The following is a 57671-nucleotide window of genomic DNA, read 5'->3' as shown; positions in this document are numbered from 1 at the left end:
CAGAGGTGGTATCAGCTGCAAAGGCTTTCTGATAAGCTTCTCTGACAGAATCAGCAGTGGCCACCCCACAGGCATTGGTATGTTTCAAAATGGCAAAGGCAGTCTCTCCCTGAAATTCAGCGATCAAGGCCACAGCCGCATCTACATCCACCAAATTGTTGTAAGAAAGTTCCTTTCCATTCAATTGATCAAAAAGAGCTTCCAAATCTCCGTAAAAATGTGCGTTTTGATGTGGGTTTTCCCCATAGCGAAGGGCTTTTGCTTTGGTTTCTGAGACTTTTAAGACAGGAATATTTTCGGACTGATTGAAATAGTTGAAAATATGGGTATCATAATGAGAGGAAACCTGAAACGCCTGTGCAGCAAAATACTTCCTGTCTTCCAGACTTGTTGCGCCATCCTGTTTTTTTAGCCTATCCTCCAATTCAGCATACTGGGACTTGGACGCAATGATGGTGACATCCTTGAAGTTTTTGGCGGCAGCCCGGATCAAAGATATCCCACCTATATCAATTTTCTCGATGATTTCTTGTTCCGATGCTCCGGAGGCAACAGTTTCTTCAAATGGGTACAAATCCACGATCACCAGGTCGATGGCCGGAATGTCAAACTCTCTGGCTTGGGAAACATCCCCTTTATGATCTCTGCGGTGCAGGATACCCCCAAAGATTTTGGGATGGAGGGTTTTCACTCTTCCCCCAAAAATGGAAGGATACCCGGTCAATTCTTCCACTGGAATGACTTCAGCACCTTGGTCTTCTATGAATTTCTGGGTTCCGCCTGTTGAGTAGATTTTTACTCCTTGGGCTTTCAACTGGGCAATGAGGGGTTCAAGGTTGTCCTTGTAATACACGGAAACTAGGGCGGATTGAATTTTTTTGTTGGCCATATTTGATGATTATCTTTGGGTTAGTTTTTCCTAAATAGAAAAAAGAAAGCAAAAACCCAATGGGGAAGATTGTAAATTTTACCAAGTCGCAAAGGTACAAAAACCAAAGGATTATAGCAGGCTTTCGATTACATTTGGGAAGTATTTGTGCTCTAAAGCATGCACTTTTTGGGCAATTTGATCCGGGTTGTCCTGATCATCGACCTTCACCGCAGCCTGAAAAATTATCTTTCCTTCATCATACTGCTCATTGACCAAATGAATGGTTATGCCTGTTTCCTTATCTCCTGCAACTTTTACCGCCGCATGTACCTTTGCACCGTACATGCCCTTTCCTCCATGTTTGGGCAACAAGGCAGGATGGATGTTGACAATGCGGTCAGGGAAAGCCTGAATCAGGTGGTCTGGAACCTTGAGTAAAAATCCCGCTAATACAAGAAAGTCAACACTAGCTTCCTTTAATTTATGCATGACCGCACCCTCTTCAAGCTGGGCTTTTGAAAAAGTCAAAGAAGGTATCTTAAAATTCTTTGCCCTTTGGAGAACATAGGCGTCAGGTTTATTGGAACCTACCAAAACGACCTTTCCTTTGGGTGAATTCTGGAAATATTTGATGATCTCTTCCGCATTGGTACCACTACCGGAAGCAAGGATGGCGATTTTTTTCACAACTGACGGCTTTTAATGAGGCATCAAAGATAAAAATATGAATAAAGGGAATCCTGTTAATTCAGGAATTTTATTTTAGGGGCTTCAGAAAAATGCCCAAGAGGTTTGAGATTGGGAGTGTTTCTTTGACATGCGAAAGGGCCTATTTGGTCATTTGTTTCCATTTTCAAAATATTGTTTTAATTTAAGGAGTCAATCCTCTTTGATTGACCCCTTAAATTCTGTTTTTAAAAGAAATGTATAATCAATTCTCAAAATTTGACTCCATCCTATACTTTAACCCAACCCCTGATGAAAAATTATTTGTTTCTGATTGCTATTGTATTTCTGGCCTTTCTTTTAGGCTGTGAGAAAAAACCCATCAAAGTGGCCTGCGTGGGGGACAGCATCACCGAAGGTCCGGGTAGGGAACATCCGGATAGCTATCCCTTACAACTGCAGCAAATCTTGGGCGAGGGGTATCAGGTTACAAATTTCGGGGTAAGTGGTAGGACTTTACTGAGGAAGGGTGATTTCCCTTACTGGGAGGAAACTCAATTTAAAGAAGTAAAGGCTTTTAACCCGGATGTATTGGTCATCAAGCTGGGTACCAATGACTCAAAGCCACAAAACTGGCAGTATGCAGAAGAATTCAAACAGGATTACCTGGATTTGATAGCGGAATACAAACAGCATATGCCTAAGAATGGCAAAGTATATATCTGCATACCAGTCCCGGTATTTGAAGATAATTGGGGCATTACCGAAAGCATCGTGGTAAAGGAAATGCGACCCATCTTAATGGAAGTCGCAAAAGAAAGCGAGGCTGAAATCATCGATTTATATGCGCCCCTGGAAAACAAGCCTGACCTACTTCCCGATGGGGTACATCCCAACAAGGAGGGCTTGGGGATTATGGCTAGGGAGGTGGCTGAGGGAATTAGAAGATATTAATTACCTTAAGTAATTTAAAGACTATTGGCCATTTTGAATAAGTTTAAAGAGTAAAGATACAGTTGAAACGAGTGGCCCAATTGTAACTGTAAAAGGTTGTTTTAGAAAAACTTCAGCAGGGAGTATACTTATGGAGGTGACTTGTGATGCCCCTGGACCTGATTCGTGGACTTTAACAAATTTTGGCTAATTTAAAATTCAGGTAGGATTCCTACCCGAATATATCTTAATTCTTTAAATGAGAGTCCTTCAATTTGTTCTAATTTGGCTTTTCCTTTTTTCATGTCAATTGAAACCCGTGGCAATTGAAAATTACACGGGGCCAATCCCAATAAAGGTCTATGAAAAATCCAATGAGCTAAGACCGCTTTTGAAAAATATAGAGGTGGTTTATCTCAATGATAAAGGAGATAACAGGATCCGAATGGTGGAAAAAGCGATACAAGTCGATAGCCTGTATATATTTTTAGACAGGATGCTTGGTAATGGTTTTCATATCTACACCCTAGAAGGTCAGCCTATTCATACGATCAAGCGGATCGGTGAAGGACCAGGAGAATATAAAAACATTGCCAACATTTATTATCAGGAATCGACCAAAGAGCTGGTCACCATCCCCATGGATGGGCAGCAAAAAATCTTTTTTGATCTAAGTGGAAATTTTTTAAGGGATGAAAGGTATAATCACGGTTATTATTATTCAGACTTGCATTTTCTGGAAAACAAGGAGTTTGTCATCAATTTATCTGACATGAATGGATTTCACAACGTGGCCCTTCTACAACAGGAAAAAACCATACAAACCTACCTGGAATATGCAGGCACCATAGATGATGGTACCTTCAACAGAATCAATCTTATTTCACCCGAAAATGAAAAAATTCTGAATTTTGTAGTCGGTTTTAGGGATACAATTTATCAATACAACATTCAGGAGGAACTGTTTTCGGCAGCTTACTTCCTCGATTTTCAGAGAGATGGCCTTGATCTTGAAAAAATGGTTGAAAAATACGGGGACCTATTGCCATATTTTCAGCAAGATGAAAAGTTTGAAAGTAATCCATTCAATCTGTTTCAAAATGAAAAATTCATCAGTTTTGGCACTATAAAAAGAACAGGTTTTGAATTGTATTTCTATGATAAAGAAAAAAAGATGGTCACATCAGGTTCGGATTTGTTTAGAGAAACTTTTGAATATGGAAAAGTAGACCGGTTGATTGGGGTAACCAATGATGGACAGTTCATGGCTATTGTGGAGCCTTTGAGACCTAAGCCTTGGCGGTTCAAGAATCTTCCTGAGGCTCAAGCCAAACTGGAATCATTTGGAATCTTCGACCCTGAAGACAAGGTTCTGATCCTTTTTGATTTACAATAAAGAAAGCCACCTAAGGGCAGCTTTCTTTATTGAATTTTGGTTTATAAATTTTTCACTTACTTGCCTTCCAGCGCATTGGCACCTGCTACGATCTCGAGGATTTCGTTGGTGATGGCTGCCTGACGGCTTCTGTTGTAGAGTAGCCTTAGTTCTTTGAGCAATTCGCCGGCATTTTCTGTGGCTTTGTCCATCGCAGTCATCCTGGCGCCATGTTCAGATGCATTGCTTTCCAATACTGCTTTGTAGAATTGAATTTTCAAAGCATTAGGAACCAATTCCTCAATGATATATTCCCTGGAGGGTTCCATAAGGTATTCCACCTCATTGACTTTTTCAGCACCCTCTGCCTCAAGCCGCTGCATGGGCAGAAACTGCTCGGCAACCACAAACTGGGTAGCCACATTTTTGAATTCATTGAATACCAAAAACACCTGATCGTAGGAACCGCTGGTAAACCCATTCATGGCATGAAGTGCCGCCTCGCGGACATTGTCAAAAGTAAGGTCTGCGAAGATTTGATAATACTGATTTACAGCCGGGAGATCCGTTTTTTTAAAGGCTTCGTAGGCTTTTTTACCCAAAGGGAGAATGGTGATGTGCTTACCGGCAAGCTGATTGTGGATGAGTGCCACTGTGGCTTTGATGATATTGGAATTGAAGGCACCACAAAGTCCTTTGTCAGAGGTGACAGGAACAATTAAAACATTCTTGACTTCTCTTTTTTGGGCGTATACCACGTCATCGTCTCCTTCACTGGCAGCAGACACATTGTTTAGGATGGCAGTCAACTTTTGGGAATAGGGGCGCATTTGGACAATTTTGTCCTGTGCCCGCCTCAATTTCGCAGCAGAAACCATTTTCATGGCTTTGGTGATTTGCTGGGTTGATACTACCGAGGTTATTCTTTCTTTGACTTCCTTTAAATTAGCCATAATGATGGATATAGGATATTCGGGCAATGGCTACAGCCACTGCCCGCAATAATTATTTTATGCAAATTTTGGGGTCAATTCTTTCGCAGCGGCTTCCAAAAGTGGTCCGGCTGTATCCAAATCTCCTTTTTTGATCGCAGTTAATGCCTCAGTATAAGAAGCCTGCAGCAAATTGTAATAAGCGGATTCAAATTCCCTTGCTCTGTCGACAGGAACTTTGTCCATCAAACCTTTTGTAGAGGCATAAATGATGGCCACCTGCAATTCTACCCGAACAGGAGAATATTGGTTTTGCTTTAGGATTTCTTGGTTTCTTCTGCCTCTTTCTATGGTTCTTTTGGTTGTGGCATCCAAGTCTGAGCCAAATTTGGAGAAGGCTTCCAATTCACGGAACTGGGCCTGATCTAATTTTAGTGTACCTGCAATTTTTTTCATGGATTTGATCTGGGCATTACCACCTACCCTAGATACGGAAATACCCACGTTGATAGCCGGTCGTATACCGGAGTTAAACAGATTAGTTTCCAAGAAAATCTGACCATCGGTGATAGAAATCACGTTGGTAGGAATATACGCGGACACGTCACCTGCCTGGGTTTCAATGATCGGCAATGCGGTCAATGAGCCTCCCCCCTTCACCAAATGTTTGATGCTGTCTGGCAGGTCATTCATTTGTTGAGCAATGGTATCGGATTTATTGATTTTGGCAGCTCTTTCCAATAGTCTGGAGTGAAGGTAAAACACATCTCCAGGATAAGCTTCACGTCCCGGAGGTCTTCTCAAAAGCAAAGAAACCTCTCGGTAGGCTACGGCCTGCTTGGAAAGGTCATCATAGATCACCAAAGCTGGACGACCGGTATCTCTGAAGAATTCACCAATCGAAGCCCCTGTAAATGGTGCAAAGAACTGCATAGGAGCAGGATCTGATGCTCCGGCCAGTACTACTACAGAATACGGGGATGCACCACCTTTTTCCAAAGCAGCAACCACACCGGCAACCGTTGAGGCTTTTTGTCCAATGGCAACATAAATACAGAAAACAGGTTCCCCTTTTTCATAATATTCTTTTTGGTTCAGGATGGTATCAATGGCCACGGCAGTCTTACCAGTCTGACGGTCACCGATGATCAATTCCCTCTGCCCTCTTCCAATTGGAATCATGGCATCGATGGACTTGATCCCTGTCTGAAGTGGTTCACTTACCGGTTGACGGTAAATAACCCCGGGAGCCTTTCTTTCAAGTGGCATTTCGTAAAGATCTCCCTGTATGGGACCTTTACCGTCGATAGGCTGACCTAAGGTGTTGACTACCCTGCCCAACATCCCATCGCCCACCTGAATAGAAGCGATTTTTTTGGTTCTTTTGACATTGTCCCCTTCTTTGACCAATTTGGAGTCTCCAAACAATACGGCTCCAACATTGTCTTCTTCCAGGTTCAACACCATGGCTTTTAGGCCATTGTCAAACTCAAGCAATTCACCTGCCTGAGCTTTTGAAAGTCCATATATACGGGCAACCCCATCACCCACTTGGAGTACGGTGCCCACTTCTTCAAGTTCAGCCTCTGTTTTGACATTGGAAAGTTGTTCTCTCAATATTGCCGAAACTTCATCAGGTCTTACTTCTGCCATTATCTATTGGTATTAAATGTGATGCTATGATTTAGTACAGTTTTTCGTAATATTTTTGGGCAAACTTCAACCGGAGGTCTCTTAATTTGCCACTCAGGGATTCATCGAGTCTTTTGTCGTTCACCTTTAGTATAAATCCCCCAATGAGATCTTTGTCTATTTTCTCGACCAATTCCACGGTATCCAAGCCAGAAATTTCCTTGACGATATCCACGATCTCCTTTTTCAACTTATCGCTCAATGGAAAAGTCGTAGTCAGTTCAGCCACCTGAATACCTTTGTATTGGTTGTATTGCCTTTGGAACTCATTGGCAGTCTGCACCAAAACATCCGCTCTGTTTTTACTGGTTACCAGATCAAAAAACCTCATGGTGATAGGATCTGCACTTTTTCCGAAAAGGGATTTCAACACATTGTTTTTTTTGTCTGTGTTGACTATAGGGTTCCTTAAGATCAATACAAAATCTCTGTTTTGATCGGCGATCGTATGCAATTTCTGCATATCTTCCTTTATGGCTTCAAGTTTCCCCTTTTCTATGGCCAAGTCCAATAAAGATTTGGCATATCGGGTAGCTACCTTAATATCCGACATATCAATTTAACTTAAGGTCGTTGACCAACTCTTCGACATGTGCTTTTTGGGTGGCATCGTCAGCAAAGTTTTTCTTGAGTAATTTTTCTGCCACATTCAGTGAAAGCGTACCTACCTGTACCTTTAAATCCTCTAATGCGGCATGTTTTTCAGTCTCAATTACAGCTTTGGCATTTTCGATCATTTTTGCACCTTCCTGAATGGCTGATTGTTTGGCATCCTCGATCATTTGTGCTGAAACCTCATGTGCCTTTTGTAAGATAACATCTCTTTCGATCCGAGCCTCCTGAAGCAGTTTTTCATTTTCTGCCTTCAGATTTGCCATTTCATTTCGCGCTACCTCAGCAGACTTAAGCGCACCTTCTATGGTAAGCTCTCTTTCATCCAAGGCAGACAAAATAGGTTTCCAGGCAAATTTTGCCAGTAAAATCAAAAGAATGGAAAATCCTATGATTTGCCATATCACCAGTCCCGAACTCGGTAAGATAAGATCCATAACGTATTATTTTTTAAGGTCTATTTCTGTTTTGTTCAATTGAAAGAAATTAGGGAATCAGCCTAGCGCTGATCCCCGGATTTTTCTTAGAAAGTGTAATCACCCAAAGCAATCAGTAGACACACTACCACTGCAAACAGGGATACCACCTCGATAAGGGCAGCAATGATCAACATGGCAGTCTGGATTTTCCCAGCTGCTTCAGGTTGACGGGCGATGCCCTCCATGGCTTGACCACCGATTCTACCAATACCCAGACCTGCGCCTATCGCGACAATTCCGGCACCGATACCAGCACCCATAAGTGCAAAACCGGCAGATAACAAGATTGAAGTTAACATACGTGTTTATTATTTATAAATTGAACAAAGAAAATGCACTGAATTAATGATGCTCATGTTCTGCGACTGCCTGCCCAATGTACATAGCAGAAAACAGCGTAAACACATAAGCCTGAATAGTGGCCACAAGAAGTTCAATCAGGAGAATGAAAGTCACCATGACCGTACTGGCTAGCCCCACTGCATACGATTCGAATACGAAAATCAACCCAATGAAGCTCAGGATCACAATGTGACCTGCGGTAATGGCCACAAACAATCGGACCATTAAGGCGAAAGGTTTGGTGATGAAAGCCCCAAGAATTTCCACGGGCACCAAGATGGGAAGTATTGCCTTTGGTACTCCGGGTGTTGCAAAGATGTGCTTCCAGTATTCCCTATTTCCACTGAGGTTGGTTACCACCAAGGTGAAGATCGCAAGGGTAGCAGTTACAGCGATATTTCCAGTCAAGTTTGCAGCACCCGGCATCAATCCCATCAAGTTACCTATCCATATAAAGGCAAATATGGTCAACAAATAGGGGGTAAATTTCCTGTATTTGGGACCGATATTGGGCAAGGCTATTTCATCCCTGACAAAGATCACAATGGGCTCTACAAATGAGGCAATCCCTTTAGGTGGTGAGTTTGGATTGTTCTTATAATATTTTGCCGTGGACAACATGAGGTAAAGTACCACCAATATGACCAAAAAAAGCATGGCCACATTTTTGGTAATGGATAGCTCCACAAAGCTCCTCGATTTATCCTCAGCTTTCAGGTGGTCATGCTCATCAATATAGTACCCATTGTGTCCATATTCTTTGCCAAAAGCATGGGTGTCTGGATTTTGAAAGTTTTTGGAAGAGTAAACCTCTAATCCCCTGTCTTTGGAATATATGATCACCGGTAAAGGAAGCGTCACATGGGTATGCCCGAAAGTGGCAAAATGCCATTCGTGGGAATCCTTGACGTGATGCATGATAAAACCAGTTTTATCCTCTTCTTCTCCACTACCTGCGGCAGCGAAAGCGGGGGCTGAGCACATCAGCAAAACCACTGAAAATAAAACACTTAAGTGCAATAAATGACGCGTCATCAAACGGAATTTTAGGAACTTACTTTGAATGCGGGCGCAAATTAGTTATTAAGGCGTAGATATCAAACAATAAATACAACAAATAAACAACGAAGAAATTAACCACAAACAAAATTAAATTTTCCACCCCAAGGTAGAGAAGGACGCCAATAAAAACTATACTGGCCAAAAATCTTATTATTGTGCCCAAGAGCAGGATACTCGCAAAATTTTCTTTGCTTATTTTGATTAAATATTGAATCAATAGCCCAGAAAAAAGGGTGAGCAAACCATAAAACAAAATTATTTCCCAAAACTTGGTGTGAACCCATTCCGGCTTTAAAACTGATTGCATCAACCAGCCAATTAGAGCAATCAAGGATGTGAACAAAAAGAGTTTGAAATGGGTGGAATTTCTAATTTTCATGCCTTTCATTTAGAAGGCGCAAAATTATGACTTTTTGTTCCTGTTTTCTTGCTTTTCGTCATTTTTTATGGATCGGTATAACTGGTAAAACGCCAAAAAAATGGAAAGAAAACAAAATAGCAAAAGCCAGACAGGAAATCCCATTTGGCTTTTGGTCTGTATTTTAAATCCTATCCAGGTACCAATACCGATGACTGCACACATCTGAAATGCCAAACCAAAATATTTGATGTAGCTTGGCATGTTAAGTTAGACCAGCTCTTTTTCTCTGGCTTTTGGTTTTACCCCGTTGCTCTCGTGGGTTGGCTTATTACCGGTCATATTGCATTGTCCTATAAATACAGCTCCGTTTTCTACCACCAATTTTTTGGTGAAGATATCTCCTTCAATTTGGGCTGTTTTTTTAAGAAAAAGAATGTCTGAACAATTGATGACACCCTTGACATGTCCGGCTATTTCGGCCTCAGTAGCTGAAATGCTGCCGATTACTTTGGCAGATTCCCCGATAACAATTTTGTTTTTGGAATCAAGAGTACCCTCAAGTACTCCTTCAATTCTGATATTACCCTGTGTGATAATATCGCCTACGATTTTTGTCTCCTTCGCGATCAGGTTGCTTGAATTAACCATCTGGGCAACTGACTTTTTCTCTTCTGTTTTCGTGTTATTGAACATAACTAGTTAAAGGTTATAAATTCTTGGGGATTAAGCGGGTTTCCTTTGTACCACAATTCCAAATGCAGGTGCTGCCCAGTAGATTGTTCGCCGGTATTGCCGATAATAGAAATAATTTCTCCTCCGCTGACCACATCACCTATTGATTTCAATAATACAGAATTATGTTTATAAATGGAAATTAATTCATTAGAATGCTGGATACTGATCACATAACCGGTTTCCAAAGTCCAGCTGGCCAAGACCACGGTACCGTCAGCTATGGCCTTAACTGGCTCGTTGTCAGTAGCTACAACATCAATGCCAAGATGATTTGAGGTAGGCGAAAATGGGCTGGTGACGACACCTTTAACCGGTGGAAAAAAATAAGTGTCAATAAATGAAGTTCTACTCACCCTTCCCAAATTCAATTCCTCTATATTTACCGTTTCAAATTCGGCGATAATACTTTTGGTTGCTTCTCCGGATTTATAGAGGTCAATTTCTCTGTTCCCAGCCAAAGGCTCTACACTTTCGGGGCTTGACACCTCTTCCTCACCCGGATTTTCCCCAGCAATGATCCGTTTGATGTTGTTGAGGTAATGGTCTTTTGCTTTTACTTCCGTAAGCAGTGAATCCACCGTTTCCGATAAAGCATAAATTTTGGCCGTATTTTCAGTTTCTTGGAAAGCAGGGTCAAACCACTTGTTCAAGAGCGTTCGAGCCAAGAATAGTGATATGACAAAAGACACCATGAAAAATAGAATGAGCAAAAGACCGATTCTTTTTTTGGAAATGCTGAAAGAGGTAATGACAGAAAAATCCTCCTCCTTTCTGACTACAAAAAGGAATTTGGTCTCAATCCAGCTTTTTATCTTTCCTAAATTCAAGTGAGAGTTGGGTTATTAATGTTGGCCTTGCAAAAATAGAATATAAAATTGAAGCGTTTAAATATTTAAGTCAAAAGAACTAATTTAGGACTTTATTAATGTTGAATGGTGCTGAATAAAAAGCAAATCTTGTTTTTCTTAGTAATGGGTATATGGGTATTTTCCAGTTGTTCCTCTGAAAAAAATACCTTTACCAACAGGATGTTCCATAATGTAACGGCCAAGTACAATGCCTATTTTCTGGCCAGCCAAAAAATTGCAGAAGTGGAAAGAAGTATCGCTTTGGCCCACAAAGAGGACTATACTCAAATCCTTCCGGTATTTTACCCCATCGACAGTGCAGTGATTGAACAACAGGAAGCTGTGTTGGAAGAGGCAAGGGAAATGGCTTCCAAGGCAATTGATTGGCATCGAATCAGCAAATGGAAAGATGACAGCTATTTCCTTATTGGGTTGGTGGACTATTACAATGCGGAATTTGATGAAGCCATCAATACCTTTAAATACTTGAATGTCAACAGCAAGAAGGATGATATTCGCCACGCCGCACTTATTCAGCTTTTCCGAGCTTTCACAGACCTCAAAAAATATGAAGATGCCACTTATGTCGTGGATTTTCTTTCCAAGGAAACCAAAATCTCTGATGAGAACAGGCAAAAATTGTATAAGACCCTGGCCTATTATTACGAACAAAGGCAAGACAAAAATGGGTTGATTACCTCCTTGAACAGGGCCATAGAATTGACCAATGATGTCAAAGAAAAATCCAGAATCAATTTTATTTTGGGGCAACTGTATCAAAGGGAAGGTTTAGATGCCATTTCCTTCAATTTTTATCAGGAAGCATTAAAAGGTAATCCACCCTACGAGCGGACTTTTTTCGCGCAACTTTACTCTCAGCAGGTTGCCGAACTCAATAAAAGCAAAGACTTCAGAAAAGTCAGGAAATATTACGAAGACCTCTACAACAACAGTAAGAACAGGGCTTTGAGAGATGTGGTCCTGTTTGAAAGGGCCATGTTTGAAATTAATCAGGGAGAACTGGAAGAAGGAATAAGATTCCTCACTTTGGCAGCCAGAGAGGAAGGGGGCAACCCAAAGCAAAAGGCTTATATCTATCAGAAATTGGCTGAAATTGCCTACACGGATAAGAAGAATTATAGGGCTTCGAAATTTTATCTGGATAGTGCCCTGACCCATGTAAAGCAAGGTGACAATTTATATTTGGCTTTGAATGAAAGAAAAACTGTTCTGGACAACTATGTGCTTCATTATGATCGAATCTCCAAGAACGACAGCTTGATTGCTCTTTCAAAACTGAGCCCAGAGGAGCAGGAACTTGTCGCAGATGCATTTATATTAGCAGAAGAAGAAAGGTTGATGCGAGAAGCGGAAGAAAAAGCAACACCTCAACCCACCAACATCTTTAGTAACCTTTTGGCTTTCGGTGGAAGCTCGGGCGGGGGGTCTTCATTTTATTTTGACAATAGCCTGGCCATTCAGCAGGGAGCCATCGAGTTTTCAAGGATTTGGGGAAGCCGACGCTTACAAGACAACTGGCGGAGAGGTTCTTCCATGAACCTTGCCGTCACCGAAGAAGTCCCTCAAAACAGACCCGATTCAGCAACTGAAGTGGTGGATGACATTGAAGAAACCCCCTTGGCCTTGCCAGACAAGAATGACCTGTTGGCCAATATTCCCAGAACTCCAGCTGATATGGATATTCTTAACCAAGAATTGGAGGAATCTTATTTCGAATTGGGAAAGTTGCTGTTCTTTGACCTAAATGAACCCCAACTCACCATAGATTACTTAGAAAAATTCATCTCAAATTTTCCAACAAGTCTAAAAAAACCCGAGACGTATTATACCCTTTACTTGGCTCATAAAGATTTGGGCAGTGATTTTCAAAAATACAGCCTCTTATTGAATTCGGAATATCCTGGGTCTCCTTTTACTGCATCGATCAACAATCCAGACCTTGCTCCAAGTACTCAATCGAACAGAGTAGCCGCTTCTGCCTACAGGGAGGCCTATGAAAATTATGTCAATAAATCCTATGAAACATCCCGACAAATCATTAGGGGTGTACTGGAGAATTATCCCCTAACCCAACATACTGACAGGCTGTTGCTGTTGGACATCATGGTGGCTGGAAAAATTGAACCTCAGGAAATCTATCAGGAAAAACTGGAGGCTTATATCCAAACTACCAAAGACAAGGACCTAAACAACATGGCCAAAAAAATGTTGGCTGTAATTCTTGGAGAACCGGAGAGGGAAACCTTTGACTTAGTGGCAGAGTTGCCAATGCCAAATGAAGCTGACATTGAGGCAGCGGTTAATGCCACTTCAGAAGACCAGCCATCGGAAGAAGGGATTTACAAATTAAACCTTAACCTCACGCATATCTTTGTTTTGGTAATAGAACCTCAGGAGGCTTCTGCTGCCAAAAACCTAACCGGAGATCTTGAGAATTTTCACAGCCAAAGTTTTCCCAATGCCAGGTTAAGGACAGGAAATCTGTCATTTACCAGAGAACAAACCATCATTATTGTGAGCCCATTCTCCAATGCAGAAAGAGCACTTAGCTATCAAAAAACCTTCTTAGCAAATTTTAACCCTCAAGGCGTCGGTGCTGAATTTAAAAAGAATACTTTTGTAATTTCCATAGAAAATTTCCAACAACTCAATAAAAGAAAGAATCTGGCCGAATATTTGGTTTTTTATTCCAGATCCTATAAATAAGCTTATGCCAAAGAAAACTTCGCCGAAAAAAAACACCTCTTCGGGATCCAACCTCATCAAGTATGCTTGGTACACCTTCATTTCCCTCATTCTGGCCCTGATTATATTCATCTGGTCTGTGAGTGTCAACTTTTTGGGCTTGTATGGAAATCTGCCGGATTTCAAAGCCCTGGAGAACCCTAGAAGTGAACTTGCTTCTGAACTGTATTCCGCAGATGGTGTACAGCTGGGAAAATACTACCGGGAAAACAGGACTCCGGTCACTTACAATGAACTTTCAAAAAATCTCGTCAATGCTTTGATTGCTACGGAAGACATCCGTTTTGAAAAACATTCTGGCATAGATCCCCAAGGATTACTTCGGGTATTGTTCAAGTCAATCCTACTGGGCCAAAGCAGTTCTGGAGGAGGAAGTACTTTAAGTCAGCAAACTGCCAAAAACCTATTCAAAACAAGAACATCAGCTTCTCAGGGATTGCTAAGCAATGTTCCCGGATTGAGGATGCTGATCATCAAAACCAAAGAATGGATTGTAGCTACCCAATTGGAGCGCTCCTATACCAAAGATGAAATAATTACCCTTTACCTGAATACTTCGGAATATGGAAGCAATGCTTACGGGATAAAAACAGCCGCCAAGACTTTTTTTAACAAAGAACCCATGGATCTTAACGTCCAGGAATCTGCTACTTTGGTAGGCTTGTTCAAAGCACCGAGTTATTACAGCCCGGTATTCAATCCGGAAAATTCCCTGAGGAGAAGAAACACTGTTTTGGGTCAAATGAGAAAGTACGGGTACTTGAATGATGTTGAATATGATTCCATCATGGCCGAACCCTTGGCTTTGGATTATTTGGTTGAGAGCCACAACAAAGGTCTTGCTCAATATTTCCGAGAAATCATCAAAGCGGATTTACTTCAATGGACCAAAGAAAGTCTCAAACCAGATGGGACACCTTATGATTTGTTTGCTGATGGGCTGAAGATCTACACCACCATAGATAGCCGCCTTCAAAAATATGCAGAAGAAGCCGTGGATGAATCCATGCGCGAATTACAAAAAAGGTTTGACCAGGAAACTGGAAACAGGGTGCCTTGGATAGACAGTCAGGGAAGACCTATTCAGAATTTCCTAGAAACTGCTGTGAAAAGAACAGAAGCATACCGTGTATACAGAACGAGATATGGGGCCGATTCTGACTCTTTACAGATCAAATTGAATGAAAAGAAACCCATGAGGGTATTTTCATGGGATAAAGGGGAAATAGATACATTGATGAGCACAATGGATTCCCTTTACCATTATAAAAAACATCTTCAGACAGGATTTGTGTCTGTTGATCCGAAAACAGGCCATGTGAAAGCCTGGGTAGGAGGCATCAATCAAAAGCATTTCAAATATGACCATGTCAAACAAGGAAGAAGACAACCCGGCTCTACTTTTAAGGCATTTGTGTATGCAGCAGCTGTGGAGAACGGATATGGTCCATGCTACACGGTCATAGACCAGCCTGTTGAAGTCAATATACCCGGTCAGCCTACCTGGAGCCCCAGAAATTCTGATAATAAATTTTCCTACGAAAGAATGACCATCAGAAAAGCAATGGCTCAATCCATCAACTCTGTGACCGCTTACATGATGAAGAAGCTGAGCCCAAAACTGGTAGTGGAGACAGCTCACAGGTTAGGAATTACCAGCGAATTGGATGAGGTGCCGGCCTTGGCTTTGGGAACAAGCGATGTATCTATTTATGAGATGGTAGGTGCTTTTGGGACCTTTGCCAACCAAGGAGAACACATCACTCCTTTTTATATCGATAGGATTGAAGACAGCAATGGCAATCTGCTGCATCAATTCACCCCAAGGAAAAAGCCTGCCATGAGTGAAGAACATGCTTATATCATGTTGCATATGCTAAAAGGTGGATTTGAAGAACAGTCAGGAACCAGCCAAGGAGTACCCTGGTCGCTTAGGGATGAAGGCAACGAATTGGGAGGAAAAACCGGTACCACTCAGAATGCTTCCGATGGCTGGTACATCGGGGTGAGCAAGGATTTGGTAAGTGGCGCATGGGTAGGTGGTGATGATCGAGCCATTCACTTCAGAAACTGGGGAAGTGGCCAAGGTTCCCGAACTGCAAGACCCATTTGGATCAAATACATGACCAAAGTCTACGCCGATGCAAGTTTGGGCATTACCAAAGGTCCATTCCCGAAACCGGAGCGGCCACTTAGCATAGATCTGGATTGTGAAAGGTATAAAATGGATGAGAGTCCTTTTCAGGATTATGATTATGATACCAGAAAAAATGATTTTTAATTGGGATTTTCCAATGGGTTGTATATTTTCAAACAGCTAAAAACCCTAATATGAACACAGAGCAAAAAAACAACCTAGAGGCAGAAATAAATCAATTGAAAAGCACCCTTACCGGAAATATGTTCACCGATATGGAGATCAGAGACAAGATCCATAATTTACAGATGCAACTGGAAGGGACCAAGCCCATTGACAGCCATTTTGATTGCTTTGGCTGCGGAAGTTAATTTCTCATTCTTAAATTGAAAAGACAGGTTTTTTTAAGTCCCTCTTTGGGCTTTGCAAAACCTGTCTTTTCCATGCATGTCTTTTAAAAGCTCAATGTTTTGATAACCCAATAGGCGTAAGACTTCAGTCAACTGTGCACCTAGCGCCTCGTTGATTTCAAAATACAGCTTTCCGTTTGGTTTTAGGGCTTTATTGGCTTTTTTTCCTATTTCCCTGTAAAACTTAAGGGGATCATCATCTGGAACGAACAGTGCCAATTCTGGTTCATGGTTGATTACGTTCCTGTGCATGGCCTCTTTTTCCATTTCCCTCACATACGGGGGGTTGCTAACGATGATATCCAAATCAGTTCCAGGAAGAGAATCCCTCAATACATCTCTAAGGTAAAATATAACCGGCAACTGGTGAAAAAAGGCATTTTGAGAGGCTATCTGGAGCGCCTCCAGACTAACATCCATGGAAAATACCTGCGCTTTGTCCATTTCTTTGGCCAATGTAATCGGAATACATCCTGACCCAGTTCCAATTTCCAATATCTTCAAATTGCTTTCGCGATTTTCTTTGATGATCATGTCCACCAACTCCTCAGTTTCCCCTCTCGGAATCAGTACTGAAGGGTCTACTTTGAAAAGGTGACCGTAAAAATAAGCTTTACCCAATATATATTGAATTGGTTCTCCCTCAAGCAGCCGCTTGAAGGCCGCTTCGAATTCCATGGTATTTTCGGGGAGGACGGGGTTCTGGGCAAAATCCTTTTTATCGACTCCCAAAAGTTCAGAAAAGAGCCAAAGAACCAAGGCATCCGCTTCTCCTTCTGGATATAGATCTTTTAATTTGATTTTGTATTCTTCAAAAAGGCTTCTGGCATTCATAAAAGATATTAATTCATAACAGTTGGCTTTGGCAAAGTAGGAATTTTTCTTGAAAAAATCCCAATTGATAATACAAAACTTCTAGTTAACAAGCATTGTTGAAAATTGATCTGCTTTCAGTAGAAATTTTAGGTGACTTTGAACACTGAGTCCTTTCTTAAATATTTTTTTTTAATTTTAACCCCCATGAACAAGCCATACATTGTAGGAATCACCGGTGGTAGTGCGTCTGGAAAAACCCTTTTTCTTGAAAAATTATTGAACTCTTTTGAATCCAGTCAAATTTGTCTGATTTCGCAGGACAATTATTACAAAGCAAGGCATCTCCAACCTATCGATGACAAAGGAGTTCATAATTTTGATACACCTCATTCCATAGATTTCGAACAGTATGCGGAAGATATTCGACAAATTCAAAAAGGAAAAACCATTACCCGTCAGGAATATACCTTCAACAACCCCAATAAAACCCCTAAAATTTTATCTTTCAGTCCTGCCCCTGTAGTGGTAGTGGAGGGGATATTTGTGCTGTACTATCCAGAATTGGCTGATCTTTTGGACCTGAAGATTTTTATCGATGCCAAAGATTATATCAAGTTGAAGCGTAGGATCGTGAGGGACAAGGTGGAGCGAGGTTATGATCTAGATGATGTGCTTTACCGGTATGAAAAGCATGTCATGCCCACCTACGAAAAATACATAGAGCCCTTTAAGCATGATGCTGACATCATCATTCCCAACAATCGGAGTTTTGAAAAGGCTTTGGAAGTAATCAAAACCTATCTAAAGGCTAAGACTTCCGCAAAGCCAAAAATACAATAAGTCTGTTCTGCCTTGAGAACAGGCTTATTGATTCATCGCTTAATTATCGATTAGGCCAATTTCCCCACAAAGAACAATGTCCTCCGTTGTCCGTTCCAAAAAGTTGACGTTGTACCCCAGTATAATTGGCATTCATCACAGCTCTTGGTGAAATTTGAAGTCCTCCATTTTTTTAAAGAACCCGGTCCCAAAATGCTCTTGGCTTAGACCGTGACCCATTTCATGAAGTGCAACAGTTTCCAAATCAAGATTCAATCCATCAGTTCTCCAAGGAAAGTTGTCATTATAGTATATCTCTCTTAGAGCAACGTCAAGCTTCCCATCATTGTTGGTATCTATGTTTTCCCCAGGGGTTGTATCTACTAAAAGAAATGTAAAAGTTAAACATTGAGTGTTCCGACAAACATCGCTTTTCTGTAAATGTTTAGTTTAGCTTTGTGTTTAAATGGGTAGACCAGTTTTGGCTACAGTGGTATATCGTTAACAAAGACTTCTCTATTGTGAAAAGCATTAAATATATGCTTGATAATTGTGCTAGAAAACGTGAAAAATCCTATATTTGCAGTCGATGAAAAACAATCAAAGACATAATGGCCTGAATAAGAAGAGGTTTAGCCTCTTTTTGGTGCTGATGTTGTGTTTTTTCGTCAGCGGTTTAGAGTATCATCCCGCGCTTGACACTACCCCTTCGGTAGAAGATTCTCAATCTGGTTCTGAAGAAAATGAGGTACCAGGGTTTTTCTTGAATGCAGCTTCTGATGCCATTGTTCCTTTTGTAACCAATTTGGCTACTGCTGTTCTTCATTTCATTTATGAGGTCAAGCCTGTCGAAACGTTAAATTATTTCTTTGAAATTGATTTTGGGCCACAAAATAGCCAATTTATACAGATACTTTTTGAGCGGATAATATCTACCAACGCTCCATAATTCAACAAACCACCACAGAGTAAAATCCAAGCTGGCCTGTTCAGGTCATGCTTAGCCGTCATTTATAATCAAATTAACCATTTATATTAATTCATTACAACTATGCGAAACAAAGGTGTCATCGTGTTTTTGACCGTAGTCATCACAGCCTTGTGTCTGTACTACCTGTCATTTACATTGGTATCGAATAAAGTCCAAAAATCAGCTGATGCCTATGCCACAGATGATATTGGCAACGTAGACTTCTCCAAAAGACAATCCTATTTGGATTCCGTCTGGAGAGAACCTGTATACAGCTTTCTTGGAGCACCGTTCACTTACCAAGAAGTAAAAGAAACTGAATTGGGACTTGGCCTTGACCTTTTGGGTGGTATGCATGTGACCTTGGAAGTTTCTCCCATTGAAATTGTAAAAGGACTCTCCGGAAACAGCAAGGATCCAATTTTCCTTGCTTCTATTGACGAGGCTCAGGAAAGAGCAAAAACCAGCAACGAAAAATTTGTCAATATTTTTTACAATGTCTGGAATGAGAAGGCAGGAGACAAAAAACTTAATACCATTTTCGCAACTGCAGCTAACAGGGGCAGGATCTCTCTGGAAAGCTCTGATGCTGATATTTTGGGCATCATTGATTCAGAGATAGAAAATGCCATAGAACGCTCATTCAATATTCTTAGGACAAGAATTGATAGGTTTGGAACGTCTCAGCCCAACATACAACGAATTCAAGGATCAGGTAGGATTCAGATAGAACTTCCTGGAGTGGACAATCCCGAAAGAGTCAGAAATCTGCTTCAAGGTGTGGCCAAGCTACAATTTTGGGAAGTGGCTGAAATCAATGAGTACGGTAGTGCGCTTGAATCAATCAATTCCACTTTGGTCGCAGAACAAGAAGCGCAAAAGATGGTCTCTGAAGATGGTGGAGAGGACATATCTGACCTGGACTCTCTGACCACTGAATTGGAAAGACAGCTGGCAGAAGGCACAGGGGATGATGAATTTACTTCCAGCACTTCTCCGTTATTTTCTCTATTGAAAGCCAATTATGGGCTGGTATATGAAGTCAAAGATACGATGACGATTAATCGGATCTTTGCCAGAGAAGATATCAAATTCCTTTTGCCAAAAGACATTAAGTTACTCTGGTCTGTCAAGCCTCAAAAGGCGGACGGCTTAGAACTGCTTGAACTGCATGCCATCAAGGCCAACAGAGGTTTTGAGCAGGCACCGCTGGAAGGTGATGTGATCACCAATGCAGTACAGACCTTAGACCAAACTTCACGACCCGCCGTCAGCATGCAAATGAATTCTGAGGGTGCTAGAAGGTGGAGGAAACTCACGGCAGACAACATTGGTAGAAGAATAGCTGTCGTTTTGGACAACTATGTATATACTGCCCCGACTGTGCAGGGAGAAATTCCATCAGGACAATCCGAGATCACTGGTAACTTCACTATTGAGGAAGCCAAGGATTTAGCGAATATTCTTAAATCAGGTACGCTTCCCGCTCCTACCAAAATCGTAGAAGAGGCCATAATCGGGCCGACATTGGGTAAAGAAGCTCAAAAACAAGGGATCACCTCGATGGTTGCAGGTTTGGTCATTGTTGTACTCTTTATGGTAGCCTATTATGCCACAGGAGGTTTTGTGGCGATTGCAGCACTTATTTTCAACATCTTCTTTATCCTGGGGATTTTGGCTCAGTTGGGTGCAGCGCTCACCTTGCCTGGAATTGCAGGTATAGTTTTGACCATAGGTATGTCCATTGATGCCAACGTGCTGATATTTGAAAGGATCAAAGAAGAATTGCGAAACGGGGCCGGACTGCTGCAAGCCATTAACTCAGGTTATGACAAGGCTTTCAGTGCCATTTTGGACTCCAATGTGACCACTTTCCTTACCGGTGCTATTTTATATGCCCTGGGTCAGGGACCAGTCAAGGGGTTTGCGATCGTATTGATGATCGGCATTGCCTCCTCCTTTTTCTCTGCCGTATTTATCACAAGAGTTATTGTATACTGGTTGAGCAAAAAAGGGGACAAGAGCAGGATTTCCTTCAGTACTCCTTTCTCCAGAAACCTCTTGAATAACCTGAACATAGACTTCTTGGGTAAGCGAAAGGTCGCTTATTTGATATCCACAGGTATCATAGTGGTAGGCTTAATCGTTGCTTTGACCAGTGGATTGAAATTCGGAGTGGATTTTACAGGAGGCCGTTCTTACATTGTGGAATTCAGTGAACCGGTAGTAGCTTCTGACTTAAAGGTAGGTCTGGATCAGGAATTGGATGGCTCCGTTGAGGTGAAATCCTATGGGGGTAACAACATCGTAAAAGTTACGACTTCTTACCTCATCAACGAAGATGATGATGCTTCTAACAGGGAAGTGGAAAGTAAAATCAAAGAAGGAATCAGTACCGTTACCGGATTGACATTTATCGACAATGCCAACAGGATAGACGAAACCTCTTTCACCATTACAGGCTCCTCCAAGGTAGGTGCATCCGTAGCAGATGACATCAAAAAATCATCTATGGAAGCCATGTTCTTTGCTTTGGTAGCGATATTCCTTTACATTTTGTTGAGGTTCAGAAAATGGCAATTCTCTTTGGCATCCATCATAGCTTTGATCCACGATACCTTGTTTGTAGTGGCTGCCTTTGCCATCGCAAGTCTTCTGGGTGCAAATTTTGAAATTGACCAGGTGTTTATTGCAGCCATGTTGACTGTGGTTGGTTATTCCATCAATGACACCGTAATTGTATTTGACCGGATCAGGGAAAACATCTCTAATCGAGGTACCTCAAAATTGGTCAAGATGTTCAATGATGCCATCAACCAAACCATGGCAAGAACATTGATTACTTCGTTTACCACATTGATAGTGGTGATAGTCCTTCTGATTTTTGGTGGAGAGGTTTTAAGGGGTTTCTCTTTTGCATTGTTTATTGGTGTTTTGGTGGGTACTTATTCCTCCATTTATATCGCCACTCCGATCGTCGTAGACTTAATGAGACGAGAACTGAGCAAAGAAGCTGCAGAGGATGTGAAAAAAGTAGCCTAAATTGAAAAAAGTTCTTTCCCTTTATTCGGGATAAATGTTGAAAGCCGGGAAAAATTCCCGGCTTTTTTTGATTTTTTACCTATAAACGATTAAAAATCAGCTGTTTTTTGAAAAAAATACCGTGAATTGGGTATTTCAGCACTTTAATATCCTATTTATCTTGCATTATTATTCACGATGTCATCAGTTTTTCATTCAAAATCGATAAATGGGGCCAAATCTCTATTTGATATTGCTCGTAATCAGTCTGATCTCCGGATTGGTTTACTTCTTTCAGAAAAACACCCCTCCCGATCATTCCCAAAAAGTAATTTTAGGAATACTTTGTATTGTCATGGCCATGGAGTTTTCAGGCAGTTTTTTTGCTCGTAAAGGAATAAACAATACCTTACTTTATAACCTAGGCTGGATTTATTTGGAATCATTCATGCTAATCGGTTACTATTTCACCCTCAAAAAAGATCGAAAGTTTCAAAAGCGGATTTTCCAAATTGCTATGATGCTTTTGATTTGGGGAATGGTGAATTCAATGTTTTTTCAACAGATAGATAAGGTTTTCCAATTTTATTCCTTTTTGCCCTTTGGTATGCTCATTATATACCTCTCCATGAATCTGCTTCTTGACATCATCAACCTACGTTTTTATCCCAAAGAGAACTTGTTGACATTGCCCCATTTTTGGATCAATTGTTTCATCATATTTTTTTATATTGAGGCATTATTGGTATTTGGTACATATCAGTTTTTTCCGGAAATGGTGATCGCCAATGTGAAAGTAATCTTTGGTTTCAACAGATTAATGGCTGGTATCATGTATTTGACCTTTGGTTTGGCCTATTTTATCCCAATGATCTACCAAAAAACAATCCATGCAGATCAGGATCTTGATGCTTTATGAAATTAATATTTACCAAATTCTAAATAATTAACTTAACATTCAGAAATCATGACCAGAGAACAATTAGCACAATTCAGGGAAGTCTATGACAAATCCGCCAAAAAATTCCAAAAAGCAAAGGGATTTGATGGAAAGGAGATTGAAGAACAAACGGACTGGGTGTTTTTTGATCGGGATCTTATTCAGAAACTTTTGGATATGACCGACAAAAAATCAGGAGGAATCAAAATGTATTTTGGCCAATATGACAAAGAAAACCTAGACCTGATTCCAAAAGACAGAAAACTAAGAGAAGATTACGAAGGCAGGGTGTCTTTGGCCTTGGCTGCTGCTAACAGAGAAGGAGAAGAGATCATTGATGTGGATGATGAGGTGATTCAAGCAAGAGGAATGGGAGGAGGTTCAGGAGGTGGTGGCACCCAAAATGGAGGTAATATTTGTCCTCCCTCCTGTAACCGATAATTTCCTATGGATTTCCTAAATTGGTACAACATCACAATAGTTTTGGGAATGCTTCTCAGCATTCCCCTTTTCTTTTTAGAATTGGGTCAATACAGAAAACAGCATCGGATCATTTTCAGTATCCTCTTGTTGATTTCTGTAGTGGAGTTAACAGGAAAATATTTTGGAATACGGGGAATCAATAATTTGTGGATCTATAACATTGGTTTTGTTTACCTGGAAACCTTGTTGATATTGTTTTTTTTTAAAGTAGTATTAGAAGAATCCAAGACCCAAAAATGGATCTTCGCAGGCATGGTTCTGTTTGCTTTATGGGGTTTGATCAATTTCTTTTTTTTAAAAAACAAGGAAAGCTTTCACACTGATTCCTATACAACAGGTAGTATGCTGATCATTTGTTGTTGCATTTATTTTTTCTTTTGCATTATTTATAAAAACTGGTACCTGGATCAAAATCTTTTGACTCTTCCTGTTTTTTGGGTAACCACCTTTATCTTCTTCTTTTACTCATCTTCCTTTTTGTATTTTGTCAGTATGGGACTGCAATTGGATCAAATGGATTACAGGCTTTGGGATCAATTGAATTTTATCCTGAAAATATTCGGTGTCATCATGTATCTGGTGTTTGGTATGGCCTATTATTTACCGGTTTTTGGCAAATCCACCTCCACTTCAAAATCCCTTTGACCCAGTGGTTGGCTTCCTGACGTAGAAAAGAATATTTCTTTGAAAATCAATTCATCATTCCTTTGCCTCCTGGATTGCCGAAGAACCGTTTGTTTTTAAAATGGATTCCACTAATTTGCTGGAAAATAAACAGGTACAGGTTAGATGGAAAGCAGCGGTTCAGAACTATTTATCATCATTCTTCTTGGATTTTTCTTGATGTTGCTGCTGGTCGCTTTTATTGTTATCATGGTCATCTACCACAGGCAAAGGCAGATCAAAAATCAACAGAAAGTAAAAGCCATACAGGCAGAGTACGAGAAAACGATCCTCCATGTCGAAAAAGAGATACAGGAGCAAACGCTCATTTATGTAGGTCAAGAGCTTCATGATAACATTGGCCAGATTTTATCCTTGACTAAGTTGAATCTGAATAACCCAAATCCTGAACAGGTTTCCCAAAGTAAAATCCTGCTCAACCAAGCCATAAAAGAAGTAAGGAGCCTGTCCAAAACACTCAACCTAAACTGGACAGAAAAATATTCCCTGGAAGAATTCATTGAGCTGGAACTGGAAAAAATCAAAAAATCGGGCTTTTGTGATGCGAAATTTGAAGTGACCGGTGAAGAAATTTTTCCTTTGGAGCAGAACGATAAGATCGTGATCATCAGAATCATTCAAGAATCTCTCCAAAACACCATCAAACATGCCGCTCCCAAACTTATCCATATCTCCATTAGATATGAGCCAGAAAGATTTACTTTGCATATCATGGATGACGGAAAAGGATTCGACTACTCCCAAAAAAGTAAAGGTTCCGGTCTCACCAACCTTAAAAACCGCATGCATACCATCGGAGGAGCATTTAATTTAACTTCTCAAATTGGAAAAGGTACCACCGTCAAACTTGAATTACCCATCAAGCAAATGGCCTCAACTGGAACGGAATTAATGAAATCATGATTGGAATAGTACTCGCTGATGACCATAAGATGTTCGCCAAAGGTATAGCTAATCTACTAGACCAAGTGGAGGATCTTGAGGTTTTGGGAATCTTTCAAACTGGAGGGGATCTGTTAAATTATTTGGAAAACCATGAAGTTGACCTGGTTCTGACTGACATGAATATGCCGGGAATAGATGGATTAGGTGTGATTCAAGAAATCCGAAAAAGAAAGTTAAAGTGCAAAATCATCGTCTTGTCCATGTACGATGAAGAGGAAATATTCAAAAAATGCATCAAACAAGGTATTGATGCTTATGTTTTGAAAGATGCAGATCCAGATGAATTGATTTATACCATTCATGAAGTGCTGGAAAACAACCACATCATCAGCTTTGATAAGGTGTTGAAACAAGCCGAGGATGATGGTTACTTCGATGCATATAAGTTAAAATACAAGCTGTCCAAGAGAGAAATACAGATCATTCGGATGCTCAAACAAGGCAAGACCAATAAGGAAATTGCCGATGATCTTTACTTGAGTGTTTATACGGTAGAAACACACCGCAAGAACATGTACAAAAAACTTGGCATCAATTCATCCTTGGAATTTCTCAAGATAGTTTTAGAATTGGACATTTAATTCGACAAAGATTTCTATAAGTTTTTAGATGAAAAAAATCAAAACGGCTCTGATTGGTTATGGTTCAGTGGCTCAAAGCATGCATGCCCCACTGATTCACTTTCATGATGTTTTGGAATTATATGGGGTTTTGGAACGCAGCGGAGACCAATCCATTCAAAAATATCCACACATCAGGCTATTTAAAGACATGGAAGGACTATTGGCTGATAAATCCATAGAATTGGTTGTCATAGCCACTCCAAATGAGGTGCATTTTGATCAAGCCCAACAGGCCTTATCAGCAGGAAAACATGTGGTAATCGATAAACCTATGACCATCAAGTCATCAGAGGGACAAGTACTTTGGGACTTAGCCAAATCCAGAAATTTATTGTTGAGCACCTATCAAAACCGACGATGGGATGGGGATTTTCTCACCGTAAAGAAATTGTTATCGGAAAGCTTACTCGGGAGAATTGCCTATGTTGAATCACACTTTGACCGGTTTAGACCCATACCAAAAGAAAACTGGAGAGAGAAAATTGTACCTGGTAGTGGCATTCTCTATGACCTGGGTTCTCACCTTATTGATCAGGTCTTAGTCCTTTTTGGATCTCCGGATTGGTTGTATGCAGAGATTTCAACCACAAGACAAGAGGCGCTTGTAGATGACTTTTTTGATATTTCCATTCAATTTGGCCCCATCAAAACTCGGTTGACTGCCGGGGTATTGGTCAATGCGCCTACGCCCAGATTTCTGGTTTTAGGGGATAAGGGTTCTTACCAAAAGTTTGGTCTGGATGTCCAGGAAGTCGCATTCAAAGCTGGTAATCCACCATTAGGACCGGATTGGGGAAAAGAAAATGAAAAGTCTTGGGGGAAAATCTACCTCAATGGAGAGGAACCAGCTACCTATCCAACAGAAATCGGAGATTACAGAAAATATTACCACAACATCGCCGATGTGATTTTGAACCAAGCTGAGTTGCAGGTCAAGCCTTGGGAATCCATCAATTGCCTGAAAATTATGGAAGCCGCTAGATTAAGCCATCAAGAAGGTCGTCGGATTTATAAACAGGAGATTGGATTGATCGATAAATACTACGCTTAATCCAGCAAAGCCTCCACATCTTCCCTGCTGAGGGTTTTCATAAAGCTTTCTTCATTGCTGATCAATTCCCCTGCCAATGCCATTTTCCTTTCTTGAAGGGCCATGATTTTTTCTTCGACGGTATTGCGGGTGATGAATTTATAGATGATGACTTTGTTTTCCTGACCTATTCTATGTGCACGGTCAATTGCCTGGGCTTCCACTGCCGGATTCCACCAAGGATCCAACAGGAAGACATACTCTGCTTTTGTAAGGTTCAACCCTACTCCACCAGCTTTAAGCGATATCAAAAATATTTTAACCTCATCATTTTTTTGGAATTCTTCAACTTGTGCCTGTCGGTCTTTCGTAGCCCCATCCAAGTAAGCATAAGCCATTCCACGCGCATCGAGATATTCCCTGACAATGTTGAGGTGGCGCACAAATTGACTGAATACCAGCACCTTGTGACCCTCACTGGCTGTAGAGCCCAGCATGTGTGTCACATCCTCCAATTTCCCTGATCCTCCATCATAATTCCTGTCGGTCAGCTTGGGATGATTGGCAATTTGCCTCAGTTGGGTAAGCCCTCGAAGCAAGGTAAATTGTTGTCTTTTAAGCCCTGTCAAACTCATCTCGTTGACGATCTGTTCCCTGTAATAGGACTTTACTTTTTCATATGCTTTTTCCTGTTCTGGTGTCATGGTAGCATACTTCACATTGATGACTTTTTCAGGCAAATCTGTTGCCACCTGGTTTTTTAGCCTCCTTAGAATAAATGGTTTGATGATCGCATGCAGTTTATGCGCCTTTACCCTATCATTCTTTTTTTCAATGGGTTGCAAAAATTGCTTTTTAAACATGCTTTGCGTGCCCAATAAGCCAGGATTGATAAAATTCATTTGTGACCACAAATCCATCGTCCCATTTTCCACAGGCGTGCCAGTCAGAATTAATTTATGCTTGCAATACAATTTATTGACTGCTCTAGAAATGATACTCCCAGGATTTTTTATGGCTTGGGATTCATCCAAAATGATATAATTGAAGTAATAGTCCGATAGAATGTCGATGTCAAGCCTTGTGATGCCATATGAAGTAAGCACAAGGTCATAGTCAACGAACCGTTCATTGCTTTTTATTCTTTGCGAACCTGTATATACCAATATTTTAAGATCGGGGGTAAATTTCTTTGCTTCCAGTTCCCAGTTGTAAATCAGGGAGGTAGGCATAACCAACAGGGAGGTTTTCCTTCCGTGAAGTTCCTTTTCGCTGGAAAGAAGGGCCAAAGTCTGTACGGTTTTTCCAAGGCCCATATCGTCAGCGAGACATCCTCCAAAACGATACGCATTGAGAAATTTAAGCCAATTGAACCCTGCTTTTTGGTAAGGTCTCAGTTCTCCTTGGAAGGCCTCGGGAAGCTCAAATTCTTCAATGTTGTTAAAATCCCGTAGTTTTTCCAACTTTCTGCTCAAGGTCAGCTTTACCAGATTTCCGGACTGAAGCTCTTGGGCCAAGGCAAGGTGGTGTTTTTTAAGTACCAATTTATCATTGACGGTCTCATGGTCTTCCAAAAAGGCGAAAATGTCTCCATAATTCACGAACCATGAATCCGGGATGACGGCAATTTCTCCATTTGGAAGCTGAATTTCTGACTTCCCTTTGATTAATAATTTTCTGATTTTGGAAAATGGAATCTCATAAGGCCCAAATTTGATCACCGCATGCACATCGAACCAGTCAATGTTTTCTTTCAGTTCAACCTTGATACTGGACTCTCCCATAAAGTAGCGTCTGCCTTGCTCCAAGTTGTTTTGAAGGATTTTGACCCCCAATCCCTCCAACTTATCCCGATTGATGTTGATCCAGTCAAAAGCCTTTGATTTTACCAGAGATATCTTCGTTGCATTCACCGGGAGGCCGAGTTGCTGTAGGTAATCCCCGTATGACTTTTCCTTTTCCAGATCCCTTACTACTTTGTAAAAAATGTAATTGTCCCCAAGTTGCTCAAGCTTCACATTGTTGGAAACCTTTTCTTCCGATCGAAAGGTATAATTGCCATAGGAGAATTTGAGATCAAACACAATCTGATCATCCTCTTCATCTGCATCTTCCATTTTGTTTCCGAACAAGTCCGCTTTAGGACTTGAGGGTAAATCAGAAATACTTAAGACTGGCTTGGGTTGGTTGCGTTCTACTTTGATGTCAAAGCCTTTGGCATACACATCAAAAGAAGCGACGAGTTGAGTGACAAATTTTTCGTAATAAGAATGTTCAACCGTCTTGGGAATGACTATGAATTTTTTATTCAAAAAAGGCATCAACTTTTTTCCATCCACGTCTTTTTCAAAACTGTAGAGCCTATTTTCGACCACCAGCCATGCAGGCTCCTTGCAGATCAGGTAACTTCCTCTGTACTGCCAGTCAAGTTTTTCTCCGCGATATTTTATAGTAGGAAAATAGTGGGTGTTGTCATCATTCCTTCTAAAATGAAAAAGCACAGACGCTTTATCCGGCATGATGTCAATTTCCTTCCATATGGGATTGCCGTCATTACCCATTTCAAAGAGTCTCTTATTCCCCAAAATAGATAGGATCTTGGATCTTGTGGACTCCAGTTTGATATCTATAAGATCCTGAATGGACTTATTCCCCGTTTTTTCATCGTAAATCTTTCTAAGATAATCCTTTGGCTTGAGATTCTTGGTATTGAATTTTTTGACTATGGCCTCCTGCTGCATGCTATCCATCAGTTTGATCAATTCAAAATCGGTTTGATCAAGGCCATTGGAAAAATCAGAGGCATTTTTATAGGAGATGTTTTGGTGGGCAAAAGAAAGCCTCCCCTTTTCATCCAATTGAATCACAAATGATTCAAACAAGATGCCAAGGTACTCATGGCTAAAAAGCGCATAAATGATTTCAAATGGCTCTTCTGCAGATACTTTCATGTATGATTATTGGCTTAAAGAGTGGTAATGCCGGGAAATATCAAATTTTATGAGAGAATGTAGCTTGCAAAATAATGAATAATCTTAACTATTTAAAATTATTTTTACTTAATACCTGATTATAGTATTTGCATAATTAAAATAACAGGATAAGAATTGATTTTATGTAATTTATAATATTCCTATTTAGTATTGTATTTATGATTGAAAGTGAATGGTCAACCAAAACATCCCAAGAATCTTTCGATGCAAATTATGCCGTTTGCCTTACAATTGTTCTAATGTGTTGACTTTAGAAGCAATCAAAGCAGGTCGATAGGCAGCCAAAAAAGTAATGGCAATCACACTCAGGCTGGTAAAGAAAAAGTCAGTCCAGATCATTTTGACCGGGTAACTTTCCACTACAGAGGAAATCACCCCTAAGGATACCAACCCAAATGTATCCTGAAGCCAAACGATCAGAAACCCAAGGACCAATCCAATGCTTGCTCCAGAAAAAGCAATGATGGCGCCCTGTTTTAAAAAAATGGATTTGATCAATCGACTATTGGCACCCATGGCATACAAAACAGCAATGTCCTTTTTCTTTTCTATGGCCAACATCGACAATGAAAAAAAGATGTTAAAAGAAGCAATAGCAAGTATAAATGTCAAGGTCACAAAGACAAACAACTTTTCGAGTTGAATTGCCCTCAACAACCCAGCATGTTGCTCATCGGTATCCTTGACAGTGAATTCATTTCCCAGAATTTCTCTCAACTTTTTCTTGACTGCCTGAATGCTGTATCCATCTGCAACCTTCACCTCTAGTGAGGTCCTCTTTTCGCCATAATCCAATAAATTCTGAGCAAAAGCAAGGGGTACAATCACATATTCATCATCGAATTGCTTCTCAATACTGAAAAAGGCTACTGGCTTGATGATTTCACGGTTATACATCTGCCGAGGATCTATGGTCCCTGATGGGGGTGCTTTGGGGTAATATAGCTGCATGAACTCAAATTCATTTTCTGGGTCTACCGATAGAAAATAGCCAACACCTCTACCCACAATGGCTGCCGGTTGATTTTCTGTACCCAGAGTCATTTTTCCCGAAAAAAAACCTTTGGAAAATCTGCCCTGTTCCAAGAAGTTTTCCGAAACTCCTTTTATCGTTCCTACAAGTTGGTTCCCATTGTAACCAATCAGGGCATTGTCTTCGATCACTTCAGTGAGAACAGCAACCCCTTCGGTATGCTGTAATTGTTGAAATTGGCCCTCTTCTAAGACAAAAGATTTACCCAATGTAGCTTCAATCTTCAGTTCAGGATCGAAAGAAGCATATAGCCCTCGGATCAAGTCTTCCAAACCGTTGAAAACAGAGAGCACAATAACCAAAGCCATGGTGCCAACAGCTACCCCTATCATCGAAATACGGGACAGTATGGTGATGAAATTCCGTTTCTTTTTGCTTCGGAAATACCTTGACGCTATGAAAAATGATAAATTCAAAAGGACAGCCGTTTATTGATCATCTTCTTCATCATCAGCTTCCGATTCCGGTATGTCCAACTTTGAGATTACTTCATTCATGTGTTGGGCATAGGCAGCCGAATCATCCATCAAAAACACCAATTCAGGAATGATCCTAACGTTTTTCCCTATCCTTCTCCCTAGAAACTTCCTGACTTCTTTTTTGCTGTTGTTGATTCTTTCAAACAACTCTTCGTTATTTGCCAACAAAAAGCTCAGGTTTGCTTTGGCTACAGAAAGATCGGGACTCATTTCAACCCGAATCACTGTGACCATGGCATTGCCCACAAGGGGTTTGGCTTCCCTCTGAAAAATTTCCCCCAATTCTTTCTGAATGAGCTTTGAATATTTTAATTGTCTTTTGCTTTCCATGATAAATAAATATTGTCACAAATTTAGTGATTTAAATGAGTAACGGTTAATTTCGTACATCTTGATTGAATAACCCACTTAATTTACCGCCCGTTGCTGAGTTTTTTCAGAATAAATGATCCCTTTAGATTGTTTGGTATCGTCCTAATTTTAGGCTTGCTAAGCCTTCCTTATCTTTTCATGAATTTTCCACTGCTTAACCCGGAATTGGTGTGGATGTTGACTGGGGAACGTTTAGCCGAAGGTTACACCATGTACACCGATGTCATTGATGACAACGGACCTTTTTCTGTGACGGTATATTGGTTGCTTCATGAGCTTTTTGGACGATCGTATTTTATCTATAAATTGCTGGCTTTTCTTCTGATCTTATTTCAAACTTTTTACGTCAACCAACTATTCATCCGATACAAGTCATTTGAGCTGAATACGTATATTCCTGCACTTGTGATGATCGTGCTCTTCCATTTGTCTTTCGATTTTTTTACCCTTTCCCCAGCCCTGATGGGCACCACCTTTATTGTCTTGGCGTTGGGACAGCTTTTTTCTCAGACGGTCCTTCAACAGCAAGGTACTGATTCGGTCTTGTTGGCTGGCCTTTTTGGAGGGGCAGCTGCCTGCTTCCATTTCCCACTCATTGTCTTTCTCCCTTTTTTGGTTTTTGCTGGGATTGCAGTGAGCGGTTTCAGTTTCAATCAATTGATTCTTTCCTTGGTGGGCTATGTCCAGCCTTTTTTGATCTGCGGAATATACTATTATTGGAAAGATGGTTTGGATAATTTTCTTTACGAATTCGTTTTTGCCACCAGGGTGTTGGAAGCTTACAAATTTGTGACTTTTCTGGATATTGTGCTTCTTTTTGCCATACCGGGAATCTTTGTGGTGATAGGATTCTTTTTGGGGACAGTGTTGAAATCAATAACAGTCAACCAACAGAAACAAAAACAATTGATATTAATCTTTTTGATTTTTGCCTTATTTTCGGTTTTTCTTTCAAACCGAAGGACTCCTTACCAATGGATGGTATTGTTGCCGGGACTCACCTATTTCATTTCGCAGGTTTTCCTATTTCTCCAAAAGCAGAAACTTCAGCAGATTCTTTTCTGGTTTTTCTTTTTAGGAACGCCAATGGTGGGATACATTTGGGCCTATCAAAACATCAAACTAAACCCCGAACACCCCTATGTGGTGAAATCAGGATCACAATATGACTTTACTGCCGGAGAGCGGGTTTTGGTTCTGGGAAATGATCTAGCTTATTATAGAAAGGCAAAACTGGGTGGGCCTTTCTTAAATTACAACCTTTCGAAAAGAGTTTTGTTGGATTTTGAAAGTCTCCAGGACATGTCTGTCATCTACCGGTACATGATGCTGGAGAAACCAAGATTTATCATTGACGAAGAGGGGACTTTTGAAAGGATGATGGAAAGGATCCAGCCTTTACAGGACTTGTATCAAAAGAAATCACCTGGGATTTATGAAATAATTCCCTAATCCACCGGAAATTGCAATTTAATGCCAGAAGAACTATTTGCAGGAAATTTTTGATACCCTAGTGGCGTGGCGACCACCTTCAAATTCAGTTTCCAGAAATATGGAGGCAATTTTCTCTGCAAGGTCATAGGAGATGAACCTTGCTGGTAAAGCGAGCACATTGGCATCATTGTGCTGTCTGGAAAGTGCCGCCAAATCCTCATTCCAGCAAATGGCAGCTCTGATGCCTTGGTGTTTATTGGCGGTGATGGCCACTCCATTTCCACTGCCGCAGATCACAATTCCTGTGGCCATTTCTCCCTTTTCTATGGCCTCGCACAAAGGGTGTACATAGTCTGGATAATCTACCGAGGCATCAGAACCTGGCCCGAAGTCCTTAACTTCAAACCCATTGTTTTCCAAAAATACCTTTACTTTTTCTTTGTAGGCAAACCCTGCATGATCACCTCCTATCGCAATTAATCTCGCCATTTCCTTAGATAATTTAATATTCCAATTCTTCTTTTTTCTTCCTTTTTTCTAAACGCTTCGCTATCATGATCCCTGCTTCATATAGGACTAAAATGGGCATGGCAATCAATACCTGACTGATCACATCCGGTGGAGTGATGACAGCAGCAATGATCAAAATGAAAACAATGGCATGTCTACGGTAAGAACGCAACATGGCGGCCGTAACCAAACCTGACATAGAAAGAAAATAGATCACCACCGGAAGCTGAAACATAATGGCCGAGGCCAGTACCAGCATTGTCAAGGTAGACACATACGATATAATATCAAATTCATTGAGTATACTAGGATCCAATTGATAATTGGATAAAAAATTGATAGACAAAGGTGCCAGGATAAAATAGCCAAAGGCCGCTCCCAAAAAGAACAGTAAACTGACGAAAAATACTGCTCCTCTGGCAGCATTTCTTTCCTGGTCGTACAGACCGGGACTAATGAACCTCCAGATTTCCCAGAACAAATAAGGAAAAGCGGCTATCAGACCGATGACCAAACTTGAGGAAAGGTGCATGGAAAACTGGCCTGTCATCTGCCGGCTTTGGATAATAAAGGGCAACTGATCAATACATAGGGCCTCGATAGAAAGCCAATCAGAGAGCTTACATAAAGTTCTATAGGTTACGAACTCTACCTTGGATGGGCCTAAAATAACCTGTCCAAAAACAAAACTTTTAGAGAGGAAGGCCATGAGAGAAAAGACAAAAACAGCCGCAATAGACCTAAGCAAATGCCAGCGCAATTGCTCCAAATGGTCCAAAAATGACATGCCTTCTTCCTCTTCCTCCTCGTTATATTGATCCAGTGCCACGTATTGTCTTTGGTTTAATAAAGCGGGAATTTAACCATCCAGCTATTAACTTCATTTTTGATTTGGGCCAATTTATCCTCGCTATCATGGTTGACCAAAGCTTGATCTATCAAATCCACAATTTTGCGCATATCCGCTTCTTTCAATCCCCTGGTAGTCACAGCTGCTGTACCCACACGCATGCCTGAAGTGACAAAAGGGGAGCGCGTATCGAATGGAACCATATTTTTATTGATGGTGATATCCACTTTTCCCAACGTTTCCTCGGCAATTTTTCCGGTCAGATCTTTGTTCCGCAGGTCAATCAGCATCAAGTGATTGTCTGTGCCTCCAGAAATGAGTTTATATCCTCTTTGTACAAATTCATCAGCCATTACGCTGGCATTTTGCTTAACCTGAAGGATGTAGGCCATATATTGATCAGACAAAGCTTCCTGAAAGGCAATGGCTTTGGCGGCGATGATGTGTTCCAAAGGACCACCTTGTGTACCGGGGAAAACCCCGGAGTCCATCAAGGAAGACATCTTTCTGAGCTCTCCTTTAGGTGTTTTGATTCCGAATGGATTGTCAAAGTCCTCTCTCATCAAAATCAGTCCACCTCTGGGTCCTCTCAAAGTCTTGTGGGTAGTGGTGGTAACTACATGACAGAATTCAAGGGGGTCATTTAGCAAACCTCTTGCTATCAGTCCAGATGGGTGAGAAATATCCGCCAATAGTATCGCTCCCACCTGATCGGCTATGTTCCTGAGCCTTTCGTAATCCCAGTCCCTGCTATAGGCAGACGCTCCACAAATCAACAGTTTGGGATTTACTTCCAGTGCTTTGGCTTCTACTTTATCGTAATCAATCAATCCGGTTTCTTCTTCTACACCGTAAAAATGCGGGGAATACAACTTACCTGAAAAATTGACGGGTGAACCGTGGGTCAGGTGGCCCCCATGGGCAAGATCGAAGCCCAATATAGCATCTCCTGCGTTGAGACAGGCCAGGAAAACAGCCGCATTGGCTTGAGCTCCTGAATGGGGCTGTACATTCGCCCAAGTAGCTCCAAAAAGGGTTTTTGCCCTGTCTATAGCCAATTGCTCAATTTTATCCACTACTTCACAACCCCCATAATATCGCTTGTTGGGAAGACCTTCAGCATATTTATTGGTCAGCACACTTCCCGCTGCTTCCATTACCTGTTTGCTGGTAAAGTTTTCCGAGGCGATTAATTCTATTCCGGTTTTTTGTCTGTTTTCTTCCTGATCTATTAGGTCAAATATTACCTGATCTCTTTTCATGGGGTGTTTCAATTAGGTTGCTCAAAATTAGTTCTAAACAACTTATTATCCAATTGAAGTAAAATGATATTCAGCTTATTCCTTCATTATGATGAGCTGCACCCTAAACATGAAATTACAATGCTTTTTTACCATTCAAAGAGAGATTTAAGTATTCTTAAAAAGGAATACGCACATTCAAGGCTATATTTCTTCCCATCTGGTGAATTCCAAATGGTCTGAACAGCGAAAGGTGGTCTAGATAAGTTTGATTCAAGAGGTTGGACCCACTGACATACACGTCCACAAAATTTGCCCCAAGTTTCAAACTTCCCCCCACATTGAGTCCCAAAAGATAATACCCAGGAGTAGGTTCCTCCAAAGGTGCTTCTCTATTTTGATCAAAGATGAGGGATCCTATCAGGCTGATGTAAGGCTGGCGAAATCCCTCCGATCCCTTCAGCCTAAAGTCAACACTTTGGTTCCAGCGGAAAGCGGGGATATAGGGTAAAAAAGTATTATCAGACCTTCGCTGCCCTATGACCATGCTGTAAGAAGTGTTGGCAGTTACCCATTTGGTAGCAGCAGGGTGAAAGTCCAACTCGATTTCACCGCCATACAACCTGGCATTGTCCTGCTCAAAAACCCAAACGTTCAAATCATCCATCATTTCTTCTGTGGGAGAGAAGAAAATATAATTGTTGATATGGTTGTAAAAAACTTCTCCCGATAGGGAAAAATCCTTTTGTCGGAACCTTATCCCAAAATCGGTCTGAACATTTTGTTCTCTTACAAAACCCACATCACCTCTTTCAAAACGACTCGTGCCAGGGTGCGGTCCATTGGAAAAAAGCTCCGCCAAGTCCGGAGCCCGGAATCCCTGGGCGACGTTAAATCTAAACCTCCATGCTGATGAGGGCCTAAAAGTCACTCCCCCACTCGTAGTTACGCCATCAAAGCTTCTTGTCAATTGCCTGTCAGATGGTTCTCCCGGTAAAATAAAACCATAATCAATAAGATGGGGTGCACTTGCATCTGCCACAACATTTCTGTAATCGTACCTTAAGCCTCCCTGAAAAACCCATCTGTCATTATTGTAATTGACAAGGGCATAAAAAGACCGATCATCTTTTGTTCCGTCAGGAATAAGTATTTCTTCTGCATTTTCATAATTGGTGTTTTGCAGGTAAAATCCTTGCAGTCCAAAAATAACTTCCAGTTCCGGGCTGAAATTCTTAAAATATTTTAAGTCGTATATAAAATTACTTTGCTGCAATCCCAAATCAACCTTATCAAAATCACCTTCAATCTCTTCCCGGAAATTTAGATGATACCCAAAGGTCGCTTTCAGTCGGTCTTCCCCTATAAAAACGTTGGTTTCGGAATTGATAAAATGATCGGTTACATCCTGAAATGGAAGTTGCATGTTACGGTCATTTCTGGAAGTTACCAATTCATCAAGTTCATCCTCTTCCAAAATTCCCAGTCTTTGCTGCAAATAAGTATAACGCAGACGGGTATCCCCCCACTTTTTTTGAAGTCCAACACCGGCTTTAAGATTTTGGGTGTTGAACCGTGTATTGCCTACCGTATTGCCATCCCCATCCAAATAATCGGCATGAGATTCCAATGCCCCTCTGACAGACCAAATCAGTCCGTCTTCGCTATGGCCTTTGATACCTGCTTCTGAACGACCACCCAAAGAATTCGAGTATCCCCTCAGGTTTAACTCTCCCTCAATTTCTCCTTTAGCCGCATCCCTTTCTTCGATCAGATGAATGGCTCCAGCCATAGCTCCAGATCCATAAATAATGGAAGCTGGGCCTTTTATCAATTCAATGGTGCTTATGCCTGTCTCAGTCAATCCCAATCCATGGTCGGCCCCCCATTGCTGGTTTTCAAACCTGCCTCCCTGGTACACTGAAAGTACCCTACTGAATGAAAGTCCTCTGATGACCGGTTTGCTGATTCCTGGGCCAAGAGAAATTTCGTTGACGCCGGGCGTTCTGGTCAATGCGCTCATCAGGCTGGGGGAAGGCATTTTCAATAAATCATCCCTTGCGATTTTTTCTATGGAGATGGGTGAACTTTCCTTGCTCATGATATGAGCTCCAGAAACAACTACTTCGTCTATGGTCGTGGTGGATTCTTCCAAAATCACCGTGATGACATTGCCCGATGCAGTAACATTGATGTCCATGATCTGGGTGGCATAACCAGCATATGAAAACTGAACTGTTATCTGTCGTTGAGGTAAATCCGTGATTGTAAAACTACCATCCATCCCAGTTACCACACCTCTGTTTAATGCAGGAACAAAAACCGTAACCCCAATCAAAGGCTCATCGGTTTGTCTATCTAAAACTTTTCCAGACAAAAGTCCACTTTGATCGGCCCAAGTGCCATTGGAAATCAGGGCAATAAATATTACCAAATAAAATTTCATAACTATTGTAAACGATGCTGATGTAGAATAAAAACAACGACTGTAAAGCCGATATATATGGATGAAATCAACCGCTCACCGGGGGCCCACGATGTTCGAATCCAAATAGAATTTCTTGAAAAATTGCATCTGATACTTCAGAAGTAAATGTAATATCCGTCACTCCAATCAATGAGGGAATAGACAATAGGCTGTCTTTATACAAGAATTGGGCATGGGAAATCAATTGGAGCAAAATCAATTCTGATTCAGAATGACCGTGATCGGGCAATTCTTTGTGATTGTCTGTAAGAATGGGGTGGGCGTGTGTGATGATTTGACCATTCTCCAGTTCATGCGAATGGGAAAACATGGTACCATTTGCTAACACACTTAACAGCAGAAATAAGCAAAGGTGGCTGAAAGTGGGCAATATGGCACGGATTTTTCCCAAGGCAGATTAGTTCAAATCTTTGAATTGTAAAAGTAATAAAAAATTTAATTTTGACATACCTTTTTATTTTTTATTTTAAATCGAAACATTTATTTAGATATGTCTAAATTTAAATTTCAGATTTTAGCCTTTATATTTACTGCATGGTTAATTTCCATTTCCGTCCCTCTAGCTATTTTGGTCCAAATGATCCAACTGCCCTTTTGGTGAAATTAAAATATCCTGAAAGCCAATGGGGAGAGGAACTTAGCCTTTATGCAAATGCCTTGGACGGATGGATTCATTTTGAAGTGGTGGACTTTTACGGGAATGAGTATATTATCAATCCAGAAAAAGTGAAAACTCCTTTAACCTTAGAGGAGGTGATTTTATTGATCGAATGTTTGGAGGTGGATCGGACAGGATCCCATGGTAACATGCAGGGGACATTGTACGGGATACCGGAGGCAGAAAGCCTAATTTATCCGGAATTAAAGCAGTACTTCGAGGAAAAAAGAAAGGGTTTTGGCTTAATTTAAAAGTCCAAAATGGTCTCGTAATTGAAACTTTGGATGTGGTTGCTTCTGAACCAATATTCATAAGTCTCAAACGAAATACAATCCTTTAATTCCATTCCCTGATGCTTCATGTTCCTGATGCTGCTTATTGGCAACCAACTCCTTAAGTCATTGGCCTGATCAATGGTGAGTTGCGCCAACTGCACCACCGGTTTGCCTTCGATCAATATGGGGATCAATTTTGTCATGTTTGTATTTTATTGCTATACAAATGAAAAAATAATATCTAAACTATTGATGAATAGTAAATTACCATTTTGTTAATAAATTTGACAAACACAAAATCTATGGAAGAAAAACACCTCAAATGGAGAACATTGTTTTAATCATTATCAGTTTGCTGATCGGTATATTTTTACAAGGGATAAAGGAAATTCCAAAAGACGCCTCCAAAAGTTTAAATGCGTATCTGATTTATGTGGTCCTTCCTGCTTTGGCACTTCTTTATCTGCCTAAAATTGATTTTGGGTTGGCCTACTTGTTACCGGTACTTTCTGCTTATTTGAGTTTCTTTCTTTCCTGGGTTTTATTTGCTTACCTCGGAAAGACTTTTTCATGGCCTAAATCCACTACAGGTTGCTTGATCATTACTGCTGGATTGGCGAATACCTCGTTTGTCGGTTTTCCAATTATCGATGCTTTGTATGGTGAAGAAGGCTTAAAGATTGCCCTATTGATTGATCAGGCAGGGTCATTTATCATTGTCAGCAGCCTTGCCATAGTGGTGGCTTCAATCTACGGGATAGAGAAAAAACGCAAAAGGGATATTGGAAAAAAGATAGTTACTTTTCCTCCATTTGCCTTTTTTGGCTTGGCGCTTATTTTGAATTTTTTAGGTTGGGAAGCAGAGGGTTCAATCATGAAAATTCTGGAAACATTCGCTAAAACCCTTACACCCATCGCACTGATTTCTGTCGGATTGCAAATCAAAATAGAGCCCAAGGCCATCAAGTCTGGTTTTCTCTGGATGGGCTTGGGCTATAAACTGCTCTTAATTCCAATGGTTGTTTATGTGATATATGCCAAAATTTTGAGTCAGGAAGGCTATTTTCTTAAGGTAACAGTAATGGAAAACGCCATGGCCCCGATGATTACAGGATCCATCATTGCCATTTCACACGACCTTAATCCTAGACTCGCCTCCCTTTTGGTGGGTGTGGGAATCCCCCTGTCTTTTTTTACGTTGTGGGCCTGGTACCTTTTCCTTGGCTAAGCTTAGTTTTCCTTGGAACTGGTATCTGGTTTGGTTGGTTTTGGCCTACCCAATACTCCTTTTAAAATATTTTTGACTTCGTCTGCGGCCTTGTCTTTGGTTTGTTCTACCAGCTTTTCAGCTTCTTTTTTGACACTGTCTTGAGCCACCTGACTTTTTCTTGTAAGTTCTTGTTTTAAACTGTCTTCTTTTGCCCTGAATTCATCAGTAACTTGTTGTTGCAGTTGCTGTTGTTCTGAAGACAATCTAGACCTCAATGCATTCGTCAACAAGGCTTCTATGCTATTTCCACCCGCCAAACCAATCGTTGGGTTTTGATACGTTCCTCCCAGGTTTAAAGAAACAGGGATAACAGTTGAAGCCCGGGCTCCATCACCTGAAAGGGTAGACAAAATGGCATTGGCTTGGCTACCGAATCTACCTGCCGGAACCTGCATATTGACCAAATAATTGATCCGCCCATCAAAGCCTGTGCTGCCTTGAATGTTGGCTTGATAATCCCAAAGCCTAACATCGAATGGTTTGACATTCAACATCCCGTTTTGAATTTCTACGTTGAGATTTAGGTCTTTGAAATTGAGGGTCTGCGAATCCTCAAGCCTGGTCATGGAGGTGATTCCCTTAATAATGGGACTGTCCTTCAAGGCGGCATCCAATACTTTGACCAAGCCTTTTCCATCCAAACTTGATAATACTGGCATCATGTCCTGTCCTAAAATTCCAGCAAGCGAAAAATTAGTGGTGAATTGTCCATTGACATGCTGCGCAATGGGCGCAAAGGCTTGAACCGTATTGAGAGATTTAAAAGCCTCTTGAATGCTCAAGGCCGTAAGACCCAATTTAAAATCAAAGGTGGGAGTGGTAATGTCTTGAGTATTGTAGTTTCCTTCAAGGGTAACAGTCCCTCCCATAGCTGACATGGCAGCATCTCTAAAAGTTAAGACTCCGTCCTTCAATAGTAAAGTACCTCTCGTGTTTTTTAAGACGAGTTTGTCATATAACACCTCATCGGCTTTTGCCGTCATGGTAAAATCAATGTTTCTAGGCAATTCAATGACTTGAAGGGGCTGATTTTCGGCAGGTGCACCAGAGTCAACCAACCACTCATTGACATCAAAACTGCTGGATTCGATATTTAAATTTCCCCTCAAAACTTCTTTATCTTCAAACAAATAAGGCATATAGTTACTTATGGCCCCAGTTGCTGTTACCGGACTCTTACCAAATCTTGCATCAAATTCAGTAAGGCTGACATTTTGGGGATTGAAATTACCGGTTGCTTTTCTGATGCGAATTCCCTGAGGTAAATCATTATCTGCATAATAGAAGTCATTGATACTGACCATTCCTTTGGTATCAAGCCTTTGGTATCTTTTGGCCTCCACATCTGCATAGCTGCCCTTGGAGGTAAGGTCCGCGAGTATTGCGCCTTCCATAATGACTTCATCCATTTTCATGATCTTGGCCATCTTACCCAAATCAAGTGATCCCTTAACTGCTCCATCCCAATTCAATGCTTTAAGATCAGCTACCTTCAGAAACCCTTCTATTTTTTCTCCTTCCAACTCAAACCCAAAGTCGGACAGGTTTACCACCAGATCATTCATGTTTCCAGTCGTATTTAAGATGTTTGCCCTAACATTCATTTTTTCTATCGGGGCGGGGTATTCACTACTTTTCACATATCCATTGGTTAAGGCCAATTTTGCATCCACCCTCGGGATAATGTTTGCTACACTATCATAGCGCCCCTTTGCAGAGGCATTGACATCCAACAAGCCCCGCAACTCAGTCCCTTGAATAGGGAATATTGACGTCAACTCCTCCAAATTCAGCTTGCCAATCAATTGGCCATCCATGTCATAGGTTCGCAAATTTTCCAACAATAGCCTTCCTGAAATAGGGTTGGAACCAAAGTTTAAATTGAATGTAGGTATGTTGACCTGTGTATCGTCTATATTTCCTGATTCGTTTTTCACCAAAAGGTCTAGGTTAATGTCGCTTACCGGCCTTGGTAGATCCGGATATTGGAACATCCCATCATTTACTTGAAGGGCAACCTGAAACGCCGGAAGTGTATTCTCTGTGTAGACACCCTTGACAAAACCAGAAAAATCCATATTTCCGTCAGTCCTTATGTCCCGAAAATTATCGGTATACATGCCTGGAATCAGAGATAGAAGACTTTTAAAAGTATTGTCCCTTCCATGAAAGTCAAGGTCAAATACAATATCTTCATCAGGCATACTTATAAATCCATCCATTTCAAAGAAAAAATCATTCAATCCAAAACTTCCGTCGCCAAAAGTGAACTGCATATTCTCCAAGTCTACATTAATCTTGGTATCGGCTGTAAAAAGCTTGTTGCTTAAATAGTTTACCCCTTCATAATCCATTCTCACCAAATTTGCTTTGGCATCAGCCGCTAAATCATACACGTCTGCAGAAAAATCTCCACTTCCCACCATAGAAACATCAGTTAAGCCTAAAAAAAACTGAAGTTGCCTATCGTCATAAACGAAATTCAGGTCATTGACTTCAATCAAATTGATCCCCAAATTAAAAGAAGAAACTTCAGATGCTTCCGGTTCATCCGAGGGGATGGCAATGTCATAATTGGCTTGCCCATCTTCAAGCACTTTGATAAAAATCTCTCCTCCATTCAGATGCAAACCAGTCAATTCCGGTTGATCCCCGAAGAGAATTGACCGAAGATTCAAGTCTACCTGAAGGGAATTGACATACATCAATGTATCATTTTCAAAAGGTTCATGTCCTTTGATCCCAAATTCTCTAATGGTAGTAGAAACGTTTGGAAATCTTTTGAAAACGCTTAAACTGATTTTATCGATGTCGTAAAAGACATCCGCGTTGACAGAAGAAGCTATTTCTTGGTTGACCCGAGCAATGATTTTGTCTTTGAAAAAAAACGGAATGGCTGCTAAGGCCACAATTAAAAATAAAAGTACGGACAGGATAATTATAACTGCCTTTTTCATAGAGATATAGTTTTGGCTTTCAATTTTTAGATTACTCAATTCTTTGCCTCCCTTTTTTCTTTAAAACCCTGCCATTAAGCCTGCCTTGGTCAGACAGACTTATTGAGGTGTTGGGCAAAGAAAATTTGGCTGATGGCAAAATTGCGCATATCCATATTCAATTTTAACAATTCCAATCGTTAATAAATTTAATACGGATTTAATATAGCACTTGATTCAGTTCCTTTATCTTATTGCAAATATCATCCCAATTAATGGTTCATCCTGATTTACATTTCAATAATGGGATAGGATGATATTTGTATAAAAAAAAGCCACAGATAACCAGCCATTGAACTTCTCCCTAGTTCTGACCATATCATCTGTGGCAAAAAAATCCCTGTAAAAAACTACAGTTACGATAATCGTATATCAAACAATGAACTCAACCAAAAAAAACCTAAACCTAAACACTACTTAATATTATACTGACAAAAGCTTGAAATGAAAATCACCTGCGCCTGGTAAGCTGTGTATGATCTCATTTCTGAGATGGTAGAATGCCTCCAATAAAAAGGCATTTTTTAGTTTTCCAGCATCTATGGCCTTAAATCCGGTGAATTCTATCAATCTTTTTACCCTGATTTTATCCAGTGGATCATCTCCACAGAAATAAGTCTCTTTAATCATTCCTAGATTGTCAGATTGGGGGTAATTCAAGCCCAAATTATTAAAGGCTTTAAAAATCTTCTTGTGCTTCGCTTTCTTCTGAATATAAGTCGTATTACAGCCTAATTCAGGGCAGTATTGGCCGTTGGTACAATCAATGATGATTTTATCCTTATTTTCTTTTTTCACCATACAATTGACCACTTGGGGCAGATGGTCATTTTCACAGCATAGCATCACAATTTCAGCTTTCTGTATGGCCTCGCAGTAGCTTACTACTTTACCGGTTTGGTTTCTGAGGATTTTCCATTCAAATAGATTGGAATCAAAATCCTCTCTCACTCCATATATTACATCAACTCCTCTTGAGGTTAGCCTATTTCCTAAGGCTATGGACAAATTAGTTCCGCCTAAAATTCCTACTATCATCTTCAAAACATTATGGTTATCGTTCAATTTTATTTACGAAATCAAAAATCCTTTTAGACTTTACTGGTGGTTATTTATTCTTTCAAATAAATGGTCTGGATTCTATCTAAATTCCATAAAGTTCTGAAAACTAAGCAAAAGTGATCATTTTACCAAATTATTTTTTGTGTTTTTTACGTTTGACAGAACGAATTACATTAATGAAAATATGAAATTCGAAAAAGTTGATTTAAAACATCAAGTTGATTTCCAAATATTTTTGAGTTCCTCCAACAATTCACCATGGATGGCACCATTGGTAGCGATGATTTCTCCTCCGAACAGGTAGTCTTTACCCCCCTTAAAATCAGTGATATGACCTCCTGCTTCCTGAACGATCAAAAGACCGGCCGCAACATCATATGGTTTCAAATTGTACTCAAAAAAACCATCCACTTTGCCGCTTGCCACATAACACAAATCCATGGCAGCACTTCCTAATCTTCTCAGTCCATGGGTTTTTTGCATCAGGCTTTTCATCACAGCGAGATAGCTATCAATTTTACCAAAACTTGAATAGGGGAAGCCTGTGGCCAACAGGCTGGAATTTAAATCTGGGGCTGGACTTACATAGATACGGTTTTGGTTACAATAAGCCCCATCTCCCTTCAAGGCATGGTAGCAGGCTCGGGTGTTGACCTCATAAACTACCCCAAGAATGATTTGATCCATATGCTGAAGGCCAATACTTACCGCGAAGATAGGTAGACCATGAATAAAATTGGTGGTACCATCCAATGGATCAATGATCCAATTAAATCGATCACTGACATCGCTCCTTGTTTCTTCTTCTGTAATAAAACCTGCCTCGGGAAGAATCTTTGAAAGTTGATCCACGATGATTTGCTCCGCTTCCTTGTCAACATAGGAAACCAGGTCATTGAAGCCTTTGTGTTCCACATTCCGCAGATCAAAATTTTTACGTTCGTTTTCAATAAAAAGACCGGCTTTAATAGCAACGGCCTTGGTTTCTTCCAGAATTTGTGGATAGTTCATGATTATGTTTTTCCTGATAGGGTCAATACTATTTCTCCTTTTATGGGATTTTCCTCATAATAGGCAATCAATTCATCAAGGGTGCCCCTGATATTTTCTTCGTAGATTTTAGTCAACTCACGGGAAACACAGGCCATCCTGTCCCCACCCATGGTCTCCTTAAACTGTAAAAGTGTTTTCATCAATCGATGGGGTGATTCATAAAAAACCATGGTCCTGTTTTCTTCTTTGAGGAAATCCAACCGGGTTTTTCTGCCTTTTTTGTGTGGCAAAAATCCTTCAAAAACGAACCGGTCGTTGGGCAATCCTGAGTTGACCAATGCTGGAACAAATGCAGTCGGACCTGGCAAACAATGAACGATCAGTCCGGCTTCCCTAGCGGCACGAACCAACAGAAACCCCGGGTCAGATATCCCCGGTGTACCTGCATCACTGACCAATGCCACCTGTTTGCCTTCCTTCATGGCACTTAGCCACTTCTCTACCGTTTTATGTTCATTGAAAATGTGGTAACTCTGAAGTGGACGCTGAATGTCCAAGTGTTTTAGCAACCTTCCTGTAGTGCGGGTATCCTCAGCCAACAAAATATCTGCGGATTTTAGTACCTCTATGGCTCGCAGGGTAATGTCCTGAAGGTTACCGATAGGAGTAGGGACCAAATATAGGTCAGGCTTCTCAGGTTCAACCGTTGACGTCATCCTTAAATGGCATCGATGGCTTTAGCCAGCTTACGGTCTTTTTCGGTGACTACGTTGCCAGCATCATGTGTAGTCAAGGCTATTTCTACACTATTGTATACGTTAGACCAATTGGGATGATGTTGCATCTCCTCAGCCAAAAAGGCAACTCGAGTCATGAAGGCAAAAGCTTCCTGAAAATTCTTAAACTCAAAGGTTTTCTTCAATTTATTGTCTTCTTCCTTCCACATGGTCTTTCTATTTATAATGAAATAATTCCTTCTATTTTGGCCGCTCTTTCATACACTGCCAGGATTGACTCGCTAGAGGGCATCATGGCTTTGATGGTTGCACTTACGTAAGTCCCTTTAGCTGACTGTTTCAAACTCATCTCGTTGTTGGGCAGGAGTTGTGACACCTCTTCTTCCTTACCTGTAGGAATAATGAATTTGAACATATACATGGCGGGGAAGCTCATTTGTTCTTCCAGTTTGGCCTTGAATGCCGCTTTGTCAAATGACTCTTTCATGATGGCTCAATTTAACTTTTTAACACTAGACATAAAAAAAAATTGGCAACTATAAAAAAACCCATCCTTAAATAAGAATGGGTCTTGTATAACTATTTTGACCTTAGGTCTAAAAGAACTTATAACGGTAGTCCTTTACTCCCGCTAGGTCTTCCAAGGCCATCATAACCATGTAAGCTGTTCGCTGGGAGCTGTTGGTAACCACTTGGCTTTGATAGCCTGAATAATCGCCAATTTCTCCGGCTTTGTTGATACTATTTAATTTGGCTACGATCACGCCTACATCTTCTTGAATAGGTTTGGAAATCTGACCCTCACTCAATCCGAATATTGCTCCAATTGCTCTAGGAGCAAATCCAATACCTGGTATCACGCTGGCACTTAATTTCAGATCGGGTGTGTTTGCCAAAGATGCGGATTCTTCAAATAGGCTTTTCATTTCCTCTAAGGAAGATTTTCCCTGCAATTGTTCGGCAATCTTGGCCGCTTTTTTATCCTTTCTTACCTGTTCCAATACCTGTGGTCTGACTTGATTCAGCGTGGCAGTACCTTCCTCCTCTTCGTTGGTCAATAAAGCCACCACATAGGCATTATCCAATTCAAACACCTGTGACACTTTCCCAACTGAAGCGTCTGTAAAAGCCCACCTCACAATTTCTCTGGCACCTGTTAGGTTATTAATGGATCTGGAATTTGGAGCCAGGCCAGTGCCTTGCTGGATGCGATATCCTTCCTTTTCAGCATTAGACCTGAATTCATTGGCATTACCTGAACTTGCTGCAAAGTAATCGGCATTTCTAAAAACATCATTTCTTGTAGCATCACTCGGGCCCAATTCCAATTCCACTGCAGCCAATTTATAGGCCCTCGATACGGGCAACTCAGTCACATTGATGATATGGTATCCATATTCTGTTTCAATTACCCTATTGATAATCCCCGTTGATTTGGCACCGTAAGCCGCTTCGGCAAACTCGTCCACAAAATCAGCTTTGGCAAACCAACCCAAATCTCCTCCCCTTTGGGCAGTTCCATCTTGGCCATACTGCTGTGCTGCAGCAACAAAATTTCCAGTTGAGATCACTTCATTCAGGATTTCCTCTGCTTGAAGTTTTACTTCTGCTTTGGCAGACTCAGAGTAACCTTCTGTTCCCAATAGAATGTGGCTTGCCCTCATCCTTGGCGTTCCATCAAAAATATTTGTTACTTTATAAGCTACATAACTGGATCTGTTGGTCAAGAAAGGTCCATACACTTGCCCAATTTCAGGATCCTCCACATTGGTTGAAAAGTCAACTGGCAAATTATCTCCCGGAAGAATGGTTCTGAATGGGTTTTGGCCTTCAGAATAACGAATCGCAAAAGTAGAGTCCTGATCCGTATTCCGAAATTCTTCCACCAAACGGTTAATTTCTTGGATCACCGCTGCTGAATCTTCGGCACTGGGATGAAGGTTGAAACTGATAAACTCCAGATCCCTGGAGCTACTTACTTTGAACTTTTCCTTGTTTTTGTTGATGTAGGCTTTTAGTTCATCATCAGTTACAGTAATGTCACCATCAGGAATTGCATAAAATGGGATAAAAAGGTGCTCTACATCAGCGGTACTGTTTTCAGCTTTGTACTCCAATCTACCTTCAGCACTTGTAGCATATTCAGATGTAGCCAATAAGTTGTCGTATTTGATTCTCATCCTCGCATCGGCAAACAGCTGTTCCTGTTGTGCCCACATGGCCCTCTGTTCAGGTCCGGCATTTTCAAGCGATTGTAGAAATCCAATCAATTGTTGCCTGTCGTATTCACCGGTTTCCGGATTGATCAATTGGTTTCTTAACTCGGCGATGATGTTTTTCCCTTGAACCATGTCCACCAATTCCGCTTCTGAAACTGTGAGTCCAAGTCTGTCATACTGCTCTTTAAATACCCGGTCAACGATCAAAGCCTGCCAGGCTTGTTCCCTCAGACTGTTTAATTCATTTTCTGAAGGGTTTCTTCCTGTATTTTGCTGAAATGAAAATTTGGATTGCTCAATGGCATTCACGTATTCTTCGTAGGTGACCTTTTCACCTGCTATCTCACCCACTACATTGGATTGACCACCCAAAAGGGTGGAATTGGGACTTAATATATCCCCTCCTACAAGGAAAAATATCAATCCTACCGCAATAACACCTATTGCAAGACCTGTTCTCTGTCTGATTTTTTTGATTAATGCCATTCTTCTAGTTTTTGAAGTGTCGCAAAATAATTACATCTAGCGCTAAATTCAAAATTATATCGCCTTCAATAAATTACTTGTTGGAATTGGTTGAGAAATTTATGTTAACTTTTACTGTATCGATGCGGTGTTCTTGTTTGGTCACCACCGTAAAGGTAAATGGACCATACTGGGCCACCTGCCCTTTCCTTGGGATGTCTTCTGTAATGGATAGGATAAAACCAGCCAAGGTTTCAAAGTCTCCAATCGGAAGGTCCCAATTGTATTTTTCATTGAGGTAATCAATCTCATGTCTTGCGCTCAGAAGATATTCCGTTTCAGAAATCCGCTGTTCCACCAAATCATCATTGTCATATTCATCCTCAATTTCACCAAAAATCTCTTCGATGATGTCTTCCATACTGACGATACCGCTTGTCCCTCCAAATTCATCCACCACCAAAGCAAGGCTTTTCCTCTCAGAAATGAATTGAACCAACAACTCATTGGCAAGGGCAGATTCGGGAACGATAATAATAGGAGTCAATATGTCTTCGATTTTTTTTGGTTTTTTGAAGAGTTCCAAATGATGACAGTATCCAATGACATCATCAATACTTTCTCTGTAAATGATGATTTTAGAATGTCCGCTTTCCAAAAACAATTCCTTTAATTCCTCTATACTGTCGTCAATATCTATCGCAACAATGTCTGTACGCGGCACCATACATTCCCTAACCCTGATGGTTTTAAACTCTACCGCATTGTCAAAGATTTTGGTATCCAAGTCAAGTACTTTTTCTTCACCTCCCTCAATAGTTAGATTTTCTTGAATAAAGCTATTGAGATCCGTGATTTTGAAAACAGGCTTGTCCTCATTATAATCCAATCGCAATATCTTGGTGATAAAGAACCTTGACATATTCACAATCAACCATACAATAGGATATAAAATTGCATAGATCCCCATAAAGGGTACAGCGAAGAAAGCCAAAAGACTATTTGGATTAAGCATGAAAATGCTCTTGGGAATAAATTCGGCTGTTAATAAGACCACAAAAGTGGAAATAAGGGTTTGAATAATCAGTACGCTGGCTTGACTATTGAATTGGTCTGGAAGGGACCATTGTATGAATGGTTCCAAAAGAAAGGCCATGAAGGTACCATATATCACCAAAGAAACTGTGTTTCCCAACAATGTAGTTCCAATAAAATGGCCAGGATTTTTGACAAATATGGATAAAATTCGGGCTGAAAATGCACCCTGTTTGTTCTGAAGCTCGATCTGTAATCGATTTGCAGAAATAAAGGCAATCTCCATCCCAGAGAAAAGAGCCGACAGCATCAGTGCAGCAATAACCAAAATAAAGTAACTTATCTCCATTATCGCTTCATTTTAGGTTGTTTCTTTTTCTGATTAGGGCCATTCTGTTTTTTCGGTTTGGCAGATTTATTCCGATATTGATACCAAAACAAAACTGCCACAGCAAACATCAATAACGGATATGCCACCATGATCCCTTGGCTGATTGTCAAGTGTGCCCCGACCACGAATAAGGCCGCAGATAAAAACAACAGAATGATGTTGGCAATTTTCATACTTACAAATCTTCTCCCGGCAAAGGAATTCTGCTGTCCACTATTTTAAATACTTTATAATTGGAGAAATTCTGATCGGCTTCCATACCGGTTCCGTTGATGATTCTTCCCCTTTCTTCCACCGTAACAAATTTATCTGTATAAATACGCTCTTTGCCAGGATCCCAAAATAATTCTTCTGAGGAAAGTTTTTGGTTTTTGATCAGATTATGAACTCGGACATCCCCTTCTCCCCTATATTCATTGGTTTTTCTGGTGTAGAATCCCCGATCTGCTCTAATGGTCGTACTAAGCTGCCCATCAGGTTCAAAAAAATGAATCAGAATCCCCTCTGGAAATTCCATGTCTTCATTCTCAAATTGTAGCTGCTTGTCAGCTGTAAGCTTGGTCCGAACGATGGCCGAATCGCTGTGAAACAATTCTATATTGTAGCTGACCCTCATCGGACCTTCATAGTTAGCAAGTTGACTTGTGTCCACATCTTCTCTGCAAGCAAAGAACAAGAACAAAATGACAAATAGCCAAGATGAATAAATTAAATGACCTGATTTTATCATGTCGGTACTAAATGCCTTAAATCACGGCAGACCTCAAATGGGTTTAAGCTGCAAAGATAACTACAATTTATGAAATGTCCCCATGCAGATCAAATCATAAAAAAAACGGACCGAGGCCCGTTTTTGACTGTTATTATTTAGACAATTTTAATCCCTTGTTGCCAAAGTAACGTTTTCTGCTATCCAACAACCGGTATTCAGGGTGTCACCTACTTGGTATCCTTCGGTAAACAATTCCTCTTTGGAAGGGAATCTAGAACGGGCGTTTGACATGCCAGAGTTATCTCCTGCCCTTCTAAAGGCATCATAAGCAGCAATATAGATGGAATAATCTTTTACTCTGGATTGTCCTTGTCGGCAATCGTTGGTTGAAGACATATATAAGCCTCCAATCAATGACCAAGCTGTACCTGCATTCTCAGAATTGAGTTCAGCTGCAGTCCTTGCGGCTGTTCTAGCTGCACCTTTTCTTCCGAGATTGGCATGTACTTTTGCCAAATCAAGATGGACTTCACTCTTCTGAGCGTCATCTTTGGCTAATGTCAAAGCTTTTTCCAAAATGGGTTGTGCCTTTTCATACTCTTTGTTTTGCATGTAACGAATTGCCCTTACTTGAGAAGTCGAAAATGTAGGGTCTTCGTTATCTATAATCTCCAAGGCCGATAAAAACGCAGGTGATGAAGTACATTTATATTTCAGGGAATATTGAAATACCTGTTGGGCCATTTTCATATTGGTAGGGTCTTCCCTTAATTTGGTTCCCAAAGTATTTTCAATGAAATCACAGTCTATCAATTCCATGGCGACCAACAATGCCTCTACATTTGATTTGGGTGTGGAAACATCCTGTCCAGACTCCTCTGCTTTATCCAACAAATCATTGATTTTGGTATGAATCTCCAAAACTTCTTCTGGTTGATACCCCTTGTTTAATAAAAAATGCCTTCTGACCAAATCAAAATAAGCAGCGGTCTGATTGGGGGAGATGGTCCCATGGATTTCGAATGCTTTATTGTAGTTTTCCAAAGCCTCCGCTAACTTGGTTTTATCATCCTTATAGAATTTATAACCATAATAGGCTTTATTTTCTATCCATTTTTCCTGATTTTCATACAGCTCTTCCCTTTTTTCGTAGATGGAAAATATCGAATCATGATAAACTCTTTGCTTGGTTTTATCATCCACTTCTTCAGCTGCACCTTCATAAATTTTGACCCCATTGATATACAATGACTCATTGAGATTCGGTGCATTTTGGTAAAGCCAGTGAAGCGGCTTGGTAGCAGCGATAAACTGCTCTGCCTTCATGTAATCTGTATAGGCTGCATTGTACTCTCTGGCTCTGGCCTCCATCTGAGGATCCTCAGGCCATTTCCAATTATCCTGGGCTTGGGTGACGCCAAGAATTGCGAAGGATAACAATCCTAGTAATGTAATTTTTGCTTTCATCTTCGTGTAAGTTATTCAAATACTCGTTTATAAAACCATGTGTTGTCATTGATGGAGAAGCCGAGTGAAATTCTGAAATAATCCTCTCTAACTAAACCATTTTCTCTTGTTCCACGTGTTCCCAATTTTACAGCCACATTCATGAGTGATAAGTTGTTCACAGGAACGGAAGCTCCAAAATTGATGCCAATATCATTAACCTGTGTTCCATTCACAGAGTAAGGGGTCTGGATATATTCTAGGCCCAATCTGTACCTTGTTCTAGCAAGAATATTATCTATAGAAAACAGATCCGGTATGTATTGGCCTCCCAAACCTACCTTGAAGGCCTGGCCTAATTGCTCTGATCCTCCCTCAATATTTCTAAACGACGTAAAATCCTGTTGCTGAGCTTCTAGACCGATTACAAATTTATTGATTTTTTCGTAAGATATCCCAAAACCTGCTTTATTAGGTATAAAAATTGTCCTTTTTTCATTGTCAATCAAAATATCACCGGGCCTGGTCGGGTTGCTTGCATTGCCAAAATCTGCAATTTTTGCATAAGCATTACCATTTATGTCTCCATACATTTGATAAATGGCTCCTATATTCAAATAAGATTGATCCTTCAGTTTTCCTGAATAATATAAGCCTGTTTTGAAGGTGATGTCACTTACGGTGAATCGTTCAAAATATTCAGAGATTGACCCCGTCGGAAACCCCTCTGGGTCTAGTAGTGTCAATTGGTTGGTTCTGATGGTTGAACCAAACAAGTATCCTCCGTGGAATCCAAGGCTTAGGTTTTTCATCACCTGTATACCGGATGTAAGGTAAGCCTCCGTAATCCCTCCTTCCCCCTCCACCCGATTAACGGAATTTAATTCGGAATTTTCTACATTGCCCAACAGAGAGAAACTGTAATTGACTGAAGTAAGCGGGGTAAGGCCTAATCCCAAACTCCATTTCCCTGCTTGAACCGGCAGAGACATGGCCACATAATTGAGCCCTCCACCATCCACAAGTGCTCTGGAATTTGTAGTGGATGCATTGATTCTTTGATAATTGAGGGCGGTCTGAAAATTAAATATTGCATTCTTTACCGTCAAGGCAGGATTGACATGGTTTATGTTATAAAGATCACCAAAGCTTATTCCTAAACCTCCCATACCTTGGTTGTGGGTAAAGCCGGAGTAATCAAATTCACCCAAGCCCAATACACTGTATGTAGATGTGCTTGTTTGAGAAAAACCGCTCTGATATATCAATAAGCCTAAGAAAATGGCAAGAAATCGTACTTTGTTTGTTATGGACATTGTAAGTTTAATGTTCTATTCAGCCCAAGCAGGTCCGAATTAGGGAGTACAAATATGAGGTCTTTTGTTAAGGTTTCAAAGAATTTTGAAACCACTCCTCAAAATGATACTTGACCTTCCTGCTTTTTTTCACCCCATCTGATCCATTTTTCTTCAGGAAGAATCGCTCAAAGGGAAATTCTAAATTAGGTAAATTAAAAAGTGTCCTAATCTTCACATTAATAATTTTAACTTTAAGCCTTCCTATTTAACAAAATTTAACCTCAAATGTCTCGAAACAGCTATCAAATGCTCGGCCTTATGTCGGGCACATCCGGAGATGGCCTTGATATGGCCTGTTGTGAATTCAACTTTGGCAGCCATTGGTCCCATCGCTTGATCAAATCCAAAACCTCCCTATTCCCTGAAAAATTAGGAGAAAAACTTAACCAAGCGCATGTGCTTAACGGAGCGGATTTGGCTATTTTGGACCGGGATTTTGGAAAATGGATGGGTGAGCAAGTTCATTACTTTTGCACATCCGAAAGCCTGAACCCTTTGGCTATAGCTTCTCACGGACATACGGTATTTCACCAGCCTCAAAACAGAACAAGTCTTCAGATAGGCAATGGTTGGGACATGCTCATTGCAAGTGGCATTCCGGTTATCAATGATTTCAGAAATTTGGACATCGCACTAGGTGGCCAAGGGGCCCCTTTGGTTCCCGTAGGAGACCGGTTGCTTTTTGCAGACATGGACTTTTGCCTTAACCTAGGGGGCATTTGTAACATCAGCATGGAGGTATCGGGAGAAAGAAAAGCGTTTGATATCTGTCCTTTTAACCTTTTGCTCAATCGTGTTATCCAAAAAATTGGTTTACCATTTGATGACGGAGGAAAGTTGGCTAGATCAGGAAAATTAATCCCTGAATTTTTGAAAGCTTTGGACAGTGTTCCTTTTTACACACAAAAAGGAGCCAAATCCTTGGGAAGAGAAGACCTCGAAAAGGATTTTTTCCCTTTATTGAATAACCTTAATGACCCTGAAGAGGATATTTTGTTCACTATAGTCAATCACTACGCCGGACAAATTTCCAATGTAATTCTTTCCCACCTGAACGGTTCGGAGAGTAAAAAACTGTTAGCAACAGGAGGCGGAGCCTATCATCGGTTTTTTATGGAATCCTTGGCCCAAAATCTGAAAGGAAAGGTAACCATAGTCGATGCATCTCCTGAGCTGATCGAGTTTAAGGAAGCAATTGTGTTTGCTTTTTTGGGGGTTTTGCGATTACGGGGAGAAAACAATTGCCTGGCATCTGTAACTGGAGCAAAAAGAGACAGTTGCGGAGGAACAATGTATGGACTAGGAGAAAATATGACCTTAGAGGTTTCACATTCAGGCCCGATCAAATCCCATTAATTTTACTATTTTTGCCTTTTAATAAACCCAAATGTAAATATATGAAAGAATTGTTGAAGAAATTTGAGAATAAACAGCCTGAAATCGTTTTTGAATGGAGTGACAGTGAGTCGGAGGCAGAAGGTTGGGTGGTTATCAATTCGCTCAGAGGAGGTGCTGCTGGCGGAGGTACGCGGATGAGAAAAGGGCTGGATAAGCGCGAGGTAGAATCCTTGGCCAAGACCATGGAAGTGAAGTTTACCGTTTCCGGTCCTCCAATTGGAGGTGCCAAATCAGGAATCAATTTTGATCCTAACGATCCCAGAAAAGATGCAGTCTTAAAAAGGTGGTACAGAGCAGTGATGCCATTGCTCAAAAACTATTATGGAACCGGAGGCGACCTTAACATTGACGAAATCTATGAAGTCATTCCAATCACTGAATCTTATGGCCTTTGGCATCCTCAAGAGGGGATCGTCAACGGACATTTTCATGCTACTGAACCCCAGAAAATCCGAAAAATAGGTCAATTGCGTCAAGGGGTTTCCAAAGTGCTTGAAGATCCACTTTACACTCCCAATGGTCCAAAAAAGTATACAGTTGCGGATATGATCACTGGATTTGGAGTCGCGGAAGCAGTGAAGCATTATTACAAGATATGGGGAGGTAAAATAAGAGGAAAGAAAGCCATCATTCAAGGTTGGGGAAATGTGGGTTCAGCTGCCGCCTGCTTTTTGGCAGTAGAGGGTGTAAAGGTGGTGGGAATAATCGACCGAGAAGGCGGGCTCATCAAGGAAGAGGGCTTTACTTTGGATGAAGTACGTAATCTGTTTCTGAACCGAGAAAGTAATCTTTTAGTCGCAGATCAGGTCATTCCCTTTGAAGAAGTCGATGCAAGGATTTGGGATATTCAACATGAGATTTTCATTCCTGCTGCAGCCTCAAGGTTGATCAATAAAGATCAGGTAGAGAGAATGTGTCAGTCAGGCCTCGAGGTAATTTCCTGCGGCGCCAATGTCCCCTTCAATGATCCCGAAATATTTTTTGGTCCCACTGGCGTTTACGCCGATGAAAAGGTGTCTATTATTCCCGATTTTGTCGCCAATTGTGGCATGGCAAGGGTCTTTGCCCATTTGATGTCCAACAAAGCCGAGCTTACGGATGATGCTATCTTCAAAGATGTCAGCCGAACCATTGCCAAAGCGTTGAAAAAAACACACGAGATAAATCCCCAAAAAACCCGATTGGCGCAAAGTTCTTTTGAGATTGCATTGAAACAATTGATATAGCAGATTGTCTTCATCTGTTGGATGGTCTTGATTTACAATCGTTTTCATCCAACAGATGGATTTTTTTAGTGTAATTCTCCCTGAAATAGGTATTTAACCAAAATTTATTTCTTAAATTCCTGCTTGACTAGGACTTTTCTTAAAGCCCAGTACTTCTTACCGCCGAGAAAAATAGCCAAAAAATTCAGGATGAAATACTTTCTTTTCGCTTTTATACTTTTTGTTGGTATGGGGGTATTCTCGTATATCCCCAAAGTTCAAGCCCATCAAGAAAAGCAATTGGCATTTCAAAATCCTACAGGCCAGCATGCTGAGGTTGGTGTACCCCCTTTGGAACTGGATGATCATGGAGAACATCATGCTGTGGCCCCTGGATGGTTGGTTATCCCCTTTGTTGTTCTTTTGCTGATGATTGCTACGGGTCCGTTGTTTTATGAACATTTCTGGCACCATCATTATCCCAAAATCGCCGTTGGACTAGCTGTCATTGTTGTTTTGTTTTACCTTTTTGTGCTGCACAACGTACATGCTCCCGTTCATGCTCTGGCGGAGTATGTACAGTTTATTGCATTGCTGGCTTCCCTGTACATTGCCTCAGGAGGGATTTTAATAGAAATTGACAAAGAATCCACCCCAATGGCCAATGTCGGCTTACTTATGGTAGGGGCTTTGATTTCCAATTTGATAGGGACAACTGGTGCATCCATGTTATTGATTCGCCCTTTTATCCGTTTAAATGGCCACAACATACAGGCCTATCACATCATCTTTTTCATCTTTATGGTCAGTAATATCGGTGGATCTCTAACACCAATAGGGGATCCCCCTCTGTTTTTGGGTTTCCTCAAAGGCATCCCGTTTTTCTGGACCTTGGAGTACAATTGGCCAGCATGGTTACTGGCCCTCATCATCTTGTCCATCATTTTTTACTTTATTGATCAGCGGTTTGGCCGGGCCAATGACCATGAAATGATAGAAGAGGTGAAATTCACCAACAAATTTTCCATGATTGGAAGTAAAAACTTTCTTTGGCTGCTGGTCATAATATGTTCTGTATTCTTGGATCCCAATGTCATCGAATGGGTACCTGCTATTCATTACGACGGCCAAAAGTTTTCGTTCCTAAGGGAAATCATCATGCTTTCAGTGGCTTACCTTTCTTTCCGGTTTGCAGATAAAAAAGCCCTTTCAGGCAATGAATTCAACTTCGAACCCATCAGGGAAGTGGCATTTATTTTTGTGGGCATTTTTGGTACCATGATGCCTGCCTTGGAGTTGGTGGGGAATTTTGCCAAGTCTCCCGAAGGTGCTGCATTGATTACCCACAATACTTTGTATTGGGGAACAGGGGTACTTTCTGGATTTCTGGACAATGCCCCAACCTACCTGAATTTTCTAGCCGCGGCCATGGGGTCCCAAGGGGCAGACATCAATAACGTAGAGAGTGTCCGCAATTTTGCCCTAAACAATTATGAAGA

At 40.8% G+C, this 57671-nt stretch carries 53 protein-coding genes (1 of these 53 running past the window's edge); 20 read left to right on the top strand and 33 right to left on the bottom strand.

Annotation, left to right across the window (positions count from 1 at the left end; all coding sequences use genetic code 11):
- Nucleotides 1–889, bottom strand: partial view of a bifunctional phosphoribosylaminoimidazolecarboxamide formyltransferase/IMP cyclohydrolase gene (gene purH / locus H1A14_RS09540; RefSeq protein ID WP_194776029.1) — the 5' portion only. It extends 638 nt beyond the left edge of the window; the window shows 889 of its 1527 coding nt (coding positions 1–889); its start codon is at nucleotides 887–889; its stop codon lies beyond the left edge, outside the window.
- Nucleotides 890–1000: 111 nt separating this feature from the next.
- Nucleotides 1001–1558 carry a phosphoribosylglycinamide formyltransferase gene (purN, locus tag H1A14_RS09535; protein WP_194776028.1) on the bottom strand — a complete coding sequence of 186 codons (558 nt, stop codon included), beginning with the start codon at nucleotides 1556–1558 and terminating at the stop codon, nucleotides 1001–1003.
- 291 nt (nucleotides 1559–1849) lie between these two features.
- Between purN and H1A14_RS09530 the strand changes: the two genes are divergently transcribed.
- Together H1A14_RS09530 and H1A14_RS09525 are read left to right on the top strand one after the other, a co-directional pair.
- On the top strand, nucleotides 1850–2491 hold the full coding sequence (locus H1A14_RS09530) for a DUF459 domain-containing protein (RefSeq protein ID WP_194776027.1): 642 nt from the start codon (nucleotides 1850–1852) through the stop codon (nucleotides 2489–2491).
- A 298-nt stretch (nucleotides 2492–2789) separates the two neighbouring features.
- Nucleotides 2790–3866 carry a 6-bladed beta-propeller gene (locus H1A14_RS09525; protein ID WP_194776026.1) on the top strand — a complete coding sequence of 359 codons (1077 nt, stop codon included), beginning with the start codon at nucleotides 2790–2792 and terminating at the stop codon, nucleotides 3864–3866.
- A gap of 56 nt (nucleotides 3867–3922) precedes the next feature.
- Here the strand turns inward: H1A14_RS09525 and atpG are convergent, their stop codons facing one another.
- The 10 genes from atpG to H1A14_RS09475 all read right to left on the bottom strand — a co-directional run bounded on the left by atpG (nucleotide 3923) and on the right by H1A14_RS09475 (nucleotide 10887).
- Entirely contained in the window at nucleotides 3923–4798 is an 876-nt protein-coding gene (atpG, locus tag H1A14_RS09520) for an ATP synthase F1 subunit gamma (RefSeq protein WP_194776025.1), read from the bottom strand.
- 57 nt (nucleotides 4799–4855) lie between these two features.
- Nucleotides 4856–6430: a F0F1 ATP synthase subunit alpha gene (gene atpA, locus H1A14_RS09515; RefSeq protein WP_194776024.1), complete on the bottom strand. Its 1575-nt coding sequence runs from the start codon at nucleotides 6428–6430 to the stop codon at nucleotides 4856–4858.
- A gap of 31 nt (nucleotides 6431–6461) precedes the next feature.
- Complete coding sequence (gene atpH / locus H1A14_RS09510) at nucleotides 6462–7022, bottom strand: ATP synthase F1 subunit delta (protein WP_194776023.1); 561 nt, start codon at nucleotides 7020–7022, stop codon at nucleotides 6462–6464.
- 1 nt (nucleotide 7023) lies between these two features.
- A complete protein-coding gene (gene atpF, locus H1A14_RS09505; RefSeq protein ID WP_194776022.1) occupies nucleotides 7024–7518 on the bottom strand; it encodes a F0F1 ATP synthase subunit B in 495 nt (164 codons plus the stop codon).
- Nucleotides 7519–7604: 86 nt separating this feature from the next.
- The gene (gene atpE / locus H1A14_RS09500) at nucleotides 7605–7859 is read right to left on the bottom strand and encodes an ATP synthase F0 subunit C (RefSeq protein ID WP_009186014.1); all 255 of its coding nucleotides are present in this window, start codon (nucleotides 7857–7859) and stop codon (nucleotides 7605–7607) included.
- 43 nt (nucleotides 7860–7902) lie between these two features.
- Nucleotides 7903–8937, bottom strand: coding sequence for a F0F1 ATP synthase subunit A (gene atpB, locus H1A14_RS09495; protein ID WP_194776021.1), 1035 nt, complete (start codon nucleotides 8935–8937; stop codon nucleotides 7903–7905).
- Between the two features lie 19 nt (nucleotides 8938–8956).
- A complete protein-coding gene (locus H1A14_RS09490) occupies nucleotides 8957–9343 on the bottom strand; it encodes a hypothetical protein (RefSeq protein ID WP_228527708.1) in 387 nt (128 codons plus the stop codon).
- Nucleotides 9344–9367: 24 nt separating this feature from the next.
- Nucleotides 9368–9547 (bottom strand): AtpZ/AtpI family protein, encoded by a 180-nt coding sequence (locus tag H1A14_RS09485; RefSeq protein ID WP_394355329.1) that lies wholly within the window; start codon nucleotides 9545–9547, stop codon nucleotides 9368–9370.
- Between the two features lie 45 nt (nucleotides 9548–9592).
- Nucleotides 9593–10018, bottom strand: coding sequence for a bactofilin family protein (locus tag H1A14_RS09480; protein WP_194776018.1), 426 nt, complete (start codon nucleotides 10016–10018; stop codon nucleotides 9593–9595).
- A gap of 2 nt (nucleotides 10019–10020) precedes the next feature.
- Complete coding sequence (locus tag H1A14_RS09475) at nucleotides 10021–10887, bottom strand: M23 family metallopeptidase (RefSeq protein ID WP_194776017.1); 867 nt, start codon at nucleotides 10885–10887, stop codon at nucleotides 10021–10023.
- A gap of 105 nt (nucleotides 10888–10992) precedes the next feature.
- Between H1A14_RS09475 and porW the strand changes: the two genes are divergently transcribed.
- From porW to H1A14_RS09460, 3 genes are read left to right on the top strand one after another with little or no spacing between them, the layout of a single operon-like run.
- On the top strand, nucleotides 10993–13635 hold the full coding sequence (gene porW, locus H1A14_RS09470) for a type IX secretion system periplasmic lipoprotein PorW/SprE (protein WP_449406499.1): 2643 nt from the start codon (nucleotides 10993–10995) through the stop codon (nucleotides 13633–13635).
- Between the two features lie 4 nt (nucleotides 13636–13639).
- Nucleotides 13640–15955, top strand: coding sequence for a penicillin-binding protein 1A (locus H1A14_RS09465; protein WP_194776016.1), 2316 nt, complete (start codon nucleotides 13640–13642; stop codon nucleotides 15953–15955).
- 50 nt (nucleotides 15956–16005) lie between these two features.
- Nucleotides 16006–16182 (top strand): hypothetical protein, encoded by a 177-nt coding sequence (locus H1A14_RS09460; RefSeq protein ID WP_194776015.1) that lies wholly within the window; start codon nucleotides 16006–16008, stop codon nucleotides 16180–16182.
- A gap of 33 nt (nucleotides 16183–16215) precedes the next feature.
- Here the strand turns inward: H1A14_RS09460 and prmC are convergent, their stop codons facing one another.
- Nucleotides 16216–17055: a peptide chain release factor N(5)-glutamine methyltransferase gene (prmC, locus tag H1A14_RS09455; RefSeq protein ID WP_194776014.1), complete on the bottom strand. Its 840-nt coding sequence runs from the start codon at nucleotides 17053–17055 to the stop codon at nucleotides 16216–16218.
- Between the two features lie 186 nt (nucleotides 17056–17241).
- Between prmC and udk the strand changes: the two genes are divergently transcribed.
- From udk to H1A14_RS09410, 9 genes are all read left to right on the top strand, one after another.
- Nucleotides 17242–17877 carry a uridine kinase gene (gene udk, locus H1A14_RS09450; RefSeq protein WP_194776013.1) on the top strand — a complete coding sequence of 212 codons (636 nt, stop codon included), beginning with the start codon at nucleotides 17242–17244 and terminating at the stop codon, nucleotides 17875–17877.
- Nucleotides 17878–18445: 568 nt separating this feature from the next.
- Complete coding sequence (locus H1A14_RS09445; RefSeq protein WP_194776012.1) at nucleotides 18446–18805, top strand: hypothetical protein; 360 nt, start codon at nucleotides 18446–18448, stop codon at nucleotides 18803–18805.
- 102 nt (nucleotides 18806–18907) lie between these two features.
- Nucleotides 18908–21868 carry a protein translocase subunit SecDF gene (secDF, locus tag H1A14_RS09440; RefSeq protein WP_194776011.1) on the top strand — a complete coding sequence of 987 codons (2961 nt, stop codon included), beginning with the start codon at nucleotides 18908–18910 and terminating at the stop codon, nucleotides 21866–21868.
- Nucleotides 21869–22076: 208 nt separating this feature from the next.
- Entirely contained in the window at nucleotides 22077–22766 is a 690-nt protein-coding gene (locus tag H1A14_RS09435) for a hypothetical protein (RefSeq protein WP_194776010.1), read from the top strand.
- Between the two features lie 48 nt (nucleotides 22767–22814).
- Nucleotides 22815–23228 carry a hypothetical protein gene (locus H1A14_RS09430; protein ID WP_194776009.1) on the top strand — a complete coding sequence of 138 codons (414 nt, stop codon included), beginning with the start codon at nucleotides 22815–22817 and terminating at the stop codon, nucleotides 23226–23228.
- A 6-nt stretch (nucleotides 23229–23234) separates the two neighbouring features.
- A complete protein-coding gene (locus tag H1A14_RS09425) occupies nucleotides 23235–23915 on the top strand; it encodes a hypothetical protein (protein ID WP_194776008.1) in 681 nt (226 codons plus the stop codon).
- A 144-nt stretch (nucleotides 23916–24059) separates the two neighbouring features.
- Nucleotides 24060–24857, top strand: coding sequence for a sensor histidine kinase (locus H1A14_RS09420; RefSeq protein ID WP_194776007.1), 798 nt, complete (start codon nucleotides 24060–24062; stop codon nucleotides 24855–24857).
- A complete protein-coding gene (locus tag H1A14_RS09415) occupies nucleotides 24854–25480 on the top strand; it encodes a response regulator transcription factor (RefSeq protein WP_194776006.1) in 627 nt (208 codons plus the stop codon). The genes H1A14_RS09420 and H1A14_RS09415 overlap by 4 nt, the downstream gene beginning before the upstream one ends.
- A 28-nt stretch (nucleotides 25481–25508) precedes the next feature.
- The gene (locus tag H1A14_RS09410; RefSeq protein WP_194776005.1) at nucleotides 25509–26573 is read left to right on the top strand and encodes a Gfo/Idh/MocA family oxidoreductase; all 1065 of its coding nucleotides are present in this window, start codon (nucleotides 25509–25511) and stop codon (nucleotides 26571–26573) included.
- Here H1A14_RS09410 and H1A14_RS09405 read toward each other — a convergent pair.
- From H1A14_RS09405 to rbfA, 3 genes are all read right to left on the bottom strand, one after another.
- On the bottom strand, nucleotides 26570–29503 hold the full coding sequence (locus H1A14_RS09405) for a DEAD/DEAH box helicase (RefSeq protein ID WP_194776004.1): 2934 nt from the start codon (nucleotides 29501–29503) through the stop codon (nucleotides 26570–26572). The two genes, H1A14_RS09410 and H1A14_RS09405, sit on opposite strands and share 4 nt — an antisense overlap.
- 267 nt (nucleotides 29504–29770) lie before the next feature.
- Entirely contained in the window at nucleotides 29771–30994 is a 1224-nt protein-coding gene (locus H1A14_RS09400) for an FtsX-like permease family protein (protein WP_194776003.1), read from the bottom strand.
- Between the two features lie 12 nt (nucleotides 30995–31006).
- A complete protein-coding gene (gene rbfA / locus H1A14_RS09395) occupies nucleotides 31007–31387 on the bottom strand; it encodes a 30S ribosome-binding factor RbfA (RefSeq protein WP_194776002.1) in 381 nt (126 codons plus the stop codon).
- A 180-nt stretch (nucleotides 31388–31567) separates the two neighbouring features.
- Between rbfA and H1A14_RS09390 the strand changes: the two genes are divergently transcribed.
- Nucleotides 31568–32881 carry a hypothetical protein gene (locus H1A14_RS09390; RefSeq protein WP_228527707.1) on the top strand — a complete coding sequence of 438 codons (1314 nt, stop codon included), beginning with the start codon at nucleotides 31568–31570 and terminating at the stop codon, nucleotides 32879–32881.
- 33 nt (nucleotides 32882–32914) lie between these two features.
- On the opposite strand, the gene rpiB is transcribed toward H1A14_RS09390, so the two are convergent.
- The 5 genes from rpiB to H1A14_RS09365 all read right to left on the bottom strand — a co-directional run bounded on the left by rpiB (nucleotide 32915) and on the right by H1A14_RS09365 (nucleotide 38343).
- On the bottom strand, nucleotides 32915–33352 hold the full coding sequence (rpiB, locus tag H1A14_RS09385) for a ribose 5-phosphate isomerase B (protein WP_194776000.1): 438 nt from the start codon (nucleotides 33350–33352) through the stop codon (nucleotides 32915–32917).
- Between the two features lie 13 nt (nucleotides 33353–33365).
- On the bottom strand, nucleotides 33366–34202 hold the full coding sequence (gene tatC / locus H1A14_RS09380) for a twin-arginine translocase subunit TatC (RefSeq protein WP_194775999.1): 837 nt from the start codon (nucleotides 34200–34202) through the stop codon (nucleotides 33366–33368).
- Nucleotides 34203–34216: 14 nt separating this feature from the next.
- Entirely contained in the window at nucleotides 34217–35485 is a 1269-nt protein-coding gene (gene glyA, locus H1A14_RS09375) for a serine hydroxymethyltransferase (RefSeq protein WP_194775998.1), read from the bottom strand.
- A gap of 157 nt (nucleotides 35486–35642) precedes the next feature.
- Entirely contained in the window at nucleotides 35643–37910 is a 2268-nt protein-coding gene (locus H1A14_RS09370; protein ID WP_194775997.1) for a TonB-dependent receptor, read from the bottom strand.
- A 67-nt stretch (nucleotides 37911–37977) separates the two neighbouring features.
- Nucleotides 37978–38343, bottom strand: coding sequence for a hypothetical protein (locus H1A14_RS09365; protein ID WP_228527706.1), 366 nt, complete (start codon nucleotides 38341–38343; stop codon nucleotides 37978–37980).
- 206 nt (nucleotides 38344–38549) lie between these two features.
- Here H1A14_RS09365 and H1A14_RS09360 point away from each other — a divergent pair, with 206 nt between their 5' ends.
- On the top strand, nucleotides 38550–38861 hold the full coding sequence (locus H1A14_RS09360; protein ID WP_317174867.1) for a UDP-glucuronosyltransferase: 312 nt from the start codon (nucleotides 38550–38552) through the stop codon (nucleotides 38859–38861).
- On the opposite strand, the gene H1A14_RS09355 is transcribed toward H1A14_RS09360, so the two are convergent.
- Nucleotides 38858–39088, bottom strand: coding sequence for a hypothetical protein (locus H1A14_RS09355; protein ID WP_194775995.1), 231 nt, complete (start codon nucleotides 39086–39088; stop codon nucleotides 38858–38860). The genes H1A14_RS09360 and H1A14_RS09355 overlap by 4 nt on opposite strands.
- A 119-nt stretch (nucleotides 39089–39207) precedes the next feature.
- Here H1A14_RS09355 and H1A14_RS09350 point away from each other — a divergent pair, with 119 nt between their 5' ends.
- Nucleotides 39208–40113 carry an AEC family transporter gene (locus tag H1A14_RS09350; RefSeq protein ID WP_194775994.1) on the top strand — a complete coding sequence of 302 codons (906 nt, stop codon included), beginning with the start codon at nucleotides 39208–39210 and terminating at the stop codon, nucleotides 40111–40113.
- Between the two features lie 2 nt (nucleotides 40114–40115).
- Here the strand turns inward: H1A14_RS09350 and H1A14_RS09345 are convergent, their stop codons facing one another.
- The 11 genes from H1A14_RS09345 to H1A14_RS09295 all read right to left on the bottom strand — a co-directional run bounded on the left by H1A14_RS09345 (nucleotide 40116) and on the right by H1A14_RS09295 (nucleotide 53527).
- Nucleotides 40116–43112, bottom strand: a complete 2997-nt coding sequence (locus H1A14_RS09345) for an AsmA-like C-terminal region-containing protein (protein ID WP_194775993.1) — start codon at nucleotides 43110–43112, stop codon at nucleotides 40116–40118.
- 462 nt (nucleotides 43113–43574) lie between these two features.
- On the bottom strand, nucleotides 43575–44189 hold the full coding sequence (locus tag H1A14_RS09340) for an NADPH-dependent F420 reductase (RefSeq protein WP_194775992.1): 615 nt from the start codon (nucleotides 44187–44189) through the stop codon (nucleotides 43575–43577).
- A gap of 237 nt (nucleotides 44190–44426) precedes the next feature.
- Nucleotides 44427–45224 (bottom strand): inositol monophosphatase family protein, encoded by a 798-nt coding sequence (locus H1A14_RS09335; protein ID WP_194775991.1) that lies wholly within the window; start codon nucleotides 45222–45224, stop codon nucleotides 44427–44429.
- 2 nt (nucleotides 45225–45226) lie between these two features.
- Nucleotides 45227–45922, bottom strand: coding sequence for a 16S rRNA (cytidine(1402)-2'-O)-methyltransferase (rsmI, locus tag H1A14_RS09330; protein WP_194775990.1), 696 nt, complete (start codon nucleotides 45920–45922; stop codon nucleotides 45227–45229).
- Between the two features lie 2 nt (nucleotides 45923–45924).
- Nucleotides 45925–46152, bottom strand: a complete 228-nt coding sequence (locus H1A14_RS09325; protein ID WP_194775989.1) for a 4a-hydroxytetrahydrobiopterin dehydratase — start codon at nucleotides 46150–46152, stop codon at nucleotides 45925–45927.
- A gap of 11 nt (nucleotides 46153–46163) precedes the next feature.
- Entirely contained in the window at nucleotides 46164–46430 is a 267-nt protein-coding gene (locus tag H1A14_RS09320) for a DUF493 family protein (RefSeq protein WP_194775988.1), read from the bottom strand.
- A 109-nt stretch (nucleotides 46431–46539) separates the two neighbouring features.
- Nucleotides 46540–48648, bottom strand: a complete 2109-nt coding sequence (locus H1A14_RS09315) for a peptidylprolyl isomerase (RefSeq protein ID WP_194775987.1) — start codon at nucleotides 48646–48648, stop codon at nucleotides 46540–46542.
- A gap of 73 nt (nucleotides 48649–48721) precedes the next feature.
- A complete protein-coding gene (locus H1A14_RS09310; RefSeq protein WP_194775986.1) occupies nucleotides 48722–50011 on the bottom strand; it encodes a hemolysin family protein in 1290 nt (429 codons plus the stop codon).
- 217 nt (nucleotides 50012–50228) lie between these two features.
- Complete coding sequence (lptC, locus tag H1A14_RS09305; protein WP_194775985.1) at nucleotides 50229–50783, bottom strand: LPS export ABC transporter periplasmic protein LptC; 555 nt, start codon at nucleotides 50781–50783, stop codon at nucleotides 50229–50231.
- 147 nt (nucleotides 50784–50930) lie between these two features.
- The gene (locus tag H1A14_RS09300) at nucleotides 50931–52232 is read right to left on the bottom strand and encodes a tetratricopeptide repeat protein (protein ID WP_194775984.1); all 1302 of its coding nucleotides are present in this window, start codon (nucleotides 52230–52232) and stop codon (nucleotides 50931–50933) included.
- Between the two features lie 11 nt (nucleotides 52233–52243).
- Nucleotides 52244–53527 carry a hypothetical protein gene (locus H1A14_RS09295; RefSeq protein ID WP_194775983.1) on the bottom strand — a complete coding sequence of 428 codons (1284 nt, stop codon included), beginning with the start codon at nucleotides 53525–53527 and terminating at the stop codon, nucleotides 52244–52246.
- A 267-nt stretch (nucleotides 53528–53794) separates the two neighbouring features.
- Here H1A14_RS09295 and H1A14_RS09290 point away from each other — a divergent pair, with 267 nt between their 5' ends.
- The 3 genes from H1A14_RS09290 to H1A14_RS09280 all read left to right on the top strand — a co-directional run.
- Entirely contained in the window at nucleotides 53795–54925 is a 1131-nt protein-coding gene (locus H1A14_RS09290; protein WP_194775982.1) for an anhydro-N-acetylmuramic acid kinase, read from the top strand.
- 41 nt (nucleotides 54926–54966) lie between these two features.
- Complete coding sequence (locus H1A14_RS09285) at nucleotides 54967–56193, top strand: Glu/Leu/Phe/Val dehydrogenase dimerization domain-containing protein (protein ID WP_194775981.1); 1227 nt, start codon at nucleotides 54967–54969, stop codon at nucleotides 56191–56193.
- A 189-nt stretch (nucleotides 56194–56382) separates the two neighbouring features.
- A partial coding sequence (locus tag H1A14_RS09280) for a sodium:proton antiporter (RefSeq protein WP_194775980.1) occupies nucleotides 56383–57671 on the top strand: 1289 nt, incomplete at its 3' end.

This window comes from Pararhodonellum marinum (assembly GCF_015354735.1).
Taxonomy (GTDB): domain Bacteria; phylum Bacteroidota; class Bacteroidia; order Cytophagales; family Cyclobacteriaceae; genus Pararhodonellum; species Pararhodonellum marinum.
This window is presented reverse-complemented; position numbering and strand designations above follow the sequence as displayed.

Bases quoted from the DNA above. Each gene is read 5' to 3' on its own strand.
- atpG (WP_194776025.1), bottom strand. From the start codon at position 4,798: ATGGCTAATTTAAAGGAAGTCAAAGAAAGAATAACCTCGGTAGTATCA.
- H1A14_RS09325 (WP_194775989.1), bottom strand. From the start codon at position 46,152: ATGTGGAAGGAAGAAGACAATAAATTGAAGAAAACCTTTGAGTTTAAG.
- prmC (WP_194776014.1), bottom strand. From the start codon at position 17,055: ATGAATGCCAGAAGCCTTTTTGAAGAATACAAAATCAAATTAAAAGAT.
- H1A14_RS09370 (WP_194775997.1), bottom strand. From the start codon at position 37,910: ATGAAATTTTATTTGGTAATATTTATTGCCCTGATTTCCAATGGCACT.
- H1A14_RS09530 (WP_194776027.1), top strand. From the start codon at position 1,850: ATGAAAAATTATTTGTTTCTGATTGCTATTGTATTTCTGGCCTTTCTT.
- H1A14_RS09295 (WP_194775983.1), bottom strand. From the start codon at position 53,527: ATGTCCATAACAAACAAAGTACGATTTCTTGCCATTTTCTTAGGCTTA.
- H1A14_RS09320 (WP_194775988.1), bottom strand. From the start codon at position 46,430: ATGAAAGAGTCATTTGACAAAGCGGCATTCAAGGCCAAACTGGAAGAA.
- rbfA (WP_194776002.1), bottom strand. From the start codon at position 31,387: ATGGAAAGCAAAAGACAATTAAAATATTCAAAGCTCATTCAGAAAGAA.
- H1A14_RS09465 (WP_194776016.1), top strand. From the start codon at position 13,640: ATGCCAAAGAAAACTTCGCCGAAAAAAAACACCTCTTCGGGATCCAAC.
- porW (WP_449406499.1), top strand. From the start codon at position 10,993: ATGGTGCTGAATAAAAAGCAAATCTTGTTTTTCTTAGTAATGGGTATA.
- H1A14_RS09460 (WP_194776015.1), top strand. From the start codon at position 16,006: ATGAACACAGAGCAAAAAAACAACCTAGAGGCAGAAATAAATCAATTG.
- H1A14_RS09315 (WP_194775987.1), bottom strand. From the start codon at position 48,648: ATGGCATTAATCAAAAAAATCAGACAGAGAACAGGTCTTGCAATAGGT.
- H1A14_RS09410 (WP_194776005.1), top strand. From the start codon at position 25,509: ATGAAAAAAATCAAAACGGCTCTGATTGGTTATGGTTCAGTGGCTCAA.
- H1A14_RS09480 (WP_194776018.1), bottom strand. From the start codon at position 10,018: ATGTTCAATAACACGAAAACAGAAGAGAAAAAGTCAGTTGCCCAGATG.
- H1A14_RS09350 (WP_194775994.1), top strand. From the start codon at position 39,208: ATGGAGAACATTGTTTTAATCATTATCAGTTTGCTGATCGGTATATTT.
- H1A14_RS09415 (WP_194776006.1), top strand. From the start codon at position 24,854: ATGATTGGAATAGTACTCGCTGATGACCATAAGATGTTCGCCAAAGGT.
- lptC (WP_194775985.1), bottom strand. From the start codon at position 50,783: ATGATAAAATCAGGTCATTTAATTTATTCATCTTGGCTATTTGTCATT.
- rsmI (WP_194775990.1), bottom strand. From the start codon at position 45,922: ATGACGTCAACGGTTGAACCTGAGAAGCCTGACCTATATTTGGTCCCT.
- H1A14_RS09285 (WP_194775981.1), top strand. From the start codon at position 54,967: ATGAAAGAATTGTTGAAGAAATTTGAGAATAAACAGCCTGAAATCGTT.
- H1A14_RS09490 (WP_228527708.1), bottom strand. From the start codon at position 9,343: ATGAAAATTAGAAATTCCACCCATTTCAAACTCTTTTTGTTCACATCC.
- H1A14_RS09310 (WP_194775986.1), bottom strand. From the start codon at position 50,011: ATGGAGATAAGTTACTTTATTTTGGTTATTGCTGCACTGATGCTGTCG.
- H1A14_RS09300 (WP_194775984.1), bottom strand. From the start codon at position 52,232: ATGAAAGCAAAAATTACATTACTAGGATTGTTATCCTTCGCAATTCTT.
- atpF (WP_194776022.1), bottom strand. From the start codon at position 7,518: ATGGATCTTATCTTACCGAGTTCGGGACTGGTGATATGGCAAATCATA.
- H1A14_RS09430 (WP_194776009.1), top strand. From the start codon at position 22,815: ATGACCAGAGAACAATTAGCACAATTCAGGGAAGTCTATGACAAATCC.
- H1A14_RS09390 (WP_228527707.1), top strand. From the start codon at position 31,568: ATGAATTTTCCACTGCTTAACCCGGAATTGGTGTGGATGTTGACTGGG.
- H1A14_RS09435 (WP_194776010.1), top strand. From the start codon at position 22,077: ATGGGGCCAAATCTCTATTTGATATTGCTCGTAATCAGTCTGATCTCC.
- H1A14_RS09355 (WP_194775995.1), bottom strand. From the start codon at position 39,088: ATGACAAAATTGATCCCCATATTGATCGAAGGCAAACCGGTGGTGCAG.
- H1A14_RS09345 (WP_194775993.1), bottom strand. From the start codon at position 43,112: ATGAAAAAGGCAGTTATAATTATCCTGTCCGTACTTTTATTTTTAATT.
- H1A14_RS09425 (WP_194776008.1), top strand. From the start codon at position 23,235: ATGGATTTCCTAAATTGGTACAACATCACAATAGTTTTGGGAATGCTT.
- atpA (WP_194776024.1), bottom strand. From the start codon at position 6,430: ATGGCAGAAGTAAGACCTGATGAAGTTTCGGCAATATTGAGAGAACAA.
- H1A14_RS09335 (WP_194775991.1), bottom strand. From the start codon at position 45,224: ATGAACTATCCACAAATTCTGGAAGAAACCAAGGCCGTTGCTATTAAA.
- secDF (WP_194776011.1), top strand. From the start codon at position 18,908: ATGCGAAACAAAGGTGTCATCGTGTTTTTGACCGTAGTCATCACAGCC.
- atpE (WP_009186014.1), bottom strand. From the start codon at position 7,859: ATGTTAACTTCAATCTTGTTATCTGCCGGTTTTGCACTTATGGGTGCT.
- atpH (WP_194776023.1), bottom strand. From the start codon at position 7,022: ATGTCGGATATTAAGGTAGCTACCCGATATGCCAAATCTTTATTGGAC.
- rpiB (WP_194776000.1), bottom strand. From the start codon at position 33,352: ATGGCGAGATTAATTGCGATAGGAGGTGATCATGCAGGGTTTGCCTAC.
- H1A14_RS09340 (WP_194775992.1), bottom strand. From the start codon at position 44,189: ATGATAGTAGGAATTTTAGGCGGAACTAATTTGTCCATAGCCTTAGGA.
- H1A14_RS09445 (WP_194776012.1), top strand. From the start codon at position 18,446: ATGAAAAACAATCAAAGACATAATGGCCTGAATAAGAAGAGGTTTAGC.
- atpB (WP_194776021.1), bottom strand. From the start codon at position 8,937: ATGACGCGTCATTTATTGCACTTAAGTGTTTTATTTTCAGTGGTTTTG.
- H1A14_RS09420 (WP_194776007.1), top strand. From the start codon at position 24,060: ATGGAAAGCAGCGGTTCAGAACTATTTATCATCATTCTTCTTGGATTT.
- udk (WP_194776013.1), top strand. From the start codon at position 17,242: ATGAACAAGCCATACATTGTAGGAATCACCGGTGGTAGTGCGTCTGGA.
- H1A14_RS09485 (WP_394355329.1), bottom strand. From the start codon at position 9,547: ATGTGTGCAGTCATCGGTATTGGTACCTGGATAGGATTTAAAATACAG.
- H1A14_RS09405 (WP_194776004.1), bottom strand. From the start codon at position 29,503: ATGAAAGTATCTGCAGAAGAGCCATTTGAAATCATTTATGCGCTTTTT.
- glyA (WP_194775998.1), bottom strand. From the start codon at position 35,485: ATGAAAAGAGATCAGGTAATATTTGACCTAATAGATCAGGAAGAAAAC.
- H1A14_RS09290 (WP_194775982.1), top strand. From the start codon at position 53,795: ATGTCTCGAAACAGCTATCAAATGCTCGGCCTTATGTCGGGCACATCC.